Origin of the sequence: Roseibium sp. (assembly GCF_965233565.1) — a bacterium.
Taxonomy (GTDB): Bacteria; Pseudomonadota; Alphaproteobacteria; order Rhizobiales; family Stappiaceae; genus Roseibium.
The window spans coordinates 4,776,744-4,832,826 of sequence record NZ_OZ247494.1; the positions used below are offsets into that span (position 1 = coordinate 4,776,744).

53 protein-coding genes and 5 tRNA genes (2 of these 58 only partly in view) are annotated in these 56,083 nt (G+C 60.1%); 34 read left to right on the forward strand and 24 right to left on the reverse strand.

The features are described from left to right. From ACO6TG_RS21820 to ACO6TG_RS21835, 4 genes are all read left to right on the forward strand, one after another. Positions 1-631 carry the 3' portion of a uracil-DNA glycosylase gene (locus ACO6TG_RS21820; RefSeq protein WP_422375123.1) on the forward strand. The gene continues 269 nt to the left of window position 1, outside the view, so only the last 631 of its 900 coding nucleotides appear in the window; its start codon lies off the left edge, out of view; its stop codon occupies positions 629-631. Positions 632-710: 79 nt separating this feature from the next. Continuing rightward, entirely contained in the window at positions 711-1,337 is a 627-nt protein-coding gene (locus ACO6TG_RS21825) for a PilZ domain-containing protein (protein ID WP_422375124.1), read from the forward strand. Between the two features lie 379 nt (positions 1,338-1,716). Next, positions 1,717-2,574 carry a S49 family peptidase gene (locus ACO6TG_RS21830; RefSeq protein WP_422375125.1) on the forward strand — a complete coding sequence of 286 codons (858 nt, stop codon included), beginning with the start codon at positions 1,717-1,719 and terminating at the stop codon, positions 2,572-2,574. A gap of 48 nt (positions 2,575-2,622) precedes the next feature. Beyond that, a complete protein-coding gene (locus ACO6TG_RS21835) occupies positions 2,623-2,808 on the forward strand; it encodes a hypothetical protein (protein WP_094074180.1) in 186 nt (61 codons plus the stop codon). Between the two features lie 79 nt (positions 2,809-2,887). Here the strand turns inward: ACO6TG_RS21835 and ACO6TG_RS21840 are convergent, their stop codons facing one another. Continuing rightward, on the reverse strand, positions 2,888-4,279 hold the full coding sequence (locus ACO6TG_RS21840; RefSeq protein WP_422375126.1) for an MATE family efflux transporter: 1,392 nt from the start codon (positions 4,277-4,279) through the stop codon (positions 2,888-2,890). A 381-nt stretch (positions 4,280-4,660) separates the two neighbouring features. On the opposite strand from ACO6TG_RS21840, the gene ACO6TG_RS21845 reads away from it, so the two are divergent. From ACO6TG_RS21845 to ACO6TG_RS21855, 3 genes are all read left to right on the forward strand, one after another. Continuing rightward, positions 4,661-5,602 (forward strand): glycine--tRNA ligase subunit alpha, encoded by a 942-nt coding sequence (locus ACO6TG_RS21845; protein ID WP_422378933.1) that lies wholly within the window; start codon positions 4,661-4,663, stop codon positions 5,600-5,602. Between the two features lie 158 nt (positions 5,603-5,760). Beyond that, entirely contained in the window at positions 5,761-6,315 is a 555-nt protein-coding gene (locus ACO6TG_RS21850; RefSeq protein WP_422375127.1) for a LemA family protein, read from the forward strand. Between the two features lie 11 nt (positions 6,316-6,326). Further along, entirely contained in the window at positions 6,327-8,267 is a 1,941-nt protein-coding gene (locus ACO6TG_RS21855) for a DUF2207 domain-containing protein (RefSeq protein ID WP_422375128.1), read from the forward strand. A 32-nt stretch (positions 8,268-8,299) separates the two neighbouring features. Here the strand turns inward: ACO6TG_RS21855 and ACO6TG_RS21860 are convergent, their stop codons facing one another. Then, the gene (locus tag ACO6TG_RS21860; protein WP_422375129.1) at positions 8,300-9,787 is read right to left on the reverse strand and encodes a putative bifunctional diguanylate cyclase/phosphodiesterase; all 1,488 of its coding nucleotides are present in this window, start codon (positions 9,785-9,787) and stop codon (positions 8,300-8,302) included. 316 nt (positions 9,788-10,103) lie between these two features. On the opposite strand from ACO6TG_RS21860, the gene glyS reads away from it, so the two are divergent. Beyond that, complete coding sequence (gene glyS, locus ACO6TG_RS21865) at positions 10,104-12,191, forward strand: glycine--tRNA ligase subunit beta (RefSeq protein ID WP_422375130.1); 2,088 nt, start codon at positions 10,104-10,106, stop codon at positions 12,189-12,191. 180 nt (positions 12,192-12,371) lie between these two features. Here the strand turns inward: glyS and ACO6TG_RS21870 are convergent, their stop codons facing one another. Beyond that, a complete protein-coding gene (locus ACO6TG_RS21870) occupies positions 12,372-13,628 on the reverse strand; it encodes an MFS transporter (RefSeq protein WP_422375131.1) in 1,257 nt (418 codons plus the stop codon). Between the two features lie 279 nt (positions 13,629-13,907). Here ACO6TG_RS21870 and ACO6TG_RS21875 point away from each other — a divergent pair, with 279 nt between their 5' ends. From ACO6TG_RS21875 to nadC, 4 genes are all read left to right on the forward strand, one after another. Then, positions 13,908-15,035, forward strand: coding sequence for a hypothetical protein (locus ACO6TG_RS21875; RefSeq protein WP_422375132.1), 1,128 nt, complete (start codon positions 13,908-13,910; stop codon positions 15,033-15,035). Between the two features lie 331 nt (positions 15,036-15,366). Further along, positions 15,367-16,449: a quinolinate synthase NadA gene (nadA, locus tag ACO6TG_RS21880; RefSeq protein WP_422375133.1), complete on the forward strand. Its 1,083-nt coding sequence runs from the start codon at positions 15,367-15,369 to the stop codon at positions 16,447-16,449. A 106-nt stretch (positions 16,450-16,555) separates the two neighbouring features. After that, on the forward strand, positions 16,556-18,157 hold the full coding sequence (locus ACO6TG_RS21885) for an L-aspartate oxidase (protein WP_094074190.1): 1,602 nt from the start codon (positions 16,556-16,558) through the stop codon (positions 18,155-18,157). A 10-nt stretch (positions 18,158-18,167) separates the two neighbouring features. After that, positions 18,168-19,031: a carboxylating nicotinate-nucleotide diphosphorylase gene (gene nadC, locus ACO6TG_RS21890; RefSeq protein WP_422375134.1), complete on the forward strand. Its 864-nt coding sequence runs from the start codon at positions 18,168-18,170 to the stop codon at positions 19,029-19,031. Between the two features lie 222 nt (positions 19,032-19,253). Here nadC and ACO6TG_RS21895 read toward each other — a convergent pair whose 3' ends face one another. Continuing rightward, positions 19,254-19,847 carry a HupE/UreJ family protein gene (locus tag ACO6TG_RS21895; protein ID WP_422375135.1) on the reverse strand — a complete coding sequence of 198 codons (594 nt, stop codon included), beginning with the start codon at positions 19,845-19,847 and terminating at the stop codon, positions 19,254-19,256. A gap of 274 nt (positions 19,848-20,121) precedes the next feature. Here ACO6TG_RS21895 and ACO6TG_RS21900 point away from each other — a divergent pair, with 274 nt between their 5' ends. The 5 genes from ACO6TG_RS21900 (at position 20,122) to ACO6TG_RS21920 (ending at position 25,152) form a co-directional block, all read left to right on the forward strand. Then, complete coding sequence (locus ACO6TG_RS21900) at positions 20,122-21,150, forward strand: GlxA family transcriptional regulator (RefSeq protein ID WP_422375136.1); 1,029 nt, start codon at positions 20,122-20,124, stop codon at positions 21,148-21,150. A gap of 132 nt (positions 21,151-21,282) precedes the next feature. Beyond that, positions 21,283-22,434 (forward strand): ABC transporter substrate-binding protein, encoded by a 1,152-nt coding sequence (locus ACO6TG_RS21905; protein WP_422375137.1) that lies wholly within the window; start codon positions 21,283-21,285, stop codon positions 22,432-22,434. 65 nt (positions 22,435-22,499) lie between these two features. Beyond that, positions 22,500-23,558, forward strand: a complete 1,059-nt coding sequence (locus ACO6TG_RS21910; protein WP_422375138.1) for a FecCD family ABC transporter permease — start codon at positions 22,500-22,502, stop codon at positions 23,556-23,558. Beyond that, positions 23,555-24,334 (forward strand): ABC transporter ATP-binding protein, encoded by a 780-nt coding sequence (locus ACO6TG_RS21915; RefSeq protein WP_422375139.1) that lies wholly within the window; start codon positions 23,555-23,557, stop codon positions 24,332-24,334. Before ACO6TG_RS21910 ends, ACO6TG_RS21915 begins: the two co-directional genes overlap by 4 nt. Continuing rightward, positions 24,331-25,152 (forward strand): class I SAM-dependent methyltransferase, encoded by an 822-nt coding sequence (locus ACO6TG_RS21920; protein ID WP_422375140.1) that lies wholly within the window; start codon positions 24,331-24,333, stop codon positions 25,150-25,152. The genes ACO6TG_RS21915 and ACO6TG_RS21920 overlap by 4 nt, the downstream gene beginning before the upstream one ends. 27 nt (positions 25,153-25,179) lie before the next feature. Here ACO6TG_RS21920 and ACO6TG_RS21925 read toward each other — a convergent pair whose 3' ends face one another. Continuing rightward, positions 25,180-25,836: a GntR family transcriptional regulator gene (locus ACO6TG_RS21925; RefSeq protein WP_422375141.1), complete on the reverse strand. Its 657-nt coding sequence runs from the start codon at positions 25,834-25,836 to the stop codon at positions 25,180-25,182. 194 nt (positions 25,837-26,030) lie between these two features. Between ACO6TG_RS21925 and ACO6TG_RS21930 the strand changes: the two genes are divergently transcribed. Both ACO6TG_RS21930 and ACO6TG_RS21935 read left to right on the forward strand, forming a co-directional pair. Continuing rightward, the gene (locus tag ACO6TG_RS21930) at positions 26,031-27,548 is read left to right on the forward strand and encodes a malonate--CoA ligase (RefSeq protein ID WP_422375142.1); all 1,518 of its coding nucleotides are present in this window, start codon (positions 26,031-26,033) and stop codon (positions 27,546-27,548) included. A gap of 102 nt (positions 27,549-27,650) precedes the next feature. After that, positions 27,651-28,154 carry a YqhA family protein gene (locus tag ACO6TG_RS21935; RefSeq protein WP_422375143.1) on the forward strand — a complete coding sequence of 168 codons (504 nt, stop codon included), beginning with the start codon at positions 27,651-27,653 and terminating at the stop codon, positions 28,152-28,154. 27 nt (positions 28,155-28,181) lie between these two features. On the opposite strand, the gene ACO6TG_RS21940 is transcribed toward ACO6TG_RS21935, so the two are convergent. From ACO6TG_RS21940 to ACO6TG_RS21960, 5 genes are all read right to left on the reverse strand, one after another. Then, the gene (locus ACO6TG_RS21940; protein ID WP_422375144.1) at positions 28,182-29,351 is read right to left on the reverse strand and encodes a cell wall hydrolase; all 1,170 of its coding nucleotides are present in this window, start codon (positions 29,349-29,351) and stop codon (positions 28,182-28,184) included. 287 nt (positions 29,352-29,638) lie between these two features. Further along, positions 29,639-30,622 carry an NUDIX hydrolase gene (locus ACO6TG_RS21945; protein ID WP_422375145.1) on the reverse strand — a complete coding sequence of 328 codons (984 nt, stop codon included), beginning with the start codon at positions 30,620-30,622 and terminating at the stop codon, positions 29,639-29,641. 17 nt (positions 30,623-30,639) lie between these two features. Continuing rightward, the gene (locus ACO6TG_RS21950) at positions 30,640-31,146 is read right to left on the reverse strand and encodes a tyrosine phosphatase family protein (RefSeq protein WP_422375146.1); all 507 of its coding nucleotides are present in this window, start codon (positions 31,144-31,146) and stop codon (positions 30,640-30,642) included. A gap of 54 nt (positions 31,147-31,200) precedes the next feature. Next, positions 31,201-31,863, reverse strand: a complete 663-nt coding sequence (locus ACO6TG_RS21955; RefSeq protein WP_422375147.1) for a YfbR-like 5'-deoxynucleotidase — start codon at positions 31,861-31,863, stop codon at positions 31,201-31,203. Between the two features lie 24 nt (positions 31,864-31,887). Continuing rightward, positions 31,888-32,778: a YgfZ/GcvT domain-containing protein gene (locus ACO6TG_RS21960; protein ID WP_422375148.1), complete on the reverse strand. Its 891-nt coding sequence runs from the start codon at positions 32,776-32,778 to the stop codon at positions 31,888-31,890. Positions 32,779-32,957: 179 nt separating this feature from the next. On the opposite strand from ACO6TG_RS21960, the gene ACO6TG_RS21965 reads away from it, so the two are divergent. The 4 genes from ACO6TG_RS21965 (at position 32,958) to ACO6TG_RS21980 (ending at position 37,846) form a co-directional block, all read left to right on the forward strand. Beyond that, complete coding sequence (locus ACO6TG_RS21965; RefSeq protein ID WP_422375149.1) at positions 32,958-34,289, forward strand: dihydroorotase; 1,332 nt, start codon at positions 32,958-32,960, stop codon at positions 34,287-34,289. A 203-nt stretch (positions 34,290-34,492) separates the two neighbouring features. Further along, positions 34,493-35,710 (forward strand): L,D-transpeptidase, encoded by a 1,218-nt coding sequence (locus ACO6TG_RS21970; protein ID WP_422375150.1) that lies wholly within the window; start codon positions 34,493-34,495, stop codon positions 35,708-35,710. Positions 35,711-35,897: 187 nt separating this feature from the next. Then, positions 35,898-37,160 (forward strand): DUF3419 family protein, encoded by a 1,263-nt coding sequence (locus ACO6TG_RS21975; protein ID WP_422375151.1) that lies wholly within the window; start codon positions 35,898-35,900, stop codon positions 37,158-37,160. Between the two features lie 32 nt (positions 37,161-37,192). After that, positions 37,193-37,846, forward strand: coding sequence for a class I SAM-dependent methyltransferase (locus ACO6TG_RS21980; RefSeq protein ID WP_422375152.1), 654 nt, complete (start codon positions 37,193-37,195; stop codon positions 37,844-37,846). A gap of 51 nt (positions 37,847-37,897) precedes the next feature. Here the strand turns inward: ACO6TG_RS21980 and ACO6TG_RS21985 are convergent, their stop codons facing one another. Next, the gene (locus ACO6TG_RS21985; protein ID WP_094074211.1) at positions 37,898-38,278 is read right to left on the reverse strand and encodes a winged helix-turn-helix transcriptional regulator; all 381 of its coding nucleotides are present in this window, start codon (positions 38,276-38,278) and stop codon (positions 37,898-37,900) included. A gap of 178 nt (positions 38,279-38,456) precedes the next feature. Here ACO6TG_RS21985 and ACO6TG_RS21990 point away from each other — a divergent pair, with 178 nt between their 5' ends. The 6 genes from ACO6TG_RS21990 to ACO6TG_RS22015 all read left to right on the forward strand — a co-directional run bounded on the left by ACO6TG_RS21990 (position 38,457) and on the right by ACO6TG_RS22015 (position 40,885). After that, positions 38,457-39,227 carry a nuclear transport factor 2 family protein gene (locus tag ACO6TG_RS21990; protein ID WP_422375153.1) on the forward strand — a complete coding sequence of 257 codons (771 nt, stop codon included), beginning with the start codon at positions 38,457-38,459 and terminating at the stop codon, positions 39,225-39,227. Positions 39,228-40,228: 1,001 nt separating this feature from the next. Beyond that, positions 40,229-40,306 (forward strand) — tRNA-Leu (locus tag ACO6TG_RS21995). A gap of 83 nt (positions 40,307-40,389) precedes the next feature. Continuing rightward, positions 40,390-40,467: transfer RNA gene (locus ACO6TG_RS22000), tRNA-Pro, on the forward strand. Positions 40,468-40,471: 4 nt separating this feature from the next. After that, a tRNA-Leu gene (locus ACO6TG_RS22005) sits at positions 40,472-40,558 on the forward strand. A gap of 151 nt (positions 40,559-40,709) precedes the next feature. Then, positions 40,710-40,785 (forward strand) — tRNA-His (locus ACO6TG_RS22010). Positions 40,786-40,797: 12 nt separating this feature from the next. Beyond that, positions 40,798-40,885, forward strand: a tRNA-Leu gene (locus tag ACO6TG_RS22015). A gap of 202 nt (positions 40,886-41,087) precedes the next feature. Here the strand turns inward: ACO6TG_RS22015 and ACO6TG_RS22020 are convergent. Further along, entirely contained in the window at positions 41,088-41,468 is a 381-nt protein-coding gene (locus ACO6TG_RS22020) for a VOC family protein (protein WP_094075024.1), read from the reverse strand. Positions 41,469-41,536: 68 nt separating this feature from the next. Further along, complete coding sequence (locus tag ACO6TG_RS22025) at positions 41,537-42,277, reverse strand: helix-turn-helix domain-containing protein (RefSeq protein WP_422375154.1); 741 nt, start codon at positions 42,275-42,277, stop codon at positions 41,537-41,539. 74 nt (positions 42,278-42,351) lie between these two features. On the opposite strand from ACO6TG_RS22025, the gene ACO6TG_RS22030 reads away from it, so the two are divergent. Next, positions 42,352-42,855, forward strand: a complete 504-nt coding sequence (locus tag ACO6TG_RS22030; protein WP_422375155.1) for a hypothetical protein — start codon at positions 42,352-42,354, stop codon at positions 42,853-42,855. Positions 42,856-42,858: 3 nt separating this feature from the next. Here ACO6TG_RS22030 and ACO6TG_RS22035 read toward each other — a convergent pair whose 3' ends face one another. From ACO6TG_RS22035 to ACO6TG_RS22060, 6 genes are all read right to left on the reverse strand, one after another. Further along, complete coding sequence (locus ACO6TG_RS22035; RefSeq protein WP_422375156.1) at positions 42,859-43,710, reverse strand: N-formylglutamate amidohydrolase; 852 nt, start codon at positions 43,708-43,710, stop codon at positions 42,859-42,861. Further along, complete coding sequence (locus ACO6TG_RS22040; RefSeq protein WP_422375157.1) at positions 43,707-44,705, reverse strand: ABC transporter ATP-binding protein; 999 nt, start codon at positions 44,703-44,705, stop codon at positions 43,707-43,709. Before ACO6TG_RS22040 ends, ACO6TG_RS22035 begins: the two co-directional genes overlap by 4 nt. Further along, entirely contained in the window at positions 44,702-45,676 is a 975-nt protein-coding gene (locus tag ACO6TG_RS22045; protein ID WP_422375158.1) for an ABC transporter ATP-binding protein, read from the reverse strand. Before ACO6TG_RS22045 ends, ACO6TG_RS22040 begins: the two co-directional genes overlap by 4 nt. Continuing rightward, positions 45,673-46,590, reverse strand: coding sequence for an ABC transporter permease (locus ACO6TG_RS22050; protein ID WP_422375159.1), 918 nt, complete (start codon positions 46,588-46,590; stop codon positions 45,673-45,675). Before ACO6TG_RS22050 ends, ACO6TG_RS22045 begins: the two co-directional genes overlap by 4 nt. Then, the gene (locus ACO6TG_RS22055; RefSeq protein WP_094074218.1) at positions 46,587-47,564 is read right to left on the reverse strand and encodes an ABC transporter permease; all 978 of its coding nucleotides are present in this window, start codon (positions 47,562-47,564) and stop codon (positions 46,587-46,589) included. The genes ACO6TG_RS22050 and ACO6TG_RS22055 overlap by 4 nt, the downstream gene beginning before the upstream one ends. Positions 47,565-47,627: 63 nt before the next feature. Then, the gene (locus tag ACO6TG_RS22060; protein ID WP_422375160.1) at positions 47,628-49,211 is read right to left on the reverse strand and encodes an ABC transporter substrate-binding protein; all 1,584 of its coding nucleotides are present in this window, start codon (positions 49,209-49,211) and stop codon (positions 47,628-47,630) included. Positions 49,212-49,383: 172 nt separating this feature from the next. Between ACO6TG_RS22060 and ACO6TG_RS22065 the strand changes: the two genes are divergently transcribed. Next, positions 49,384-50,295: a LysR family transcriptional regulator gene (locus ACO6TG_RS22065; protein WP_422375161.1), complete on the forward strand. Its 912-nt coding sequence runs from the start codon at positions 49,384-49,386 to the stop codon at positions 50,293-50,295. Here ACO6TG_RS22065 and ACO6TG_RS22070 read toward each other — a convergent pair. Then, entirely contained in the window at positions 50,292-51,830 is a 1,539-nt protein-coding gene (locus ACO6TG_RS22070) for a M81 family metallopeptidase (protein ID WP_422375162.1), read from the reverse strand. The two genes, ACO6TG_RS22065 and ACO6TG_RS22070, sit on opposite strands and share 4 nt — an antisense overlap. Positions 51,831-51,875: 45 nt before the next feature. Between ACO6TG_RS22070 and ACO6TG_RS22075 the strand changes: the two genes are divergently transcribed. Both ACO6TG_RS22075 and ACO6TG_RS22080 read left to right on the forward strand, forming a co-directional pair. Next, positions 51,876-52,838 (forward strand): succinylglutamate desuccinylase, encoded by a 963-nt coding sequence (locus ACO6TG_RS22075; RefSeq protein ID WP_422375163.1) that lies wholly within the window; start codon positions 51,876-51,878, stop codon positions 52,836-52,838. Between the two features lie 112 nt (positions 52,839-52,950). Next, positions 52,951-53,508, forward strand: a complete 558-nt coding sequence (locus ACO6TG_RS22080) for a hypothetical protein (protein ID WP_422375164.1) — start codon at positions 52,951-52,953, stop codon at positions 53,506-53,508. Between the two features lie 9 nt (positions 53,509-53,517). Here the strand turns inward: ACO6TG_RS22080 and ACO6TG_RS22085 are convergent, their stop codons facing one another. After that, positions 53,518-54,186, reverse strand: a complete 669-nt coding sequence (locus ACO6TG_RS22085) for a hypothetical protein (RefSeq protein ID WP_422375165.1) — start codon at positions 54,184-54,186, stop codon at positions 53,518-53,520. A 202-nt stretch (positions 54,187-54,388) separates the two neighbouring features. Here ACO6TG_RS22085 and ACO6TG_RS22090 point away from each other — a divergent pair, with 202 nt between their 5' ends. After that, on the forward strand, positions 54,389-55,027 hold the full coding sequence (locus ACO6TG_RS22090) for a LysE family translocator (protein ID WP_094074224.1): 639 nt from the start codon (positions 54,389-54,391) through the stop codon (positions 55,025-55,027). An 81-nt stretch (positions 55,028-55,108) separates the two neighbouring features. On the opposite strand, the gene ACO6TG_RS22095 is transcribed toward ACO6TG_RS22090, so the two are convergent. The 3 genes from ACO6TG_RS22095 to ACO6TG_RS22105 form a co-directional block, all read right to left on the reverse strand. Then, positions 55,109-55,381 carry a hypothetical protein gene (locus ACO6TG_RS22095; RefSeq protein ID WP_006933467.1) on the reverse strand — a complete coding sequence of 91 codons (273 nt, stop codon included), beginning with the start codon at positions 55,379-55,381 and terminating at the stop codon, positions 55,109-55,111. Positions 55,382-55,572: 191 nt separating this feature from the next. Continuing rightward, a complete protein-coding gene (locus tag ACO6TG_RS22100) occupies positions 55,573-55,983 on the reverse strand; it encodes a TIGR02301 family protein (RefSeq protein WP_422375166.1) in 411 nt (136 codons plus the stop codon). A gap of 38 nt (positions 55,984-56,021) precedes the next feature. Beyond that, positions 56,022-56,083 carry the 3' portion of a DUF3179 domain-containing protein gene (locus ACO6TG_RS22105; RefSeq protein WP_422375167.1) on the reverse strand. 967 nt of this gene lie beyond the right edge of the window, so the window shows 62 of its 1,029 coding nt (coding positions 968-1,029); the start codon falls outside the window, past its right edge; its stop codon occupies positions 56,022-56,024.

The window sequence follows — 56,083 nt, forward strand, 5'->3', positions numbered from 1 at the left end:
CGCCGGGGCACCGGCCGTCCTGCCGGACGCTGCCGTGATAGCGTCGGCACGTGATCTGGCGGCCAAGGCGGCGACCCTTGAGGACCTGCAGGCCTGTCTTGCGGCTTTTGAAGGTTGCAATCTGAAGCTCACGGCAAAGAAACTCGTCTTTGCGGATGGAAATCCGCAAGCCCGGCTGATGTTTGTCGGCGAAGCGCCGGGCCGGGATGAGGATCTCCAGGGCAAACCCTTTGTTGGCCGGTCCGGTCAGCTGCTTGACCGCATGCTGGAGGCAATCGGCCTCGATCGTTCAGCGGCTTATATTGCCAATGTTGTGCCGTGGCGGCCGCCGGGAAACCGCACACCGACCCCGCAGGAAACGGAAATCTGCAAGCCGTTCATTCTGCGCCAGATCGAGCTGGTCAACCCGGATGTACTTGTGTTTCTGGGGGCAGCCTCGGCCAAGACCCTGCTCGGTGTTGAAGACGGTATTCGCAAGATGAGGGGCCGCTGGATGGCTTATCCGGGTCGTGACAAGGAAATCGCGGCCGTCGCCACCTATCACCCGGCCTATCTTCTGCGCAGTCCGCTCGAAAAGCGCCTGTCCTGGAGAGATTTTCTCAGTATCAAGGCGCGTCTGACTGGCAATTGACGAACGCTACCTGCCTCTACGTTAACTCTGATTTCAGACTTCAGGTTGCATCCTGAAGTGTGAAAGTCCGGAGGAAGACGTGAACGGATCGGCGATGGCAGTTGGAGCGAAGAAAAGCGTGACGGCGCTTGTCGTCGATCTGGCCGACATGTCCTGTTTCGAAGCGACCCTCTACGACCTTTCGGAAGAGGGGTGCTGGATCGCCTCCGACAAGGTTGACCTGCTCAAGGAGGAGGTCGGGCTCAGGATCGCCGGTTTCGACAAGCTCATCCGCGGGACTGTCGTTGCCTATGGTGATCGGGAAGCCCAGGTTTCCTTTGTCATCAAGAAGGACGAACCGGGTGAAAAACGCCGAGAGATCCGCCGCGCGGTCTGGATCAGCGCCATTGTCAGCGGCCAGGCGCACCCAATCACCATGAAATGCCAGATTGTCGACGCCAGCAAATCCGGTTGCCGTCTGGAAGGCGAGACGCTTGACCGCTTGCCGGAGGCTATCGAGATCTCCATCCCAGGGCTTGATTTGCCAGTCAACGGGGTGATTGTCTGGCGCAAGAACGGACAGGCCGGCATTCAGTTGAACTGGCCGTTCGAGCCGGATCCGGAACCGGATGACAAGACCGATGAGCTCCTGAAGCGTCTGGAAGAGGAAAAGGCAAAGGAAGCAAAGCCGAAGCCCAAGAAAAAGATCAGCGCCTTCGGCCGCTAGTCGGTTTTGACAGCTATAGTACGACCAACCGCATTCAGCGACGTTTTGCTTCCCTGAGAGGGCTATTTTCAAGGGGAACTCATCGCGAATATGTGGCTGACCCTTCGAGACGGACCTCCGGTCCTCCTCAGGATGAGGTCGGTGCATGCGGTTGACGTCCACAAGTGCGGGGTATAGGCGCTCCAGCTCCCGCTGACCTCATCCTGAGGAGCTTGGCAATGCCAAGCGTCTCGAAGGATCTGCGCCACGCAAGAAAACCAAGTTCAGCCCTTCAGGACAGCGGTTGTAAAAGACTGGTTTTGCTCTGCTTCCCTCTTTGAAATTGGCTAAGAGATACATATATCCAAGGCAATTGTGATCTCATTCAGGGCCCTAGCGCGTGTTTTCAACCCTTCGCCGGTATCTTCCCAAACGTTTCCGCAACGAAAAAACCATCATTCCTGTTGTGCGCCTTCAAGGCGCCATCGGTTCCGGCGGTCCGATGAAAACGGGGCTTTCGCTGGCCTCGGCGGCGATCCCGCTTGAAAAAGCCTTTTCGGTCAAGAAAGCGCCGGCGGTGGCCCTGATCATCAATTCGCCCGGCGGGTCACCCGTTCAATCCCGCCTGATCTTCAAACGCATCCGGGATCTGGCCAAGGAAAATGAAAAGGACGTCCTGGTCTTTGTCGAGGATGTTGCGGCAAGCGGCGGTTACATGCTGGCCGTGGCCGGCGACGAGATCTTCGTCGATCCGTCTTCGATTGTCGGGTCCATCGGTGTGGTTGCAGCCGGTTTCGGTTTCACCGAGATGATCAAGAAAATCGGTGTTGACCGGCGCGTCTATACCGCGGGCAAGAAAAAGGTGATCCTCGATCCGTTCCAGCCGGAAGTGGAAGAGGACATCGAATATCTGAAGACGCTTCAACTGGAGATCCACGAGACCTTCATTGATCTGGTGAAGTCGCGGCGCAGCGATGTGCTGGCCGACGACCCGGATCTGTTCAGCGGCAAGTTCTGGACCGGCCGCACGGCGATCCAGCTCGGTCTGGTCGACGCGATCGGCGATTTGCGCGGCGTCATCCGGGACAGATACGGCGACAAGGCGGAGCCCAGGCTGATTTCCGCCCCCCGTGGCCTGTTCGGTCGCAAGGGCGGCGTTGGTGTCGGCCTTGGCGGCGGCAAGCTTGTTGAAGGGCTGGGCGGTGAGCTGATGTCATCGGTGGAAGAGCGAGCACTCTGGGCGCGTTACGGCCTTTAAAAAGGCACATTGCCCGTGTGATCATGCAGGGCGACAAAGGGGAAGAACATGACCGAACTGATAGGCGTTGCTGCACTGGCCGTGGGTGGTTACTGGATCGTGCGCCGCGTGAAGCGCAAGATGGCCGAAGTCGAAAACCAGATCTCGCGTGCCGCCGCCAAGGCTGATCCGAATGGACCCGGCCCGAAGCTGGTGCTGGACCCGGTCAGCGGCAAATACCGGCCGCAGGCCTGAATTCAGCCTCGACAGATCGGATCCTGTCTGTTGAGAATGGAATGAGGGCGGGCAGATTATCTCCACCCGCCCCTGAGGATCAGATCGCCGGCGTCGCCCGGAACAGGCCCCATCTGGCTGTGCCGCTGCGCGCAGCCTCCATGAGAGTGATGGCCGTCAGCCCTATCAGCAAGCCTTCCGCCACCGGGCCAGCCAGCCAGATGCCCAACTCACCGAAGCCAAGCGGCAGCGAGACCAGCAATGGCAGGAGAAACGCATAAGGTTTCACCAGGCTGAGCAAGGCCGCTCGCCTGGCGTCTCCGAGCGCCTGGAAATAGGTCGCCACCACAAACAGCGGCCCGGCTGCGAAATACATCGCGACCATCACAGGCAAAATGCGGCCCACCTCTCTGATCACGTCCGCATCGTCGACGAAGGCCAGACCGATCCATGGCGCGCCAAAGGTCAGCAAGACCTGAAGCGCAAGACTGTATCCAAAGGCAAGACCAAGCCCGAGGCGGAGCGTTGCATCGGTCCGTTGCCAGAGCTGCGCTCCGGCATTGTTGCCGATCATGGTTTGAAAGGCCATGGAAAGACCTAGCAATGGCAGATAGGCAAAAGTCATGATGCGCGTGGTGACACCAAAGGCGGCCACGGTCGCCTCATAACCATCTGCCGCGAACCGTTGCAAGACGGCGATGGTTGCCGCTGACCCGAGCGCGATGCCGAGAAAACTCAGGCTCTGCGGCGCGCCAAGGGCCAGAATGGCGCGCCAGTCCGAGGTCAGCGGTTTGGCGAAGACGTCTCTCGGGCTCAGAACCGTGTGGCCCCTGAGGCGAAAACCGATCAGAAACACAAGAGCCAGTGCCTGGGCCAGAACGGTTCCGAGCGCGCTGCCGGCAACACCGAGCTCAAGAAGGGCGATCAGCACGTAGTTCAAAGCGAGATTGCCAATCGAAACGGATAGGCTCAAGGCTGCCATCAGCATGACATGGCCTTCGTTCCTGAGCGCATCGGAATTGACCGACAGCACGAACATCAACGGCGAAAAGCCAATGGTGATCGCAAGATAGACATAACTCATCCCGGCAATCTCCGCCGCGCCATCCGCTGCCGCAAGCGTCGCCATACGGCCAAACAGTAACAAAAGCACGATCAGGCCAAGGCCGGCCATCAGGGCAAGGCCGTGCGCGCCTGCAAAAACGGCGCGGGCCTCCTCGAACCGGTTCCCGCCAAGATGACGGGCCAGCAGGCTGGACATGCCGCTGGAGACAAGTGTCGCCAGCGCGGCCAGCAGCATGTAGGCGGGAAACATCAGCGTGACCGCACTGAGCGCGTCGGGGCCGACATAAATCCCGAGAAAGACGGCGTCGGCAACGGTCAGAAAGCCGTTCATGCTCATGACAAGGATGATCGGCCCGGCGGTTTTCAGAAGGGTCGGGCCAATTGGCCCATGGGTGAACGAATTCGCCCGGGAGGTATCGTCAGACATGACTGTTCTCCAAACTGGGCATTTCGATGTTGAAGGAGGGGCTCGCATTGCCACCAGCGCGAAATGCGTGGAGGAACAGACGTCGTTTCAAGCGGAATTTCACCAGGACGGGGTCGTCTGCGAGCGGCGGGCATTCCGGAGCCGGTGGGTTAGGTAACCGCTCTCATCGCCACCGTCAATGACAAAACGGAACAGGGGCGGGGCGCAGATCCAACCCTTAGCCTGCCAGCGGTGGCGGTGTTTCCTTCAAAGCCGTTTCAGATCAGGTGCGATTTCCCACACTCTGCCTTGACCTTCCTGCCGCATCGTGGCACCTGTCGCCGCCGGAACCAGCCACTTTTGCGGAACACTCCCATGTCGACCGAGACCCTGCCGGCGCATATGCGTCCGGAAAACTCCTTTCAAGGCCTGATCCTGACCCTGCAGCGCTACTGGGCCGACCAGGGCTGCGTGGTGCTCCAGCCCTATGACATGGAAGTCGGCGCCGGAACCTTCCATCCGGCAACCACCCTGCGCTCGCTCGGGCCGCGTCCCTGGAAGGCCGCCTATGTGCAGCCCTCCCGCCGTCCGACCGACGGCCGCTATGGTGAGAACCCGAACCGTCTGCAGCACTATTACCAGTTCCAGGTGATCCTGAAGCCGTCCCCGGCCAACCTGCAGGAGCTCTATCTCAACTCGCTCTATGCCATCGGCCTCGACCCGAAGGTCCATGACGTCCGTTTCGTTGAGGATGACTGGGAAAGCCCGACGCTGGGCGCATGGGGCCTTGGTTGGGAATGCTGGTGCGATGGCATGGAAGTCTCCCAGTTCACCTATTTCCAGCAGGTGGCGGGCTTTGAGTGTTCACCGGTCTCCGGCGAGCTGACCTACGGCCTGGAACGTCTCGCCATGTATATTCAGGGCGTCGATAACGTTTACGATCTGAACTACAACGGCATGCAAGGCGCCGACAAGGTCACCTACGGGGACGTCTTCCTGCAGGCCGAACAGGAATATTCGCGGCACAATTTCGAACATGCCGACACCGAGATCCTGTTTCGCCACTTCAAGGATGCCGAGGCCGAATGCCAGGCGCTGCTGGAAGCCGGTGCCAAGGCACGGGACGAGAAGGGGGCCAATGTGCATCAGGTGGTGCTGCCGGCCTATGACCAGTGCATCAAGGCGAGCCACGCATTCAATCTGCTCGACGCTCGCGGGGTGATTTCCGTCACCGAGCGCCAGAGCTACATTCTGCGCGTACGTGAATTGGCAAAAGCCTGCGGTGCAGCTTTTCTGGAAACGGAAGCCGGCGGCGTCGGTTATCACAACCAGGCGGCAGAATAATTTTCCAGATGTGATTGGTGCCGGGGCGGTGAAAACTGTGTTCTTCGGCACAGATTGTCGTTTGATACCAGCTCGACACAATTGAGTCAGTGCGGACGGGATGACATTCCCGCCGGCGGCAGCTAGCTTCCGGACCCTGTAATTTGGAGGGTTCCCGGATGGCCTGGTTAATTCTTGCGCTGCTGATCGCGGTCAGCGTCTTTACAATCTTTCTCTATAATGCACTCGTCAAAAAGCGGCAGATGGTGGCCGAAGGCTGGAGTGGCATCGATGTCCAGCTGAAACGACGGGCCAACCTGATCCCGAACCTGGTCGAGACCGTCAAGGGCTACACCTCCCATGAGAACGAGACGCTGACCTCGCTGACCGAGCTGAGGGCGCAGGTCGGTGCCTTGCCGTCAGAGGATGTGGCGGCGCGCGCCTTGAAGGAGACTGCGTTGTCGCAGGCGCTGGGCCGTCTCTTCGCGGTTGCCGAAGCTTATCCGGACCTGAAGGCGAGCCAGAATTTTTCAGAGCTGCACCAGTCTCTTGATGACATTGAAAACGCCATTCAGATGGCGCGGCGGTATTACAACGGCGCCGTGCGCAATCTCAATGTAGCGGTTGAAAGCTTCCCCTCCAACATCATCGCCAGCCAGTTCAAGTTCGAAAAAGCGGAGTATTTCGAGATCGAAGACGATGCCGATCGGGCTGTTCCGGATGTGAAATTCTAAAAAGCGGGACCATGATTTTGAAACGTTTCTTTCCTGTTCTTCTGTCGGCAGTCTTTTTGCTGTTTGCCGGTATCGCGGCTCAGGCAGATGAACGCATCCTGAAATACCTGTCCGACATCGAAGTCGGTGCCGACGGCACTTTGACCGTGACAGAAACGATTACCGTCCGAGTTGAATGGGACCAGATCGATCGGGGGATATTCCGGTATATTCCGCTGACGGCCCGTGCGGCCAATGGGCGGCTATACCGCGTTGGTTTCAAACTGCTTACGGTCGAGCTCGACGGACAACCAGCGCCGCACTTCATCCGGGATAACAATCAGGGCATCCGAATCTATATTGGCGATAAAAACAGGAATGTCCCGAAGGGCATTCACACCTACAAGCTGACCTACGAGACCGACCGCCAGATCCGGTTCTTCGATGAACATGACGAAGTCTATTGGAACGTAACAGGTGTAGAATGGGCCTTTCCGATCGATCAGGTGGTCGCCCGCGTCATTCTTCCCGAAGGGGTGAAGGCGACGGATTGGACGGCCTATACCGGCAAACTCGGAGCCAAGGACCAGAACTATGCTGCAAGCACCAACGGCGACGGCACCGAAGTCATTTTTGAAACCACGCAGACCCTGCAAGCAGAAGAAGGCTTGACGGTGGTGGTCACCATGCCGGTTGGCTCGGTAGCGCAGCCCACGGCCGGTACTTGGTTTCAACGGCTCCTGGCTGACTATCGTGCCGATCTGATCGGTGGTTTCGGTGTGTTGCTGGTGATCGCCTGGTATCTCCATGCCTGGCTGAAAGTGGGGCGCGATCCGGAGAAAGGCGTTATCTTCCCGCGCTTCACACCACCGGCAGACATCTCTCCGGCGCTTGCAAGATACATTGATCGTCGTGGATTCGGCGACGGCGGCTGGGTGGCTCTGACTGCAGCCTGCCTCAGTCTGGCCGTCAAGAAGCGGCTCCACCTTGAAGAACAGGACGGCGACATGACCCTCTCGCTCGACGCTGAGGGGCGGGCTGGGGTCGCGCCGGGAGACGGGTTGCCAAAAGGTGAGGCGGCACTGGAACGCTGGCTCGACAAACGCGGTGAACCGCTGACCCTGAACAAGGCCAACGGCCGTTCGGTCAAAAAGCTGGGCGACGCTTTCACCAACGCGATTTCTGTTGAGAACCATAACGTCTTCTTCAAGAGCAATGGTCTTTATCTCGTACCGGGGCTTCTCGTAAGCCTGCTCACACTTGTCGTGCTGTTCTTCCTGGCGCCGCAATTCCCGAACGAACAGGAATTCATGATCCTGTTCCTGTTCCTCTCCGTCTTCGCGATCGTGTTTCCGGCCGCCTTCGGTCTCCTGTTGCTGCCGGTGGACAATTTCGTGCTGCGCGTAGGTCTCGTGATGGGAATCATCGGGGTGGCCCTGTTCGGGGCAGCCCAGCTGGCTGGTCTTGCAACCGGCGGACTGGAAACGCTTGTCGCTGTGCCGTTTGTCGTTGCCGCGCTGGCCTGGACCAATCTCTGCGCCATCGCCTTTATCGGCGCGCCAACCTTGCGTGGGCGACAGGTGCTTGACCAGATCGAGGGACTGAAGCTCTACCTGTCCGTTGCAGAGAAGGATCGGCTCAACATGACAGGTATTCCGGACATGACCACCGTGCATTTTGAGGAGCTGCTTCCCTATGCCGTGGCACTGGGTGTCGAAAAACCCTGGGCAACCATTTTCGAGCGCTGGCTATCTACGGCGGCCGGCGCTGCGGCAGCCGCCAATTATCATCCGAACTGGTATTCTGGCCGGTCGTTCGAGATACGCCATATTTCCAGCAGCGTCAGTCAGACTGCAAGTTCGATGGCCGGTTCGTTCCAGTCTTCCGTGCCGGCACCGTCGTCTTCATCCTCCGGCTCGTCGGGAGGGTCTTCTGGTGGCGGCGGCGGCGGCGGTGGTGGCGGCGGCTGGTAGGGCCGTGCGGCGCCACGGGAACGGGGCGGCCTTCAGGCCGCGTCGGTCTTGGCGCCAAACGGCAGACGACCATCTGCCTGTGCATCCAGCAGCCCGGACGCTTCCTCGGCGGAGACGGCTGCAGCGAACAGAAAGCCCTGGCCATAGTGGCAGCCATTCTGGTTGAGCGCATCATGGACGTCGCTCTCTTCGACGCCCTCGGCAACAGCGTCGATGTCGAGGCCTTTCGACAGGACAAGAATTGCCTCGACGATGGCAGCGCATTGCTTGTCGCTGAGCATGCGCTCGGTAAAGGAACGGTCGATCTTGACCTTCTTGATCGGGAAGTCGCGCAGATAACTGAGGCTGGAATGTCCGGCGCCGAAGTCATCGAGGGCAATGGAGATGCCCAGGTCGGTGAGCTCGGCCAGAATGCGCTTGGCTGAATCCGGGTTCTTGACCAGCGAGGTTTCCGTGATTTCCAGAACGAGGCGCTGCGGCGGGAAGTCGTTTGCATTCAGGATGGAGCTGACCTGTTCCGGCAGCGCATTGTCCTGAAGCTGCACGGGCGACAGGTTGAAGGACAGGTAGAGATCTTCCGGCCAGGTCCGCGCGACCTTGCAGGCGTCGGCCAGCAAATGCTGGGTGAGTTCGGAAATGATACCGCAATCTTCTGCAATCGGGATGAACTGCAGGGGTGGCACTGCGCCAAAGTCTGCATCCGTCCAGCGGGCCAGAGCCTCGAATCCGGCAATCTTGCCGGTGTCGAGGTCCAGGATCGGTTGATAGTAAGCCTTGACTTCCTGCTCGGAGATGGCGCGGCGCAGGCGCTGTTCCAGAAGCGTTCGGTGCAGGATCGAGGCATCCATGTCGACCTCGAAGAACCGGTAGGTCGAGCGGCCGGAAGACTTGGCCCTGTAAAGGGCGATATCGGCCCGGCGCAACAATTCGGTGATCGCGTGGCCGTCATGCGGGTACATGGCGATACCGATGCCGGAGCCGATCGAAATCTGCCGGTCGCCAAACTCGAACCGGTCATTGATCCGTGTCAGCAGGCGGCGGGCAAAGCCGCCGGCTTCCGACTTGTCCTTGAAGACCGGCGATACGATGGCAAATTCGTCGCCGCCCAGACGGGCGACGATCCCTTCCTTGCCGAGTGTTTCCGCCAGGCGGTCGGCGAAACTGCGCAGCAGATTGTCGCCGAAAGCGTGGCCATAAACGTCGTTGATCGGTTTGAAGCCATCAAGGTCAAGCATCATGACAGCGCGGAAGTGATCCGGTTTGACATCCCGGATGAGATCGGAAAATGCCTCAAGCAGTCGTCTGCGGTTGGGCAGGCCTGTCAGGGGGTCATGCTGTGCCAGTGCCAGGGCTTCGGTGTGTGCCGACGAGCGGACTTTCAGTTCCTTGCGCAGGCGCTTGGTCGCCCAGGTGCCATAGGCCAGGCTGAAGGCCGCGAGGCCCAGCAGCACGCTGGTCAGAATGTCATAGGCGTGATGGGAATGGTCTGATCCGTAGGTCGGGAACAGGAGCGGAAACAACTGAAGGGAGGCAAAACTGACAAGTACTATTGCAAGAAGTGCAACTATAGATCGTGTCAAAAGGCGGTTGTTTGCAACTTCCCGGTTAATCACGCGGCCAGTCCCACTGAACTTTACTCTTATCTGGTCAAGGAGTTTCCCATGGATTTCTTGAAGAAGAGTGAAACTGTTGGTTAAACCGGTTACGAACACCCTGAAAAAACTGCGGATATGAGCGGACGTCGATAGGGGGGTGACAAGTCGCCGCCGACTTGGTAACCGACGCGCATTCCATTTGGGAGACGCCCGTCCCACCAAGGCCAAAGGTCAATTATCCATGCCAGATCTTCTGCTTGAGCTGTTCAGCGAAGAAATTCCGGCCCGCATGCAGCGCAAGGCGGCCGAAGACCTGAAAACGCTTGTCACCAATGCATTGGTGGATGCCGGCTTGCCATATGAGGGTGCCAAGGCCTTTTCGACGCCGCGCCGGCTGGCCCTGCACGTCGCCGGGGTGCCGGCCGGTTCGGCAGCGACCCGCGAAGAGCGCAAGGGACCGCGTGTCGGTGCACCGGAAAAGGCTGTTGAAGGCTTTCTGCGCGGCGCCGGGCTCGCCTCGATCGACGACGCTGAAATCCAGAGCGATCCCAAAAAGGGTGACTTCTACGTTGCCGTGATCGAAAAGCCGGGCCGGACCGCCATCGATATCATTGCGGATTTCATGCCTGGCATCCTGCGCGGGTTTCCCTGGCCGAAATCCATGCGTTGGGGCACGACCAGCACCCGCTGGGTCCGCCCGCTGCATTCAATTGTTGCCAGCTTCGGCCCGGAAACCGAGGAGCCGGATGTGGTGCCGTTCGAATTTGACGGCATCCGGGCCGGCAAGACCACGCGCGGTCACCGGTTCCTCGCCGACGAGGCCTTCGATGTACGCCGCTTTGACGATTACGCCATGGGGCTCGAGAAACACAAGGTTGTCCTGGATGCCGACCGGCGCAAGGAGATCATCCTGAACGACGCCAAGGACCAGGCGTTGGCGCTTGGCCTGGAACTGGTCGAGGATCCCGGTCTTCTGGAAGAAGTCGCCGGTCTCGTGGAATGGCCGGTCGTGCTGACGGGAAGCTTCGACGAGGACTTCCTGACAATCCCGGACGAGTGCATCCAGCTGACCATCAAGGTCAACCAGAAGTGCTTTGTCCTGAAAGACCCGAAGACCGGTCGTCTCGCCAATCGCTTTGTGCTGATCTCCAACATCGTCGCGGACGACGGCGGCAAACTGATCGTTGCCGGCAACGAGAAGGTCATTCGCGCACGCCTTGCCGATGCCCGCTTCTTCTGGGACACGGATCTGAAGACGAGGCTCAGCGACAATCTGCCGAAACTGGACGAAGTCAAGTTTCACGAAAAGCTCGGCAGCGTCGGCGAGCGGGTCAAACGCCTGATCGCGCTCTCGGCCGAGCTGGCACCGATTGTCGGTGCCGATGAAACCCGGGCCAAACGCGCCGCGGAGCTTGCCAAGGCTGACCTCGTGTCGCAGATGGTGTTCGAGTTCCCCGAACTTCAGGGCCTGATGGGTCGTTACTATGCGGATGCCCAGGGCGAGGATGCGTCCGTCGCGACCGCCATCGAGGAGCATTACAAGCCGCAGGGTCCCAGCGACAGCGTGCCGACCGATCCGGTCGCGATTGCCGTGGCGCTGGCTGAAAAGCTGGATCTTCTGGCCGGCTTCTGGGCCATCGACGAAAAGCCGACGGGTTCAAAGGATCCTTACGCCCTGCGCCGCGCTGCGCTGGGTGTGATCCGGACCGTACTGGAGAATGGTCTCCGGATCCGGCTGGACAAAGCCCTGCGTTCCGCACTTGCCCTTCAAAAGGCCGATGTGAGCGACCCGGCAGGGGTCATTGGAGATCTTCTGTCTTTCCTCGGTGACCGCCTGAAGGTGCATCTGAAGGACGAAGGGGCCCGTCACGATCTGATCGATGCCGTCTTTGCGCTGGAAGGTCAGGACGACCTCCTGATGGTCGTCAAACGGGTTGAGGCGCTCGGCACGTTCATTTCTTCCGACGATGGCATCAACCTGCTGGCCGGCTACAAGCGTGCGGTCAACATCCTGAAGGCGGAAGAGAAGAAGGACGGCGCGCCTGTCACCGGCAAGCCGCATGCCGACCATCTGCAGGAGCAGGCCGAGATCGATCTGGCCGCGGCCATCGACACGGCCCGAGCCGAGGCGGCCGCAGCTGTGGGGCAGGAGAATTTTGAGGGCGCGATGGAAGCGCTGTCGAAACTGCGCGCGCCGGTCGACAGGTTTTTCGACGACATTCTGGTAAATGCGGATGATCCGGCCCTTCGCAAGAACCGTCTGCAGCTGTTGGCTGAAATCCGGGATGCGACCCATGTGGTTGCGGATTTCTCGAGAGTGGCGGGCTGATCCGGTCACATTGAACGTATGGACAAGGCGGGCTCTGTGGCCCGCCTTTTTGTTTGAAAACACTTCAGGATGTCATCCCGGCCAAGCGCAGCGCGAGCCGGGCCCCCGGGCTCCTGGGCGAAAATTGTCTGGGATGATTCCTGAGTCCCTGCTTTCGCGGGGATGACAAGGCAATAGGTCTTAGGTGAATGCCTTGGAGGCGCTCTCTGCTTCTTCGGCCACGAGCCGCGGGACCGGCTTTTCCTGGATCGGCCAGTGGATGACGGCTGCGGCGATGCCCAGAACGATGCCGCACCACCAGATCGGATCATAGGAACCGGTCTCGTCATAGAGTTTGCCACCCAGCCAGACGCCCAGAAACGCACCGACCTGGTGAGACAGGAACACGAAGCCGAACAGGGTCGCCATGTAGCGCGGACCGAACATGACGGCGACCAGGCCGGAGGTCGGCGGAACGGTGGAGAGCCACAACAGCCCCATGACGCCCGAGAAGATCAGTACCGAGGCCGGGCTGATCGGCAACATGATGAAGGTGAAGATGGCGATCGAGCGGCCGAGATAGATCAGCGACAGAAAGATCGGCTTGGAATAGCGCCCGCCAATGTACCCGGCGGCGAGCGACCCGGCGACATTGCAAAGACCAATGATTGCGATGGCCCAGCCGCCAAGGCTCGGGTCGAGGCCGACATCGGCAATGAAGGGCGGCAGGTGCACCGTGATGAAGGCCACGTGAAACCCGCAGACGAAGAAGCCGAGCGTCAGCAGCAGGAACCCACGGGTGCCGAAGGCTTCGGCCATTGCCGCCTTGAGGTTCTGGTCCGAAGCGGAGCCGGCCGTGACGGGAGCCTCCGACTTTCCGCGCAAAGCAATTGCCAGCAAGGGGATCGTCGCGATCAGTCCGGCGAACACAATCAACGTGTCCTGCCAGCCGACATGTTCGATCAGGGTGGCCCCGAGCGGCGCAAACAGGAATTGTCCGAGAGAACCGGACGCCGTGCCGATGCCGAAGGCCAGGGAACGCTGCGCCGGAGTGACCGCGCGCCCGAAGGCCGCAAGAACCAGCGAAAACGAAGAAAACGCAATGCCAAGGCCGATCAGAATGCCGGCAGAGACATGGAGGGCGACGGCGCTCTGGGCGTCGATCATCAGCAGCAGGCCGACGGCATAAAGCACCGTGCCGAGGGTCATTGCCTTCCAGGTGCCGTACCGGTCGGCCATCATCCCGGCAAGGGGCTGGCCGAAGCCCCACATCAGATTCTGAATGGCGATCGCCAGGGCAAACAGTTCGCGGCTCCAGTCACGCGCCTCGGTCATGGGCTGAAAGAACAGTCCCATCGCGGAGCGGGGCCCGAAGGAGATCAGGGCGATCAGGCAGCCGCAGATAATGATCAGCGGAATGTTCGGTCCGGTCCGCCCGGCGTCGGAGGCAGTGGTCATCGGCAGATATCCATCGTGAAATTGCGATCAGACTAGGCTGAAACCCGCTGCCGTGGAAATGCGTATTTTTGATGAGTGGATAAGCGTTCCTGATGGAATGCTATCCGTTCAATAAACGCCTCGTGCCGGACAGGCTGATCTGAGTTGCAGAATTGCAGTGATGCACGCCCATCGGTTGATATGTCCCGGGAATTGGCGGAAGCTGGAACCTGGGAGCCTGGAGCATTGCCAACCAATGGCGGGCGACAGGGCAGCGACAGGGCAGCGATGGGGGAGACAATGAGAAAAAAGGACGACAAGACCGGGGGCTGTGACGAAGGCCAGCTGATCACGAATGAGGCCGATCCTTATCTGGTCGGCAAAGTGACGGATGCCGCAAGAGTACGGCTGGCGCAGGCACGGGCTGCTCTGGCGGCCGCGACGGAGGCTCTTGCCAGCGGTGACCTGGTCACTGCCAGGGCGCTGCTGGAAGAGGCAAGGTCCCTTGCGGACCTGCGGGCGGATATCCCGGACTATCTCCAGCCGGAACTGGCCGAGGAACTGTCGGTGCTGCTCGGTTCCGCGGATGCCCTTCTCTCGGCGCGCGATGCGCTGGTGTCCATGTTGTCGCCCGATTACCTGCTGAAGCTGAACAAGAAGCTGCTGAAGGAAAATTTCGTGTTCCGCAAAGGCGGCAGCTTCCAGGGCAGCAAGGCTCAAAAGGATACCTACAACACACCCTATGCCATCAACTGGTACTTCTGGGTGGACAAGAAAGTAACCTGCAAGAAGCTCTGCATGGTGTCCGTCTTCTGTTTCTACAAGAAGAACGACAAGGGGGAATACACCAAGCTGGTGACGCCCGCCGTCGACGGGTTCAAGAAGGAGTATATCAAGGACAACACGGGTTACACGCGAGAGGTCGGCGACGGGGACAAGAAGGACGGCCAGAAAAAGAAGAAGCCTTTCAACACGTTGCCGCATGGCGGTAAGGATCTTGGCGGGTTTGCGGTCGACACGCCGTTCTATCATCCCAGAAAGTCTGGAAACCCGGCCATCAAATGCCCTTGCTATCACGCGCAAAAGGCCATCGACGACAAGGGCAATGCCAAGAAGGGCGGACGACATGTCGGGTCCTTCGATACGCCCGCCGCGAAGACGATGGACGTACACGAGTATTTCGAAACGGCGGTGCTGTGTCTCGACAAGAAACCTTATGTTGTCCTGAATTCCATGAAATGGCGGCTCGCGGAAAACGGGGTTGAAATCCTCAACAAGCACGGCAAGCCGCTTGAGAAGGGCCAGAGCATGGATCTCGGCGACGCCAGTCCCGCCTTCAAGCTGGCCCTGCTGGACTGGATTGCCAGGGCGAAGAAGGAGCACGGTATCGATGAAATCGAATGTGAGGACGCCGCAAAGAAAGACTGACACCAGCGCCTGAGCCATTGGAGAACGGTGCCCGGGAAAAGGGGGCAGAGTGGGCGCTCGGCGCTCCCGGGAAGGCGGGAATGGTTTGCCGGCTATGCGGGGTAGTGAAGTTTTCTCGCTAACGTTTTGAAAACATGAGGGAAAAAGATCGGGGCGCAAATTCTCTACGATTTTGGTGGATTTTCGGACGGGGCAAGCTTATATAAACTCTGAAAGAGCAAAAGGTGGGCCTTAGCGCCCGTTTTCTTTTGTGTCTAATATGCTCAAACTGAGTATAAATAATCGACAGGCCCTCAACTCCGTTTAAAGCCTGCAAAAAAGGGAGGTCGCCATGACCATCGCCCAGACCACGGCACCGGTTGGTGCACCGATCGCAACCGGCCTGTCAGCCCTGGAGCGCTACGGCAAGCTGGAGCGTCCGGCATTGAGCTACACACCGGAAGTCGCCGAGGCGACCGCGCCGATCTTCGAGAAGGTCAAGCACATCATTCCGGCGATCGAGTGGCCGGCCCTGGCACCGACCATCCATGCCATCAACCAGCTGAAGAAGCAGCGCAATGCGGTCATCCTGGCGCATAACTACATGACGCCGGACATCTATCATGGTGTTGCCGACATTGTCGGTGACAGCCTGCAGCTGGCAATCGAGGCAACCCGGACGGATGCCGAGGTGATTGTCCAGTGCGGCGTTCACTTCATGGCCGAGACCTCGAAGATCCTGAGCCCGGACAAAACCGTGCTGATCCCGGACATGCGGGCAGGCTGCTCGCTGGCCGAATCCATCACCGGTGCCGATGTCCGCGGCCTGCGCGAACGCAATCCCGGCATTCCGATCATCACCTATGTCAACACCTCCGCCGATGTGAAGGCGGAATGCGACATCTGCTGCACGTCCTCCAATGCGCTGCAAGTGGTGGAGAGCTTCGGCGTCGACAAGGTGTTCCTGATCCCGGACAAGTATCTGGCTGCCAATGTCGGCAACAAGACCGACGTTGAAGTGCTGATCTGGGATGGCGCCTGCGAAGTGCATGAGCGCTTCACGGCCGAGGAGCTGCGCGACTACCGCAAGATCGAACCGGACGTGAAGATCATCGCACATCCGGAGTGCCCGCCGGACGTCGTGGCAGAGGCCGACTTTGCCGGGTCGACCGCCCACATGATCGACTGGGTGAAGACCAGACAGCCGGAAAAGGTGATGATGGTCACCGAATGCTCCATGGCCGACAACGTCGCCAGCGAGACCCCGGGCGTCAACTACATCCGGCCGTGCAATCTGTGCCCGCACATGAAACGGATCACGCTCGACAAGATCCTCGATGCTCTTCTGGAGATGAAAGAGGAAGTGATTGTCGACCCGGCGGTCGCCGACAAGGCCCGGACTGCGGTCGAGCGGATGATCAACTTGAAAATCTGACCGGCTTCGGTCTAAACCGCATCATGCGTTGTCTTCCGCGCTCGCGCCCTTGAGGCCGGCGCGGAGGCCCCTTGGGCAAAGCCCGTTCAGTTCCAGGAAGTTTCCCATGGCCGTGTCGGTTGAGGATTTTGCACCTGCCTATATAGGCAAGGATGTCGATGACGTCGTCATTCTGGGAGGAGGCCTTGCCGGCCTGTTCTGTGCACTCAAACTCAGTCCCCGGCCGGTGACGGTCATCACCAACGCGCCGATCGGCCAGGGGGCGTCGTCCGCCTGGGCCCAGGGCGGCATTGCCGCCGCGATTTCCGAAAATGATTCCGTCGACAAGCACCGGGACGACACCCTGACCGCCGGCTGCGGTATCTGCGAGGAAAAGATCGTCGAGCAGATGACCCGCGAGGGCAGCGACCGGGTGCATGATCTTCTGTCCTACGGCGTTCCCTTCGACCAGGACCTGGAAGGGCGTCTGAAGTTTTCCCGCGAGGCGGCCCATTCCCACAGCCGTGTCGTGCGCGTGCGCGGCGACATGGCCGGTCGCGCCATCATGGACGCGCTGATCGCAGCCGTGCGCAGGACCCCCTCCATCCGCATTCTGGAAGGCTATCTCGGCGAGAGTTTCCTCGGCGAAGGCCGGTATGTGACCGGGGTGCTGGCCCGCAAACGGGGCGGTCTGGAACGGCTTGCCTTTCCGGCAAAGGCGGTGGTGCTGGCCTCCGGCGGCATTGGCCACCTTTTCGACCTGACCACCAATCCGCACGAAGCCAATGGCCATGGTCTGGCCATGGCCGCACGCGCCGGGGCGGTGATTGCCGACGCCGAATTTGTGCAATTCCACCCGACCGCGCTGGATCTCGGCAAGGACCCGGCACCGTTGGCGACAGAGGCCCTGCGCGGTGAAGGCGCGACCCTGCTCAACAGCGCCGGCGAACGCTTCATGGAAGGCGTGCACCCGGATCTGGAACTGGCCCCGCGCGACATCGTCGCCCGGGCCATCCACAACGAGATCGCGGAAGGGCGGGGCGCGTTCCTGGATTGCCGTACGGCCATCGGGGCTAGCTTCAAGGAACATTTCCCGACGGTGTTTGCCGCCGCCGAGGCGGCAGGCCTCGATCCGGCCAGGGATCTGCTTCCGGTCGCTCCGGCGGAGCACTACCACATGGGCGGCGTCCTGACCGACGCCAATGGCCGGACGTCGCTGGACGGTCTGTGGGCGGCCGGTGAAGTTGCGTCCACGGGCGCACATGGGGCCAACCGCCTTGCTTCGAATTCCCTGCTGGAAGCGGTTGTCTTTGCCGCGCGCATTGCCGAGGACATTCAGGGGCTGATGCCGACGCCGCGCAGTGCCTTCTGGAACGAAATGGATGATGCGCCCGGCCTGCCGAGCCAGCGGAATGTGGAAGAGCGCAACGGCATCACCGTGCTGCGCAAGACGCTGGCAAAGAATGTCGGCGTCCTGCGCGACGAAGCCGGCCTGAAGGCCGCGCTGGCCGATATCACCGAAGTAGAGAAGATCTGTGTGCGCCAGTCCATCAAGAACATGATGATTGCCGGCAAGATCATTGCGGCAGCTGCGCTCAAGCGCCAGGAAAGCCGTGGCGGCCATTTCCGCAAGGACTACCCGGACGAAAATCCGGCCATGGCATTCCGCTCCTATACCACCTTGAAAGAAGTGCAGGCGATCACGGCCGACGCGCTCGAGACGGCTTGAGGAACTCCGCATGACCCGCAATCATTTGCCGGAACTGCCGCGCCTGATGGTCGATGAGGCGGTCAAGGCCGCGCTTCTGGAGGACTGGGGCCGGGCAGGCGATGTCACCAGCCAGGCGACGCTGCCTTCAAAGGCACAGGCAAAGGCCGTGATCGCGGCCCGCAAGCCCGGTGTTCTCGCGGGCTTGGCGCTCGCCGAAAGCGCCTTTCGCCAGACAGATGCAGCTTTGAGTTTCAAGGCGGAGAAGACCGACGGCGACCGCTTGTCTCCCAACGATGTCGTCGCCCGGATCGAAGGCCCGGCACGGGCTCTGCTTGCCGCTGAACGCGTTGCGCTCAACTATCTCGGGCACCTTTCCGGCATCGCCACGGCCACCGCGTCTTTCGCCGATCTGATCGCCCACACCAGGGCGGACATCGTCTGCACCCGCAAGACGACCCCGGGCCTGCGCGCGTTTGAAAAATACGCGGTCAGATGCGGCGGTGGCTCAAATCACCGTTTCGGTCTCGATGATGCAATCCTGATCAAGGACAACCACATCGCGGTTGCCGGCGGTGTCACGCAGGCGATCACGGCGGCGAAGGCCTTTGCCGGTCATCTGGTCAAGATCGAGGTGGAAGTCGACACGCTGGCGCAGCTGGAAGAAGCCCTGGCCGCCGGGCCGGACGTGGTCATGCTCGACAACATGCCGCCTGCGACCCTGAAGGAAGCCGTTGCGATGGCAGATGGCAAGGTCCTGTTGGAAGCCTCTGGCGGGATCGAGCGCGACACGGTCAAGGCCGTCGCGGAAGCCGGTGTCGATCTGATCTCCTCCGGCTGGATCACCCACTCGGCGCCGGTGCTGGATCTCGGCCTCGATATCGAGATGGGCTGAGCCTGGTTCCGTTTAACCTAGCCCGTCGACTGTCTTCGCATGGAGACAACACCGGAATGCTGAAATCGCAAATCTCAAAGACCTCATCCTGAGGAGGACCGCCAGGTCCGTCTCGAAGGATGGGCCATTTGTTGTAGAGCGTGTGGCCGATCCTTCGAGACAGCGCTAAAGCGCCTCCTCAGGATGAGGTCCTTGAGTGTTTTAAGACTGTATTTGTACTGCTTAGCCCGTGGCGAGAAGAATGCCGCCAACTGCAGTCACCACGCCAAGACCGCGAATGATCCTTTCAGCCCAGTCGGGATCGTTGCGGGTTGCGATGTTTGCGCTGTAGCCGATCAAGAGGCCGGCCGCGTGCAGCAGCGCGGTTGCGAGAACGAAACCACCTGCATAACCGAATTCACCGGCCAGGCCGATTTCGCCGCCATGGGCATGTCCGTGGCAAACGCCAAAGAGGGCAACGAGGGCCGCTGACAGGCCAAGCGGCAGACGCAGGGCAAGGGCAACCACGGTTCCAAGGACGACCACCGATGTCAGGATCAGCGGTTCGACATAGGGAAGCGGAACACCGGCCAGCGACAGGGCAAAGCCGGCCACCATCGCGCCGACAAAGGCCGTCGGAAGTGTCCAGACGGCGCGGCCGCCCTGAAGCGCGGCCCAAAGGCCAACGGCAATCATGGCCAGCACGTGGTCGGTGCCGAAAAGAGGATGGGTGAACCCGGCGGCAAAAGAACCGTGTTCGGCCGGATCCAGATGGGCAAGGGCAGGGGACGTGGCCAGGGCGAAAACACCTGCTGCAAGTCCGAGGCGGATAATCATGAAAAGATCCTTCGATTGGTCATTCCGGTGCCCCGGATTGGGTCGCACCGATCATGTGCCTGTTTTTTGACAAGGGCGATCTATCACCGATTCCGGATGCCTGTAAATTGTGCTTATGATCTTGCCGAGTGACCGGCAGCAATGTCGCTGACAAGCCAATCGACGTGACACTGCCACCCGCAAAAGGGTTTCGCATGGCATAGACTGGAAGGGTATTGCTCAGGCAACGAGATCGGTGAATGGGCCGATCGGACAAAGAAAAGGGTCATGGCTGGTGACAGTCACAGCGCAAAGGGAAGAAGACGTTTCAGAGCCCGCAGGCAGCGCCGGAACAGACACGGTCGAGATCTGTTTCCTGCTTCTCGACAACTTTTCCCTGCTCTCCTTTGCCTCTGCGATCGAGCCGCTGAGGATTGCGAACAAGGTGCTCAAACGACAGGCCTTCATCTATAGCTGTCGGACGCTGGACGGATCGGACGCGCTTGCCAGCAATGGTGGCAAGGTGCGCACAGATGGTGCCTTTGACGATGTCGGCCGGCCTGATTTGCTGGCCGTTTGCAGCAGTGATGATGTCGAGCAGGTGCAACTCACCGGCGCGCAAAAGGCCCTGATCCGTCAGGTTGCCAATCAATCCGGCAACGTTGCCGGGATCTGCACCGGTGCCTATGTGCTGGCCGGTCTCGGCATGCTCGACAACCGCAACTGCACCATCCACTGGGAATATGCGGACCTCTTCCGGGAGATCTATCCGGCAGCCAATCTGGTCGACAGCCTGATCCAGTCAGACGGCAAGCTGATGACCTGTGCGGGCGGCACAGCGGCACTCGACCTGATGATCGGGTACATTGCCCAGGTCCATGGCGGTGCCGTGGCCTGTGATGTGGCCGAGATCGCGCTGCATCATGACCGGCGCACCGGTAGTGAACGCCAGCACATGTTGCAGCGGGACGATCTCGGCATGGTGCCGGAACGCATGCGCCGGGCAATCGACCTGATGACGGACAATGTCAGCGAACCGCTCAGCCTGCAGCAGATTGCTGACAGGGTCGGTGTCAGCCCGCGGCAATTGCAGCGGGACTTCCAGAAGAACCTCAATTGTTCGCCGCAGGAATATTACAACAAGATTCGCATCGACATTGCCCGCCAGCTGGTGTGCCGAACATCCATGCGCATGATCGACATTGCGGTCGCCTGCGGCTTTGCCAGCGCCTCCCACTTTTCCAACCGATACCGGGCGGCCCATGGCAACAGCCCGGCCTGGGATCGGCAGCAAAGCGGACGGATTGCCGGCACCATTCGCTGACCGGCTCCGACAGCCCGGCCTGTTCCAGAGGTCCGGCCGAATGGCTGTATTTAAACTTGACTAAAAAACTCATATTAATTAGCGTCCGGCCATTCAGGGGCGTCCGCCCCTGTGACAGAACAGGAGAACCCTATGTCCGTCATGAAAATGACCAAGGGTTTCTGCCTTGCTCTCGCAGCCAGCGCATGTCTCGCGTCAGCCCCGTCCGCACTTGCAGAAACGATTACCGTCACCGACCTCGCCGGCCGCACCGTCGAGGTCGAAAAAGATCCGTCCGCTATTGTGCTCGGCGAAGGCCGGATGATCTACACCCTGGCGCTTCTGGATCGCGAAAATCCGTTTGAGCGGGTCGTCGGCTGGAAGAACGACATGATCCTTTACGATCCGGATGCCTGGCGCAAATACGAGGAAAAATTCCCCGAGGCGACGGACATTCAGCGGCTCGGCAGCCCCTATTCGGACGAGTGGAACCTCGAAGCCGTCATTTCTTCCGGCACCGAAGTCGTCTTCATGAACCTGGGCAACCTTCTGAAGGCTCAGGAAAGCGGCATAATCGAGAAGCTGGAAGAGGCGGGCGTAGCAACCGTCTTTGTCGATTTTCGTCAGGATCCGACCCAGAACACGGTGCCGTCCATCCAGTTGCTGGGCCGCATTCTGGATGAACGCGACAATGCCGACGCCTTTACCGATTATTACAATGCCCAGATGAAGCGGATCTACGCCGCGGTCGATGGCATTCCGACGGAAGACCGGCCGGTTGTCTTCATTGAACGCGCAGCGGGATACAATCCGAACAAGTGCTGCGGCACCTTCGGTTCGGCCAATCTGGGCCGCCTTGTCGAACTGGCGGGCGGACGCAACTGGGGGTCCCAGAAATTCCCGGGTTTCGGCGGCAATGTCAGCCTGGAGGCGGTCTTTGCCGATGACCCCGCCGTGATCATCGGCACGGGTGCCAACTGGGCGGAAGCCAACCCGGAAACAACGGCCGTACTGTTCGGTTACGAGGCCAGCAAGGATGGCGTCCAGGAACGTCTTGGCGCTCTGGCAGAACGCGATGGCTGGTCCGAACTGCAGGCGGTGAAAAGCGGCCGGTTCCACAGTATTTACCACCAGTTCTACAACAGCCCCTATCATTTCGTGGCGATGCAGGCCTTTGCCAAGTGGCTGCATCCGGAGCTGTTCGAGGACCTGGATCCGGAAGCAACCATGGCCGAACTGCATCAGCGCTTCCTGCCGATCGATTATTCCGGCGTCTTCTGGGCAAGCCTGAACAAGGGCAGCTGAGGCTGCCTCTGACCGCGCGGCCCGGGTTCCGGGCCGTTTTTTTTATCACCAGATTGGCATTTGAGATGAGTGAACTGACTGCGGAGACGCTTCAGGCGGGCTATGCCAGCCGAACCATGCGCCGCACTGCCATGCTCTCCGGGGCTTGCGCGCTGTTGCTGTTGAGTTTTGTTGTTGATTGCGCCACCGGACCAGGGGGCTACTCGCTTCAGACCGTTGCGGAAGTGCTTGCCGACCCGTTTGCCCATGGAGCCCGTCTGAAAGTGATCGTCTGGGACTACCGCATTCCGGTCGCCCTCACGGCCGTGCTGGTCGGTGCCATGCTGGCAACGGCCGGTGCGCAGATGCAGACCATTCTCAACAACCCGCTTGCCGAACCCTTCACCCTCGGTGTGTCGGCCGCAGCCAGCTTCGGGGCTGCTCTTGCGATCGTGCTTGGCATTTCCGTGCTCCCGGCTGTTGGCGGGCTGCTGGTGACGCTGAATTCCTTCCTGTTTGCACTCGGCACCTGCGCGATCATCCTTCTGGCAACGCGGCTCAAGGGCGTTGGCTCCGAAACGATGATCCTGTTCGGGATCGCGATCTTCTTCACATTCTCCGCCTTGCTGTCGCTGATGCAGTACATGGCGAGTGAGGATCAACTTGCCCGCATCGTCTTCTGGATGATGGGGTCGCTCAGCCGCGCCAGCTGGGAAAAGATCGGTCTCGGGGCCGTCCTGCTGGGACTGGCCATTCCCTTTGGCCTGATGCGCACCTGGTCCATGACGGCCTTGCGCATGGGCGAAGCCACCGCTGAAAGCATGGGGGTCGATGTCGCCCGGTTGCGCATTGAGATGCTGATTTCCATTTCGTTGCTGGCAGCGACCGCTGTCTCCTTCGTTGGCGCGGTCGGCTTTGTCGGGCTGGTCGGGCCGCATATCGCACGGCTCCTGGTGGGGGAGGACCAGCGCTTCTTCCTGCCCCTGTCGGCGCTTATTGGTGCCCTGGTTCTGTCGCTGACCTCGATTCTGTCCAAATCGATCACGCCGGGCGTCATCTATCCCATCGGGATCATCACCGCGCTGATCGGTGTGCCGGTGTTCATCTCGATCATCCTGACCACACGGCGGGAGAAACTGTCATGACGCTGGACATCCAAGACCTGACGGCTGGTTACGGCCGCAAGGCCATCTTGCAGAACATCTCCATTCCTGCCGTTGCGCCGGGCTCATTTGTCGGGGTGATCGGGCCGAACGCGGCGGGCAAGTCCACGCTGTTCAAGACAATCGCGGGACTGATCAAACCGCTCGCCGGGGAGGTCGTTCTCGACGGAAATTCGCTGACCAATCTGTCGCGCCGTGACCGGGCACGCGCCATTGCCTACATGCCCCAGGCCTATGGCTGCAATGCACTTCTGACCGTGTTTGAAAGCGTGTTGCTGGCGCTCAAGCAGACATCGGGCTGGCGGGTGAGGGCGGATAATCTCGCGCAGGTTTCCGCGACGCTTGGCGCGCTGCGCCTGGCCCACCTGGCCGACCGCGGCATTTCGGATCTCTCCGGCGGCCAGGCGCAGATGGTCGCCGTTGCACAAACACTGGTGCGTGCGCCGCGCATGGTGTTGCTCGACGAACCGACCAGCGCCCTCGACCTGCACCATCAATTGTCGATCCTCGGCTCGGTCCGCGCGCAGATGCAGGCACGCGGTACCATCGTCATGGCAGCGCTGCATGACCTCAATCTGGCGGCCAAGTTCTGTGACCGGCTGATCCTGATCAACCAGGGCCGGATCCTGGCCGACGGGTCCCCGCAGGACGTCCTTGCCCTGCCGGTGATTGGCGAAACCTATCGGGTCAGAACCTCGCTGGAGACAACGCTGGCCGGGGCGCTCTATGTTGACGCCTCGTTGGAACACCAGCTGTGACCCTCGAGCCTTCCGGGACTGTGCAATCAGTCTCGAACTTCTCGCTGAAAGACGAGATCTGCGACTACTGGTCGGACCGAGCCGCCACCTTTGACCTGTCTGTTTCGCACAGGATCGAAGACCGTCATGGCCTACCCGAGTGGCAGCGTCTGATTCAGGATGCCTGCACGCTTCCGCCGACCGAGGACCTGGTTGGGTGGCAGGTCCTGGAATTTGCCTGCGGAACGGGGGAGATCAGCCGGGTCTTGACCAGCCTTGGCGCCAGCGTGACGGGTCTCGACTTTTCCGAAACCATGCTCGGCCTTGCCCGGCAAAAACTGGCGGGCGCGGACTGGCGGCCTGTCCTGAGTGATGCGGAGGCCATGATCCAGCTGGAGGATGCCAGTTTTGACCTTGCCGTAACGCGTCATCTCGCCTGGACACTCGCCCATCCGCAAAACGCCTATGCCGAGTGGCTGAGGGTGCTGAAACCCGGCGGAAGGCTGCTTGTTGTCGATGGTAATTTTCGGGCGCCGAAGTCGTCTTATCAGCGGCTGCGGAACCTTCTGGCCAATTGGTTGTCGGGGCGTCAGCCCTCTCAGGGAGACAGAGACCGCCACGAAGCAATTCTGGACCGGCTTCCCTATCGTGACGGATTGAATGCGGAACGTCTCGCAATCGATCTTGAGGGCGCGGGGTTCGAAGTTGCCGGTTTGTTGCCGGTGCGCCGGCTCTATGGCCGGGGCATGCGGGGTTACGGTCTTGCCGAGCGGCTTCGGCAGAGTGCAGCCAATCGCTTTGCCCTGGTGGCGGTGCGTCCCGCCGGCCAGGGCGTCTGAAGACCCGGGTCTCCGTCCGGAAAAGTCCTACCGCGCCGCCGGTTTGAGGCTCGCCATCAGGTGGTGGAACTTTTCGCCCTGGATGGAGACATGCTGACGGATCGCTTCGGCCGCCTTATCGCCGTCACCATCCTCGATCGCCTTGACGATCGCCTCGTGTTCCGCCATGGACTGGCCCATGCGCCCTCGGACACGCAATTGTACCCGCCGGAAGGGCTGCAGGCGGCGCTGCAGTTTGAGGCATTCCTGTTCCAGAAAACTGTTGCCCGACTGGCGATAGAGGATCGCGTGGAACTCCTGGTTTTCGCGATAATAGCCGTCGGTGTCCTGCGCTTCGATCGTGTGTCTGCAGCGTTCATTGGCGGAGTGAAGGTCCTGGAGCGCCTGGTCGGAAATGCGCGACGCAGCCAGTCTGGCGCAGACGGCCTCCAGCTCGGCCATTACCTCGAACATCTCGATCAGTTCCACCGGGCCCGGCTGGCGCACGAAGACACCACGCCGGGGGATCTGTTCAACCAGACCGGATTGGGCCAGCCGATGCAGGGCTTCGCGAACCGGTGTTCTCGATACCGAAAACCGGGCCGCCAGCTGCACTTCGTCCAGCCTGTCTCCATCAGCAAAAGTGCCGTCGAAGATCAGGCCTTCAAGCGCGTCAGCGATGTGATCGGAACGTTTTCTGTCCATCCGTGGCCACATAGCACAGCAAACGAATGCGTGCAATGAGAGCAATCTTGTATACAAAAATGCTTGACAAAAAAACATTAGCTGAGAGAAAGACCGGGTGCCGATCTCAATTCGAGTGACCTGGGGAGAAAATCATGTGTGCCGAGCCTGCGGTCATCAAAGCCACGAACACCTTTTCAAAAGGGACCTGACCGATGAGCAATCCGCTTTATGATCAACTCTTTGGAAAACACGCGGGCAAGGATACGCCGTTCCTGATTTTTCAGGACGGAGGGCAGCTCAGCCACGCGGCGTTTCTGGAAAAAGCAGCCCGGATTGCCCATGTCCTGACCCGGAACGGCCTGCGCCCCGGAGACCGCCTCGCTGCGCAGGTCCACAAATCGCCGGGCGCCCTGGCGCTTTATGCGGCCTGTGCCCAGGCCGGCATCGTCTTCCTGCCTTTGAACACGGCCTATACGGTGGAAGAGCTGAGCTACTTCATTGAAAACAGCGGCGCCAGGCTTGTTGTCTGTGATGCTGCGAGTGAGGCGGCCCTGTTGCCGGTGGTTGAAGGTCTGGGCGTGCGTATCGAGACCCTGAGCGGCGATGAAACGGGATCATTGACGGATCAGGCGACCACCATGCCGGCGCAGTTTGCGACTGTGGACCGGTCGGAAGACGATCTCGCCGCGTTTTTGTACACGTCCGGGACAACGGGCCGATCCAAGGGCGCCATGCTCACCCAGAAAAATCTTCTGTCGAATGCGGCGGTGCTGGCGGACGAATGGCGGTTTACCGACGCCGATGTTCTGCTCCACGCCCTGCCGATTTTCCACACACACGGCCTGTTTGTTGCCACCAATGTGTCGCTGGTTGCAGGCGGCGCGATGCTGTTTCTGCCGAAATTCGATCAGGACGCGATGATCGATCTGATGCCGAGGGCGACCACAATGATGGGTGTGCCAACCTTCTATACGCGGCTTCTTGCCGACGGCCGGTTCACCCAAGAGCTGACACGGGGCATGCGGCTTTTCATCTCCGGCAGCGCGCCGCTTCTGGCCGAGACCCATCGCGACTTCGAGGCGCGGACAGGGCACCGGATTCTCGAACGCTACGGCATGACGGAAACCAACATGAACACCTCGAACCCCTATGACGGCGAGCGCCGTGCAGGCACCGTCGGCTTTCCGCTGCCCGGGGTCGAGCTGAAAATCACCGATCCCGAAACAGGCGCAACGCTGCCATCCGAAACAGTCGGGCAGATCGAGGTAAGGGGCCCGAATGTCTTCAAGGGATACTGGCAGATGCCGGAAAAAACGGCCGCCGAACTGCGGGCGGACGGCTTTTTCATCACAGGCGATCTCGGCAAGATCGATCCGGACGGCTATGTGCATATTGTCGGCCGCAACAAGGACCTGATCATCTCCGGCGGCTACAACATCTATCCGAAAGAGATCGAACTGGTTCTCGATGCTCAGCCGGGCGTTCTGGAAAGTGCCGTCATCGGGGTGCCCCATGCCGATTTCGGAGAAACAGTGCTGGGACTTGTCGTGCCGGACGGCCGGGAACAGCCTGATCTCGACGCGATCATGCAGGCCACGGGGGCGTCGCTTGCCCGGTTCAAGCATCCCCGAAAACTGCTTCTGGTGGACGAACTGCCACGCAACACGATGGGCAAGGTTCAGAAGAACGTGCTGCGGGAGCGGTTCAAGGATGTCTTTGCGCCGGCCTGACCTTTAGAGCCGGTTGCCGTGACAAGATGGCGCGAGCGGTTTCCGTTGGCCTCAATTCCGCCAGCATGTTAGCTCTGACAGAAAGAGGTTCAGGGCAGCGTCATGAGCGAGCAGCAATCAGAGACAGGCAAGGGACACGGGTCCGACATCGTCATCAGACTGACCCGCTATGCGCAGATACCGATGCTGATCGGTCTGGCTGGCGCGATGGTGCTGTTTCTCATCACGTTCTTTGTCGACATTTATGATGCGGTCCAGACCTTTGAATTTCTGGACCGCAAGAAGACGATCCTGCTGATCCTCAACCTGCTCGACATGGTCTTCATCGCCAACCTTCTGATCATGGTGGCGACCAACACCTACAACACCTTCCGGCTGAAGAGATCGGTGCATGGCGACGATTACATCCAGCAGGGCGAGAAAGCCTACCGGCGGATGAAACACCGGATCGTGTCGACGATCATCATCATCTCCTCCATCCATGTCCTGAGTGAACTGCTGGAATTCTCGCAGACGTCGCCGCTTCAGGTGGCGGCCCTGTTCGGCTTTCACCTGATCCTGCTGGCGACCTATGTGGTCACCAACGTCTTTCGCGCAAATGATTGATCTTGTTGCCTGACGGCAGCGGCCGGATCAGTTCCAGCCGCCCGCATAGGTCTTGTAGAAGATGTGCAGCCCGACCTGACCGCGCTTGGCCATGGCCTTTGCCCACCGCGGATTGACATAGGTCGCGTGGTAGTGGGTCGAGGCGTCGACCATTTTTGAAAAACGCTTGCCGTCGCTGACGTCCTTGGCCAGACGCTGCGCGGTTTTCCAGGCACCCGGGCTTGCAATCCGGTCTTTGATCCCATCACAGGCAAAGGAGAACTGGCAGCGGTTGCGCTTGTGCTTGTTCTGGTAAACAACGCCGCAGATGGAGTCCGGATAGGCCGGGTTCTTGACCCGGTTCAGGACAACCTGGGCGACGGCCACCTGGCCGTCTTCGCTTTCACCGCGCGCTTCGAAATAGATGGCTTCCGCCAGACACTGCTGCTCCCTCTTGGAGCCGACGGACAGCGGCAGCGGCACCTGGGCCCACCAGTGCGGGTTGTCAGGGTCTTCCGCCGGCGGCATGTCCTGTTCGTATTTGGCGGCTCCGAACAGCGCATCGAACGGGTCTTTGGTTTCCTTCACGCTGTCAGGCGCATAGGCGGACACCAGCGAGAAACTGGCGGCGGCGGCGTTTCGGGCCATCATCACCTTTTGCAGGTCAAGCGGGCCTTCTTCCAGAAGCCCGTCCTTGCCGGCTTTCGACAGCCGGCTGGTTTCCTTGGCATCGAGCGGTTCCGGCTTGACGAAGGCAACGCGCGGCAGGTCTTCGTGTTTCTTTTCCGTCGAGATCAGGCTCGACATGGCATAGAGGTTGCCGGCGGCCTGGTCGACCATCTGCCGGTCCGGCGCCATCGTGATCAGACGGTCACCCTTTGAGGAGGTGTTGGTGAGGATCGTCTCGGGCACTTCGGTGGGCGCAGCGCTTCTGGCGACATCGCCAAGACCGACAATGGGGCGCGCCTCAAAATCCTTGGCAGCGGAGGTCAGGGTCAGCACCGGCGCAACGGTGTGATCGGGAACGGGCCTCGTTCCAAGCGACAGCTTCGGGGTCAGCGAGGTGGTATAGGTGGCGGGTTCGAGCGCCATCATCCAGCGCGGCGTCTCCTGCGAGCGCGCGTTGATCAGCGCAACGACATCCTGATCGCCGATCGCACCGCCGAATCCGAGCCACACCAGTGGTGAGGCGACAAGAATGTATTTGAGCCGGCGCATACGCGCACGGACCGGACCGTATTCCTGAGTCACTTTAGAAGAAAACCGCTTCCTGTTGCGGGACTTAGGGCCAGACATACGCAGCCAACTCCAACTCGGTACACATCGTCCCAATACGCCGGACGATCAGCGTGAACGCCGGGTAAACGGCAACACCGAAATTGAAGATGTCTGCTTAACCTTGAGAGACCGTTAATGCGGACAGGATTCGAGGAATTTCGGACAGCAAAACACCATCAAACTTCTATTTATGGTTAATAATACGAAGGAACTGACGAAGAGATCTGTCAGCGTCCGCCAACACGCAGGCCGGGAGCTGGGCGCTCGCTCATCAGCTGATGACGAAATCGGAAGAGGGCTGCCGGGCGTCCGCCGGTGGCCGTGGACGTAGCGCCGGTCGGTTCGACAAGATCGGCATTTTCCACCAGACGGCGGAAATTCTGCTTGTGCAGATGACGGCCGGAGATCGCTTCGACAGAAGTCTGCAGCTCGGTCAGAGTGAACGTCTCCGGCATCAGCTCGAAAATCACAGGACGGTATTTCAGTTTGCCGCGCAGTCGCGAAATCGCGGTTGCGAGCACACGCCGGTGGTCGAAGCGCATCGGGATGCCGAGCGAGGGCCGGCTCGTCCGGTCGAGCGCCGCCGGTCGTCCGTCGGTTCGTGCTTCCTCCACAAGCCCTGCCTCGTAGAGCAGCTCATACCGCTCGAGCGCCCGCTCTTCGTCCCAGCTTGTCGTGTCGGAGCCGAAAGCGAGCCGGATACGTTCCTGGCGCCCGAGGGCACGCGGAGGCTCACCGGCAGCAGGCGGCTCCTTGGCCCAGTGTTCAAGCAGAGGCACGATGTCCCGGTCGAGAAGGTCCGGCCGTCCGGTCCGCCAGTCCTCCCAGGGGAAATAGTCGTACCAGGACCGCCAGGCGGATTTGTGCCGGGCCAGCATGTCCTCAGAATCCGCCGTCTGCCGGGTGAGGGCGAGATAGCCGACGGAAACCACATGCGGGCCTTCGTCGCCGGTTTCCCGGTGACGGCCGCGGTCGCCGAACGTGTAAAGCTGTTCTACATAGCCGAGCCGGAGCGCGGTCTGGTCTTCCACCCAGCTTCTGAGGCCGATTTCGAAGGTGCGGTGCCGGATCGGATCAAACGGGCCGAAGGGCAGGCTGTCCAGTGCATCGCCGCCGGGCTCGTTCACGTGCACGATCTGCGGCAGGCTTCCCGCGACCGAAACGATGACCGCGTTCAATCCGATTTCAATGCTGGCTTGCCGATGGGGCATTGCGGCTCCGCTGCTGGTCAGTCGATGGGCATGACGAAGGGCGTGCCTTCAAAGGCGTTGGCACCGCGGCCGATGCCGCGGATGGCGTCGATCATGCGGCCCTCCCGGCCAAGCAACCTGTCGCCCATGGCAACAATACGGGCATTCGGAGTTGCTGACGGTGATCGGGTCCGCAACAGTTCTGCCAGCTGGTACTCATCGGCCTCCGGGTTGAGCGCGCAGGCTGCGACATAGGCGCCCGCAGTTGACCGGCTGATCCCCGCCCAGCAATGAATGACGAGCGGTGCCTGCCTGTCCCAGCCCTGAATGAAGGTAAGGAACTGCTCGATATGCTGTTCGCTGGCCGGTACGAGGCCGTCCACCGGGTCAACGATGTCGTTGAAAGACAGGTTGAGATGCTGCTCCGGCACAATGCCTTCCGGCGTCGGAACATGCATTTCCGCATTGATTAGCGTCACGACCGATTTTGCACCGGTGGCGGCAACAGTTTCAGGAAGTTTGGACAGGGAGCAGACGTGCAGCATGATGGGACCGGTTGATGTTATCTGCCAGTAAACTAGGGCCAACCGGTCGCAAAATCACCCGTTAGCTTGATGCCTTTTTTGTTTGTTCCCAGCTTCACGCAGGGCTTCTATGGCCTCAAAGCGTTCCATGAACTTTTCCTGAGCGATCTTCACCGGCAGAGGTTCCAGCCCGTAGCGCAGCTTGCCTTCTTCGTTCAGCGGAAATCCGCGCGGGCGGCCGAAGATCTTGCCGGCTTCCGCATCGTCGAAACCGGCCAGTTCCACAGCCTCGAAATAGGCGCAGATGATGTCGGCCCGTTTGGCGAGTTTCTTGACGGTCTGGGGAATTTCCGCCGGCAGGCCAAACCTGAGATGGATTGCCCCCTGCAAGCGCGCTTCGACGGCCTTGTAGGCTTCGCCGATCACCGCCTTGAACGGTGAGATCATGTCGCCGATGACGTATTCCGGCGCATCATGCAGCAGCACCGCCAGGCGCCAATGGGGAGGCAGGTCCGGTTTCAGCATCAGGGCAATGTCCTCCACCACCAGCGAATGCTCGGCAACGGAAAAGGCATGATTGCCGAAGGTCTGGCCGTTCCAGCGCGCAACACGGGCAAGGCCATGGGCAATGTCGGAAATCTCGACATCGAGCGGCGACGGGTCCAGCAGATTGAGACGTCTTCCGGACAACATGCGCTGCCAGGCGCGGGGCGGCTGGTCGGAACGGGCGGCGGGCATCGGTCCCCAAAACGTTTAGCGGTTTCAGTCCGCGGCACCCGGTTCCGGCAAAGAAAATCCCGCCCATTCGGGCAACTTGACCAGAATCTCCGCGTCGCCGCATTCAAGAAGGCTGCCGTTGTCCTTGGCTTGGACAACCTTGTCAAGACGCATCAGGGCAAGACCTGTTGAGCCTGCCTCGGAGGTCGTCGACGACCCAAGCGTTCCGATGGTTTTGCCCCCGGCCTTGACGTCGCTGCCCTTGCCGGGAAGCGGTCCGGAGCTCTCGATCTGGACGAACCGCTTGCGCGCGGTTCCACGATGCTGAACCCGGGAGACGACTTCCTGACCGACATAACAGCCCTTGCTGAACGAAACACCGCCGAGCTGGTCGAGATCGGCGTCGTGGGGAAAAATGTCGGAATAGTCGAAATCCTGCAGGCCCTCCGGCACACCCAGCCCGATACGGTGCGTGTGGTAGGCCGCAAGCCCGGCGTCGCTGTCGCCCAGTTCGCTGGTCATCTCGGCCACCGGGCCGACCAGCCGCTGGCCGAGCGCTTCAAGGCGAGGGTCCGTTATGCGGAGCTGTGCGGTGGCTGTCTCAACGGGCTCTCCCCAGACAGCCAGGACGCCGGTGCCGGCATCCAGCAATTCCAGATCCACCTTCGCGCGGAGCCTGTAAAAGGTCAGCCGCTTCAGGAAGTCCGGCGCGGTTGTGGCCGGCGAGTCCAGCAGATAGCCGTCCTCGGCCTTGTAGATGAGGAAATCGAACAGGATCTTGCCTTGTGGGGTCAGCAAGGCGCCCGCAGACGCACCGGTCTTGTCGACCGTGTCGATGTCGCTTGTCACCAGGTTCTGCAGAAAATGTTGTGCCTCGGGGCCACCAACGCGGATCAGTGCACGGTCGCTGAGATGGGCAAAGAAGTGTGTCGGCACCGGGGGCTCCTCAAAAGCAGACGGGAATTGCCAGAAATTCTCCCTTGCCAAATAGGCGCTTTGGCGGAGACGGGCAAGGACCGGAATTTGCTGAAGAGCATCTGGCTCTTTGGCGCCGGGCCACGTATAAGCGCGATCAATACGTCAGTCCCTATCTCAAAGCTTAGCGGAGGAGCCCCATGAGCGCGACCTATGACCTGATCCTGAAAGGCGGAACGGTGGTCAATCAGGACGGGGAGGGGCAGCGCGACGTTGCCATCCGCGACGGGCGCATTGCAGGGCTTGGCTTCTTTGATGCGTCTCAGGCCGGCGACGTGATCGACTGCAAGGGGCTGCATGTTCTGCCGGGGGTCATGGATACGCAGGTGCATTTCCGCGAACCGGGTCTTGAGCACAAGGAAGATCTGGAATCGGGATCGCGTGCAGCCGTGATGGGCGGTGTCACCTCCGTTTTCGAAATGCCGAACACCAATCCGCTGACAACGTCGGAAGCGGCCCTGGCCGACAAGGTCAAACGCGGTCATCATCGCATGCATTGCGATTTTGCCTTCTGGGTCGGTGGCACGCGCGAGAACGTCAAGGACATCCCGGAGCTGGAACGCCTCCCGGCCGCCGCCGGCATCAAGGTGTTCATGGGCTCCTCCACCGGTGACCTTCTTGTCGAAGACGACCAGGGCGTCCGGGATATTCTCTCCGCCACCCGCCGCCGCGCGGCGTTTCATTCCGAAGATGAATTCCGTCTGCGTGATCGGCAGGGCGAGCGTGTCGAGGGCGATCCGAGTTCGCACCCGATCTGGCGCGACGAGATCGCAGCGCTTCAATGCACCCAGCGTCTTGTCAGCATCGCCCGGGAGACTGGGGCCAAGATCCATATCCTGCATCTGTCCACCGCCGAGGAAGTCGACTACCTCATCGATCACAAGGATGTTGCCTCGATCGAGGTAACCCCGCATCACCTGACGCTGACCGACGAGGCCTATCAGCGGCTTGGCACGCTCGTGCAGATGAACCCGCCGGTGCGTGCGCCGCGGCACTCTGAACGCCTGTGGTGGGGCCTGAGCCAGGGCATCCTTGACATTTTCGGCTCCGACCACGCACCGCATCTTCTGGAAGAGAAGCAGAAACCCTATCCGGCTTCGCCCTCCGGTATGACCGGCGTGCAGACCCTGGTCCCGATCATGCTGGATCACGTCAACGCAGGCCGTCTGAGCCTGGCCCGGTTCGTGGACATGACCAGTGCCGGTCCGGCCCGTCTGTTCTGGACCGCCCGCAAGGGACGGATTGCCGTTGGATATGATGCCGACTTCACCATCGTGGATCTCAAGCGCAAGGAGACCATCCGCAACGAGTGGATCGCCTCCAAATGTGGCTGGACGCCCTATGACGGCAAGGAAGTCACGGGCTGGCCGGTCGGCACCATGGTCCGTGGCCAGCGGGTGATGTGGGACGGTGAACTGACGACACCTTCCCGCGGCGAGGCCGTCCTGTTTCAGGACGGTATGAAGCGCTGACGGCTTCACGGAGCTCAACCCCACCGTACAATTTGTGATGTGAATAACAGCCAAAAGCTGGCTAGTGTGCGATGACGCAGGGGAAAGGGTGAAGGAAACCAATGGGTAACCGTGTTTCCTAACCCGATCTACACAGGTCTTCGTTAGAGTTTGAGTAGAGCTTTATGGGTTTTGCGTTGGGGAGCTCAGGGATGTTGTCAGGAATGAATTTGCGCCGGAGCACACCTGCGCGCGCTTTGGCCGGACTGGTCGGCGCAGCGATCTTGTCGGTTGCCGCGGCTTCTGTTGCCACTGCGCGGGACACCGCTCCGGAAACTGCCGAAAATCCGGCAAATGAAGCGCCGCTGCACATGCTGGTGTCGCTCGATGAACAGCAGATCCAGGTCTATCGCGGCACGGATCTGATCGAAACTTCGCCGATTTCCTCCGGTAAACGCGGTCACAGTACCCCGACCGGGGTCTTCTCCATTCTGGAAAAACGGCGCAAGCATTTTTCCAACCTTTACGACAATGCACCAATGCCGTTCATGCAGCGCCTGACCTGGTCCGGTATTGCGCTGCATGTGGGCAAGCTTCCGGGATACCCGGCGTCTCACGGCTGCATTCGCATGCCGCGCCCCTTCGCCAAGTCGCTCTACAGCATGACCGAACGCGGCATGCATGTGGTGGTGACCAGGGGCCAGGCGCAGCCGGTTTCCGTCCGTCACGATATCCTGCCGCAACCCTTTGTGCCGGAAACGACGCTTGCAAGCCTTTCCAGCGAGACAATTGCCGCAGATCCGGCCTTGCGGGGTGCGATCCAGGAAACACCGCTGCAGGCCAGCCTGCCGGTTGCTCAACCGGACAATCCGCATTTCGACCGTCCGCTGCGCATGATCATCACACCGCAGAAAGCGCCGAACAAGATCATGGTGCTGCAGCGCCTTTTGAACCAGATGGGTTACAAGGCGGGTCCGGTTGACGGTGTTGCCGGCCGCAAGACGCGTGCCGCCATCAGCCTCTATCAGGAAGGCGCCGACTTGCCGGTCACGGGCAATATCACCAAGGGTCTCGAAGCGCGCATCTATGCCGATGCCGGCTACGAGAAGCCTCAAAATGCAATCTTGCGCATTCGCCGCAAGTTCCGGGATGTCTATTCCGCGCCGGTCACGGTCAGGAACATCGAGCGTGAGATCGGTACGCATGTCTTCACGGCACTGGAGTTTGAACAAGGCGACAAATCCGTCGAGTGGATTGCCGTCTCGGCCGAAGGCGAGCGCGGCGGCTCTTCCTTGGACATCCTGGACCGGATCGACATGCCGGAGAAGGTTGTTCTTGAAGTTTCAAAAATGCTGACACCGGGCACGTCGCTGACGATCACCGACCGCAGTTTCAAGCGCAACACAGGGCTTGGCACCGACTTCGTGGTGATCACGCGCTGATCGTCGGCTGGACCGGATATCGAGCTGGTCTGGAAAAGCCCCGGAGAGATCCGGGGCTTTTGTTTTCCGGCTCAAGGTCCGGTTTATTATCCGGATAAACGGGCGTTTCTGCCAGATCGTCACCAAACTGTCGTCTCTCTCACGTATCGGAAGGCCACCAATCGCGCAGGTGACTCGGGAGAAAGACATGGCGCAGAGCACGCTCACGGCTTCAAAGAAGCGGCTGAAGAACGCAGTACACCGTTCCGAGGCCTCATCCCGCGAAGGGATCCTGGAGCGCCTGTTCACCTTTGCCTTCAAGGGGCTGGTCTATCCGCAGATCTGGGAAGATCCGGATGTCGATATGAAAGCCCTGCGACTGACACCGGACAGCCGGATGATCACAATCGCCTCTGGCGGCTGCAACGTGATGTCCTATCTGACGGCCAATCCGGCGGAGATCACCGCGGTCGATCTCAACCGGGCCCATGTCGCGCTCGGCCGGTTGAAATTGGCGGCAGCCAAACATTTCCCGAACTACGAGACGTTTTACCGGTTCTTCGGCGAAGCGGACGAAAAGGCGAATGTGGCGGCTTATCAGCGGTTTTTGAAGGACACGCTCGATCCGGAAACGATCGCCTACTGGGAAGGCCGCGATCTGGCGAACTGGGGCCGCAAGCGCATCACCCTGTTCTCGCGTGACCTCTATCACCATGGGCTCCTGGGTTACTGCATCGGTATGGGCCATTTGGTGGCAAAGCTCTACGGCATCGATCCCAAGCACATGGTCCGGACCAAGTCGCTCGAAGAGCAACGGTCCTTTTTCGACAAGTCCCTGGCGCCGCTGTTCGACAAACGCCTGGTGCGCTGGGCGACGTCCAAGAAGATGTCGCTCTACGGTCTTGGCATTCCACCGGCGCAATATGACGCGCTGGTTTCCGCCAATGCGGAGGGGGACATGTCTGCCGTGCTCAAGGACCGCCTTGAAAAGCTGGCTTGCGACTTCTCCATGCAGGACAACTATTTTGCCTGGCAGGCCTTTGGCCGCGGCTATGCGCCGACCTCAGTGGAATCCACCGGCGAATCCGGCCCGTTGCCACCCTATCTGAAACGCGCGCATTACGAGGAAATCCGCCAGCGGGCAGGCCGCGTACGCGTGCTCAACCGGAACTTTACCGAGCACCTGCAGTCTGTCGCCGACAATACGCTCGACGCCTATGTGCTGCTGGACGCCCAGGACTGGATGACCGATCACCAGCTCAATGCGCTCTGGAGCGAGATCACAAGAACGGCGCGCCCCGGTGCGCGGGTGATCTTCCGCACAGCAGCCGAGCCGACCCTGCTGCCCGGCCGTGTTGCAGACGAGATCCTGAACCGCTGGACTTATGAAGAGGCGGAGAGCCTTGAGCTTGGCCGTCAGGACCGGTCCTCGATCTATGGTGGCTTCCACCTCTACGTCTATAACGGCTGACGGATCAGCAACGGCATCGGGCGGACAAGACAATGAGCGAAGCTGTCGAAACAGCCCGGCTGATGGACGCCGTCTATCGCCACCAGCGCCATTTCTACGACCTGACCCGCAAATACTATCTGCTCGGTCGGGACCTTCTGATCGACGAGTTGAAGCCGCCACAAGGTGGCAACGTGCTGGAACTCGGTTGCGGCACCGGCCGCAACCTGATTGCAGCCGCCAGACGTTATCCCGGTGCCCGCTTCTATGGTCTCGATATTTCCCGGCATATGCTGGAGACAGCGGAAAAGAACATCTCCAAGGCAGGCCTGAGTGACCGGATCACCCTGATCGAGGGGGATGCCGCCAATCCGGCCGCAACCGAAGGCCTTGATGTCCCGGGTTTCGACAGGGTGATGTATTCCTACACCTTGTCCATGATCCCGATCTGGCGGGAGGCCCTGGCCGCAGGGACGGCCCGGCTTAAGGAGGGTGGCCGCATTCATGTGGTCGATTTCGGCCAGCAGGAGCGATTGCCCGGCTGGTTCCGAAAACTGCTCTTCAGGTGGCTGACGTCCTTCCACGTGACGCCGCGCGCCGACCTGGAAGCAGAATTGCGAGGCCTGGCCGCAAAGACCGGTGCGCGTCTGGATTTTCGCCTGCTCTATCGCGGATATGCAGACTACGCGGTCATGACCAGAGGCTGAGTTCGTCCCGGACGCTCAAGGCCTGAACTCCGGCCGCGCTCAAGGGCAGACCTAATCCTTTGCCTGCTCCCTGTCGTAGGCGAGGCGGGCGGTTTTGACCTGTTCCATCTGCTCATGTGACCAGAACACGAGCGGCTTCAGCATCTCCAGCAGGCTCCGGCCGAGCGGCGTCAGTTCATAGGAAACCGCGACGGGAGGCCCGGGGTCCACGCTCCGGGTCAGATAGCCGTCACGCTGAAGACCGCGCAGGTTTTCCGTCAGGACACGTTGTGTCACGTCACCGATACAGCGCTTGATCGCTCCGAACCGCATTGGCCCGTCTTCCAGCGCCAACACAATGATCATCCGCCATTTGCCGGTCACATTCGACAGCACCGAGCGGATCGGGCAGGTCGAGGCTTCGGCTTTGCTTTCAACGCCAATCGGGAGCATGGGCAATCTCAGTACAAAATGGATACCAACATCTCCTACCATACTTAATTCATGAACCGCAATGGCAGGAATTATGGCAGGTATCCCGGAGCATACCATGTGTTTTTACAGTGCGTAATTGCATCTTGGTGCAGATTTGATACTTGATACTGCGATAGCAAATTTGAAGGAAAACACGATGACACCCAAAGAACTCGTTCTTGCCCTGATGACCGCTGCCTTTGTCGATCATGACCCGGAAGCTGCCCGGCCGTATCTGGCGCCGGATTATATCCAGCACAATCCCGCCATCGAGACCGGTGCAGAGGGCCTGTTGAACGCGATCCCGTTCATTGCCCAGTCGGGCATGTCCATGACGACACACCGCGTGATCACCGAGGGTGATTATGTTGTTTTGCACAACTCTTACGAAAACGCCGACGCCTTCGGCGCGCCGGCACTGGTCGCTTTTGATGTCTTCCGCGTTGAAGACGGCGTGGTCGCCGAGCATTGGGACAATCTGCAGCCACGACCGGAAACTACCGTCTCCGGCCGGTCAATGACCGACGGTCCGACTGAAATCTCGGATCTCGACAAGACAGAGGCAAACAAGCAGCTTGTGGTTGGATTTGTGCGTGATGTGCTTGGCGGGGCGGCGCCGGAAAAGGTTGCCGATTACATGGATCCGGCGGTCTACATGCAGCACAATCCGAACATTGCCGATGGTTTGAACGGACTGCTTGCGGCCATCGAGGCCTATGCGTCACAAGGCATGGTGATTACCAAATTCGAACCACAGATAGTTGTCGCGGAAGGCAATTTTGTCTTTGTTGCCTCCGATGCCGTCATGGGGGGAGAACCCTGGGCCTTTTTCGACCTCTGGAGGGTGGCCGACGGCAAGATTGTCGAACACTGGGATGTGGTCTCGCCCATCCCGGCCGAAATGGCACATGACAACGGCAAATTCTGAGTTCTGGTTCGCTCGCCATCGGATGCGCGGATTGTGGTCCGCGCACCATTGGCGACGGGGCAGGGGCTACAGGAAACGACATCCGAAACCGGATGGTTGAACCGGTCAACATTTCCGATTCTGCCGACTCATTTGCTCTGGAACGGTTTGGTCGCCAGCGCTGTCCGTTTCGCCAGGTGATTTTCGGGACCCATAGGGTCCCGCGAAAAAAGCCGCGTCTGCTGCAAGTTTTTTGCTTGACGATGACGAATGATTTGCACATCAATTCGGCCCACGGGAACACCTCCCGGCTGACCACTAGGACGAGACAATGACCACGACTGGGACCACTGCGAACATGATCGGCGCTGCAAGCGCATCGATCGCGCACGTCCATTCGTATCTGCTCTCGCAACTGCATCTGCTGCTGCCAGCAGGCGGTCGACGGGTCATGCCGGTTCGAGGAGTTACCAGAGCACTCTGACACTCCCAAGATCCCGAGCAACGAAAGACCCCCGTCGACCGCACGTCACGGGGGTCTTTCGTTTTCAAGCTCAGAACCGGGTCCGCCCGGGGCCCGGCGGGATCGGGAGTTCCTTGACATCACAGACTTTTTCGGATCCGGCCGCCACAGCGGATCCGTCTACCTTAGGGCGGGCACCAGGCGCCGGAGAGCCCAACTGACTGTAAATCAGCCGTTTTTAACTGTGGGGGTTCTGGAGCACATCCTTTGAATGTCGGGCCATTTGATGCCGGAAAGCAGCTCACTCGGCCAGGCGCGTCGCGAAGAGCGATGCGGTGCATCGTTCGAGCGGCGCAACACAGCCGATGGGCTGCTTTCAGGCACCCGGAGGGCCGGGCTCTATTGCCCGCTGACTGCGTTGACTTGCGTTTGTGATGATGGACATCACTGCCCGCAAGCCGCCTTGTCAGCAGTCAATAGCGCTTCGGTCAAATAACCCGACATTCAAGGGATGTGTTCCGATCCCTCCCCGCCCACCAATCTTTTTTCAAATCCCATCGCCGGCGTGACGGGAACTGGAATACCTGGCTGCCTCAGATGCAGTCGTTTGGGAGTTCGACTCTCCCCGCCGGCACCAGCATCCGCATCAGGCGGATACGTGGCACCCGGAGGTCCCTTGCGCGGTCCGTGCAAGGGGCTTCCGGGGCCAAATGAAATCTTCAGGGAGTAGCTCAGTTCGGTCAGAGTGCTCGCCTCGGACGCGAGAGGCCGCGGGTTCAAATCCCGCCTCCCTGACCAGTTTGCGGCTGTGGCGGAATGGCAGACGCGCCGGTTTGAGAGACCGGTGAGGGAGCACCTCATGTGGGTTCGACCCCCACCAGCCGCACCACCTGTTGCTTGCTCAATCGCTCCTCGAGTGGCTTGAGCGAGCACGTCGCCCGTTTCCTCGTGGCCTGGAGCGTTCGGGCAAGTGGGACGAACGCCAATTCGTCACCGAAACCCTTTGGGTGAGCAGCCTATTGGTTACCACCCATCTGAAATCTGGGATAGCTCAGTTGGTCAGAGCGCCGGTCTGTGGAACCGGAGGCGAAGGTTCGATCCCTTCTCCCAGGACCAGTTCAAGAACATGCGGCCGTGGCGAAATGGCAGACGCACCGGATTTAGGATCCGGCGAGGGCAACCCTCAATGGGAGTTCGAGTCTCCCCGGCCGCACCATTCGTGTTTGCACTATCACGCTTCGCCCTGCATGAGCGTGGTTCTGGTTCGCCCCGCTCACCCGCATCATTTTCGGCGCTCCCCGGCTTCGGCCGACAGGAACGCGGACCAACGCGTTCCTGCCCCGGTGTCCCGTGCCACTGGGGTTCGGTAGCCTCTTCCGAAGGAGCGCCCCCTCCAAAGTGGCCACCAGGGAAACCTGTCATGTCATCGAGCTGATGCCGAAGAGATTGCCTTCCGTGTCCTGGCAGAGGCTCACCCAGCCATATTCGCCGATCGAGAATTTCGGCCGGATCACCTGACCGCCGGCCCCTGCGACACGGGCTTCTTCAATCGCGCAGTCTTCGGCGTTGAAATAGACAATGGTTCCACCAGCGCCAGGCCCGGCATGCGGCGACTTGGTGAGGGCGCCGCCCGCGCCATAGGCGCTCATCTCCGCCGGAAAACTCATCATCCGGGTTTCGCCTGTCGGATCACCGATCGGCTCCAGCTTGCGCGCCAGCACGGTTTCGTAAAACGAGACCGCCCGATCGAGATCCTCAACAAAGATGTCAAACCATCCGATTGCGTTCATTGCAGACATCATCAACTCCTGTCTTGTCGATCCTGTCTGCCTGCTTAAGGGCGCGCGCCTCGCCTGTATTGTAGATTTCAGACATCGAACTTTTTGGCATATTTCGCCGGTGTGTACCCGGTCGCCTTTCGGAACGAATGAATGAAATGGGACTGGTCGGCATAGGAGAGGGACGGTTCTCCCCTGAGCGACTGCTGCAATCGCAGCACTTTCAGAAAGTCGTGCGGGGCAAAGCCGGTCGTCTTTTTCAAGGTCCGTTGCAACTGCCTTGGGGATACGCCGGACACTGCGGCCATGTCGGCGACCGAATGGATGTCGTCGAGATGGCGGAAGATCCTTTCGGTGACGGGGTTGGCTAGGACCAGGCCGCCTTCTGCAAGGCTTTCGACAAATCGCACCAAATGCTGGAGATTGTCCGGTAGTTCTTCGGCGACGAGCGCCCGATTGAGCGCGACGAGTGGCAGCTTGCCGGCATAGGCGCTGTCGATCATCCCGTAGCCGGTCTCATCGGGAGACCCCTGCCAGACGCCGGGCAGCAAACGGATGTTGATATAATGAAAACTGCGCCCGAGGCTGAGTTCCTCGGAAGATGCCCGCAGCCTTGTGATCCCGGCGACATCACGGCGTGACTGGTCCAGAACGATGTAGACACAGGCATCGGGCAGGGCGTGAAACCGGTAATCCTCCTCAAGCGGTTCCAGGGTTTTCAACTCGAGAAAGCGGTGAACAATGCTGCGCAGGTGCTTCGGCGGCTCCAGTTCGGTAAACCGGACCGACTGGACAGCCCTGTCTTTGCCATTGCCTTTGGGGTCGTACATCTGGTTGCACTCGAAACTGGGTGCCGACGAATATGGCAGTCTAATGCCGATTACAAAAAAGGAAAACGAGATCAATGAAATGGACCATTCAACCACATGTTGGCTGTGGCGCACTGTCCTTCGGAATGAAGGCGGAAGACGTCAGGTTCATTCTGGGTCCGCCGGAAAACGTGCGGCAGAGCGAACGGGTTTGTGTGGAGGAAAGCCGGCATCACGCGCCCTGGAACGAGTGCACCTATTCTCAGAATGGTCTGGTCTCTATAGCGAGTTACCTCGAAGGCCTTGAGAACCTCTCCCTGGACGACAATGAGATGCTGGGCCAACCCATCCTTGAACTTGTCGATTTTCTCGGGCAAAGGAACGGTGGTCTCTTCCAGGCACAAGGCGGCTCGCTCTACTTCGATCGCCTTGGCATGGCGCTTTTGCAGTTTGAAGACAGAAACTCCCGCACGCTCGTTCTGTTTTCATCCGGATTTGATCACCGGGAGCCTCTCAGGCAGGTCTCCATGAGCGAAGTTGCCGAATACTACGAGGACATTATGGAGCAGGACCCGGCAGCAGACCTGTTTGGCGCGTGAGGTTCAAAGCGCCGCCGGATCGGCTGCCAGCTTGGCAAGTGCACGGGCAAGAACGGTCAAATTCTGTTCCAGCTGCAGAAAGCCGTCGACCTTGGAAAGCGTCGCTTCTTCCATATAGAGCTTGCGATTGATCTCGATCTGGATGCTGTGCCGGCCTTCCGTCGGCCGGCCATGCCGGCGCACCAGTTCAAACCCCTTGTAAGGGTCGTTGATGGCGACGGAGTAGCCAAGTTCGCGCAGCGTCTCCACCACACAGTCGGTCAGGGCAGGGGCACAGGTGCTGCCGTCCCGGTCGCCAATGACAAAGTCTGGCCGCGGCACCTCGCCGTCTTCCGTGGTCCTGTCACCCATGCTGGCCATGGAATGACAGTTCACATGCAGAACGTGGCCGTGCGTTTCGTGGAACCGGTCGAGCGTTGATTTCAGCGTGTCGTGATAGGGCGTCCAGCAGGTGTCGATCCGCTTGCGGATTTCCCCGGCTGTCAACTTGCGATCATAGACCGGACCAAAAGCCTTCATGTCCTTCCAGATCAGGCCGACACCACGTTGCAATGTCTTGAATGTGGGATTGACGGGACCGTCCCAGGTCCCATCGATCATCGAGACGTCGATGTCATCGCTGTTCCGGTTCGGATCGACATAACAGCGTGGAAAGAGCGCGTGAATGAGGGTTGCACCTTCCGCGACCGCAGGCGCAAACAGCTCCTCGACATGGGCGTCCTCCGACCGGCGCAGGGTCATGCGGTCGATCGCATGGTTGAAGTCTGCGGGATAGATCGAACCTGAATGAGGACTGTCGAAGACGAGCGGGACGGGATCTGTGACGGGCGTGACCGTGCGGACTGCGGGGATCATATGTCTTTCCAATAGTGGCAGGCGACCGAATGGTCCCCACCGAATGTTTCAAGAAGCGGCTGGTCGCGGCGGCAGAGATCCTGGGCATGCGGGCAGCGGGGATTGAAGAAACACCCGTCAGGCGGGTTCAAGGGCGAGGGGATTTCTCCTTCAATCGGGGCAAAATCGCGCTTGCGCTGATCCAGTCGCGGCGCCTCGGCCAGAAGCGCCTTGGTGTAGGGATGTCGGGGCGCGCTGAAAATCTCTTCGGTCGAAGCGCTTTCCACGATCCGGCCCAGATACATGATCGCCACCCGGTCGGCGATATGTTCGACGACGCTGAGATCGTGACTGATGAACAGATAGGTCAGGCCGAATTCTTCTCTGAGGTCCATGAAGAGATTGATCACCTGCGCCTGGATCGACACGTCAAGCGCTGCGATCGCCTCGTCGCAGACGAGAAAGCGCGGCTTTACCGCCAGCGCCCGGGCAATGCCGATACGCTGGCGCTGACCGCCTGAAAACTGGTGCGCATAGCGCCGCTTCAGCGACGGGTCGAGACCGACCTTCTTCATGATGTCGTCGACATAGTCCGAGGCTTCGGACCTGGAGACGATGCCATGCACCCTTGGCGCTTCCCCGATGATATCCTCGACCCGCATGCGCGGATTGAGACTGGCAAACGGGTCCTGGAAGATCATCTGGATGGCAAGTGTTGCCGCCCGCTTGTCGGTGGAGGACATCGCCGCCACGTCATTGCCCTGATAAAGCAGCTGCCCGCTGCTGGGGGCGTGAATGCCGGCGACAACACGGCCGAGAGTGGACTTTCCGCAGCCCGATTCCCCAACCAGGCCGAGCACTTCGCCCTCGCGGATCTCCAGGTTGATCTCGTCAACGGCATGAACGATTTCCTCACGGATACCGGCCCCAAGTTTCTGGGCAATCCTGCCGGCCACGTCGAGCCGTTTTGCGAAGCGTTTGGAGACGTCGCGGATCTCAACAAGGGGAGCCGTCATTGGGCAGCAACCTGAGCCTGGGGGTGATAGCAGCGAAGAGCACGGCCCGCGACCTGTTCGACCTGAGGTGGGACCTTGCAGGCCTCACTGGCGAAACCGCAGCGGGGGGCAAAGGCGCAGCCTTGCGGCAACGCCAGCATGTTCGGCGTCATGCCTTCGATCTGGAACAGGCGCTCGCCGCGTTTGTTGGCCGTGGGCACGGAGCCCAGCAGGCCGACCGTATAGGGGTGAAGCGGATGATCGATGACGTCGTCGGTCGGTCCCTGTTCAACGATCCGGCCGGCATACATCACCGAAATCCGGTCGGCGAGGCCCGCGACAACGGCAAGATCATGGGTGATCCAGATCATCGCCGTACCGGTCTGCCGTGTCAGCTTCTGAGCCTCGTGAATGATCTGCGCCTGGATCGTGACATCGAGTGCCGTCGTCGGTTCGTCGGCAATGATCAGGTCCGGCTTGTTCAGGAAGGCGATGGCAATCGACACCCGTTGGCGCATGCCGCCGGAAAGCTGGTGCGGATAGGCCCTGAGCCGTTCTTCGGGGGAGGGAATACCGACCAGACCCAGGGCGTCGCGGCACCGTTCCCAGGCTTCCTTTCTGGAGACTTTCTCATGAGCCAGGATCGCTTCCATCATCTGCGAGTCGATCCGCAGAACCGGGTTCAGCGTCATCATCGGATCCTGGAAGATCATCGAGATCTTGTTGCCCCGAATGGATTTCAGACGTTCCTCCGGCGCATTGGCAATGTCATCGCCATTGAAGCGAATGGCACCCTCGATGATCCGCCCGGGCGGATCGATGAGACCGAGAATGGAAAACCCCGTGATGGATTTGCCCGATCCGGATTCGCCGACCAGCCCCATGACCTCGCCCTTGTTGACGGTGAAGTCGACGCCGTCGACGGCCTTGACGACACCGGCATGGGTGAAGAAATGCGTCTTCAACCCGCTGACTTCGAGGACGGCGGTCATTTCTTCAGCCTCGGATTGAGCACATCGCGCAGCTGATCACCGACAAGGTTGATCGAGGCCACCGTCAAAAGCAGAGCGATGCCGGGAAAGACGGAGATCCAGTAACGACCGGACAGCATGTATTCAAACCCGTTGGCGATCAGCACGCCGAGAGAGGGTTCTGTCTGTGGCAGACCGACCCCGAGGAAGGACAGCGTCGCCTCCAGGGAAACGGCATGTGCGGTCTGCACGGTGCCCACCACGATCAGCGGGGCCAGGCAATTCGGCAGGATGTGCCGGAAGACGACACGCACTTTCGAGAGGCCGAGGCATTGCGCCGCCTCGACATATTCCTTGCCGCGTTCCACCAGGGCGGTCGCACGCACCGTGCGGGCGTAATAGGCCCATTGCGCGACGACGAGTGCGAGGATGATCTTGTCGACCCCCTTGCCGAGCGCCGCGACCAGCATCAGGGCGACCAGCGACGCCGGAAAGGACAGTTGCAGATCGACCACCCGCATGATGATCGCTTCGGTCCTGCCGCCGGCATAGGCGGCGATCAGGCCGACGGCCATGCCGATGAAGAGTGCAATGACGCCGGAGGCGAGGCCGACGGATATGGAAATCCGGAGCCCGTAGAGAATGGCCGAATAGAGATCCCTGCCGGCCCCGTCCGATCCGAGCCACATGGTGTAACCGGCAAAGGCCTCGGAGCCGGGTGGAAGGCGCCCGTCAAGCACATCCACCTGTGCCAGGTCATAAGGGTTCTGGGGTGTAATCCAGGGAGCCAGGATCGCCAGCAGAACAATGATGACAAGCACAACAAAGGCGGTGGCGGCAATGCGGCTTTCGAAAAACTCGGCGCGAAACCGCTGGAACGGAGTTTCCACTTTTGCCGGGGCCGGAGCGGCCGTTTCAAGCGTAGCGTCGGTCATGCGCCCTGGTCCTGTAGGCGGACCCGCGGGTCCAGGATGGAATAGAGAATGTCGACGACCAGATTGATCACGACAAAGAACAGAACCATGATCATCAGGTAGGCAACGACCACGGGGCGGTCGAGCTGCAGGATGGCGTCGATCAGGAGCTTGCCCATGCCGGGCCAGGCAAAGATCGTTTCCGTGACGACCGAGAAGCCGATCAGGCTGCCGAATTCCAGACCCATCACCGTGACCACCGGGATCATGATGTTTTTCATCACGTGAACGAAAATGATGCGCCGGGTCGAGATGCCCTTGGCACGGGCGTATTTGACATAGTCCTGCCCCATGGCTTCACGGACACCGGCCCGCGTCAGGCGGATTGCGAGCGAAATCTTCAACAGCGCCAGGTTCAGGGCAGGCAGGAAGATATGTCTGATCCCGTCCCAGGTCGCCAGGCTTGTCTCTATCCCGAAAATCGTTGCGGTGTCGCCGCGCCCTGTGGAGGGCAGCCAGCCGAGTTCGACCGCGAAGAGCAGGATCAGCATCAGCCCGACCCAGAAGGTCGGCAGGGAAAAGCCGAGGATGGATCCGGCCATGATGCCCTTGGAAACCGGATTGTCAGGATAAAGACCGGAAAAGAGGCCGAGCGGAATGCCGATGGCGATTGCCAGGAACAGTGCGCTGAAGGCGAGCTCCAGCGTTGCCGGCATGTGGTGGAGGATCAGTTTCAGGGCGGGTTCGCCGAAGATGAACGAGTCGCCGAGATTGCCCTGCGCTGCACCTTTCAGAAACAGGAGATATTGTTCCCAGATCGGCCGGTCGAGCCCAAGGCGGCGGATGGCGGCCTCAATGTCCGCCTGATCCGCGTCGGGGCTGACGAGCATGTAGACGGGATCGCCGACAATGTTCACGCCGAAGAAAACAATCACCGACATGAGAAAGACGACAAAGAACGCCTGCATCAGCCGGCGGATGACGAAAACGGACATCAAAAATACTCAGGCTGCAGGAAGGACCGGGCCGCTGAGGTTCAGCGACCCGGAGGATTTTGGTCAGTCCTTCACAACACCCATGGCAAGGGTGTACTCGTCGGTCCGCGGAATGTAGGAGAGCCCCTTCTTGGCCGCCCAGGTGTTGACCTGGAAGTGTGTCGGAATGATCGCGACATTCTCGATTGCCATTTCCGTGGCTTTTGCGAGCAGGTCCTGACGCTTCTCGTCATCCACCGTCCGGAGCGCTTCCTCGATCATGGCGTCAATCTCAGCATTGGAATGCCGGCCACGGTTCGAGGAGCCGAACCCCTTGTCCTTGTCGAACGTATGGATCAGGGACTTCAGCGGTGAGGAGGCCTCGCCAGATCCGGCGCCCCAACCCACGAGGATGAAGCTGAATTCCGGCTGACCGTCGGCACCACCGCGCGAGGCACGGCCGAAATAGACTGAGCGCGGCATGGTTTCCACGGCTGTCTTGATGCCGACGCGGGTCAGCATCTGGCCGATGGCTTCGGCGATCTTGGCATCATTGATATAGCGATCGTTCGGGCCATGGATCGTCAGCTGGAACCCGTCCGGATAACCAGCCTCTGCCAGGAGGGCCTTGGCCCCTTCCGGATCATACTCCACAGGCTGCAGCTTGTCTGAAACCCCGAAGAAGCCTTCGGGCAGCAGCTGGCCGGCCGGTAGGGCCACACCTTCCATCACCCGGTCGACAATGGCGTCGCGGCTGATCGCCTTGGAGATAGCAGTGCGAACCTTCTGATCCATCAGCGGGTTCTTGATGTCGCTGCCGTCATTGCCTTTCACAAAGGGCGAGTTCTCGCGGAACTGGTCCATATGCAAATAGATGACCCGGTTCGAAACACCCTGGCTAAGCTGGATGTTGTCCTTGGATTTCAAGGTCTCGATGTCGGTCGTCGGCACACCCGCAATCATGTCGACATCACCGGCCAGAAGGGCGGCGACGCGGCTCGGCCCGGATTTGATCGGCCGGAACTCGACTTCGCTCCAGACCGGAGCATCGCCCCAATAGTCGTCGTTGCGAACCAGCGTGATGCTTTCACCCGGCTTGTAGTTGGAGAACTTGAACGGCCCGGTGCCAACCGCGGCGGTGCCGGCGTTGAAGTCTTCCGTTGCCGCACCGCAGCCGGCGCTGTCGGAAATCACCGGAATGGTCGATATGTCATTGGCCATCAGCGGATAGGGGGCCTCGGTGATGGCATGGACCGTATAGTCGTCGATCTTCTTGAAGGTCTTGCCCTTCAGATAGGTGCCGCAGCCAGACGGAGAATTCGGCACATCCGGTGCACGTTCCATTGTGCAGATGACGTCATCTGCATTGAATTCGCTGCCGTCGTGGAACTTCACGCCCTCGCGCAGCTTGAATTCCCAGGTCAGGTCGTCGATCGGCTCCCAGGAAACGGCGAGGCCCGGCGACAGGCGTTGCTTTTCGTCCTGGGCAATCAGCCGGTCGAACAGATGGACCGACATGGCATTGTTGGGACCAAGATTGTGGAAATGCGGATCCATCGATGTCGGCTCGGAAGCCAGGCCGATGGTGAGTTTTTCTGCGGAGGCGGCACTGGTCATCAGCGCAAACGCGCTGACCGTGACCGCCGCAGCGGCTGCAAGTTTTCTCATGACAATGTAACTCCCTCGGAAGGCGCGGTGTCCTTTTTCGGACTTTTTGCCGCACGCTGAAAAGGATGTTAGCTTGCAGAAAATACATTGCCAATAGAGAAGTTGATGCATTTTTGCATAGGATAATTCAGACCTCAAATCCGTCTTCCGCACAACAGGAACATCAAACGACATGGCAGAACACCGGCACCGACTGAGGGAAATGGAAGCGTTGCGTGCCCTGGTGACAACAGGAACCACCATTGGCGCAGCACGCCGCCTTGGCGTGTCGCAATCTTCCGTCAGCCGGGCGCTGTCCTCGCTGGAGCAACGCGTCGGCCGCAATCTCTTTTTACGGGATTCCGGCCGGATCGAACCGACGGCGGCGGCCCTGCGATTGAATGACCAGCTGGATCCGTTGTTCGAAACACTGGCCCTGATTGAAGGTGCCGAATGGGCGGAGGCGGACGAGGAACCTCTTCGGCTGATCGTGCCGCCAACCCTGGCGCATAACTTTGTCATCCGCCGGGTCGCTGCCTTCTTGAAACAGAACCCGGCCAAGAACCTGCAGCTCGACATCCAGGCGACCGATGTGCTGGTGTCCGGCATTCTGGACCTGCGCTACGATCTCGGTCTGACCAGTGCCATGATCCAGCGGTCCGGCGTCACCTTGCTGCCCTGGCGGCGGTCCCATGTTGTCTGTGCCATGCCGAGCGGGCACCCGCTTGAGGAAAAGGAAATCATCACCCCGGCGGATCTGGAAGGGGTGGATCTGATCGAGTTTCTGCGTCGGCTCGGCACACGCGCAATCACCGAACAGCTCTTTGCCCGCTCCGGCGTCCGCCCGCGCACCGTAGCGGAAACTGCGACCAACATGGCGGCGCTGGAACTGGTGCGAGAAGGTCTCGGCGTCACCTTGATCAATCCGTTCCCGGTTCTCTCCGGTGGCATGGCGGACATAACCGTCCGGCCGTTCGACGCTCCCATCACCTATCACACGAGCTTCGTGCTCCCTACCGGCCGACAACCGTCTGAGCTCGCGCGCCAATTCATGGACTACGTGAAGCAGACGACACCGCCCGATGAATATTCGGAGCCTGTCTAACCGTGGCGAGGATCGTTCCATTGCGTATCGGGATCGAGCGGAAAGCTCGGGCGGGGTATGTTCTCGAACGGCCAGCGTTCCAGCACTGGGCTCGTCAGGCCGGCAGTGTCGATCTCGTAGACCCGGTCCGGCGCGAACCACGGAGCAAAGCCGGCTCGGAAATGCCCGCGCGATTTCACGACCACACAGTCGGCGCTGCCGATATCAAGGCCGAACATGTGAAAAAAGACCGGGTCGGATGTCTGCGCGCGGTCGGAAATGACCACCACCCGGATAGCGCCAAGTTCAAGGGCTACCGACGGTCCGAGGTGAAGACGGCGGCCTTTGGTCATGCCACCTTCGCCGACGATATCGCCATCATGAAGCGCAACAACCCTGGCCTCTGCCTCGAAGGGAAGATCCCATCTTTCCCAAACCTCCGGTCCGGAGGAGCGGTTGAATCTGGCCGTGAAAGTCGCGCCTTTGCCCAGGCGGTGCGCTTCGGCCGCAAGCTCCGGGTCAAAGAACGAGCCATAGAGAATGTTGGCAGCGTTGCTGGCGTGGAGCGCGGCGAGCAGTTCCGTGGTGCGTCCGGAACCGCCGCCACCGGGATTGTCGCCCGCGTCGGAAAAGATGACCGGCGCGCGCTTCCGGTTCTCGGCGATTGTCACGGCCTGCTCGACAGATGTCAGGTGGCGGACAAAGCCGTTTCGGTTCGCCCAGGCGCGATCCGCAATGTCGGAAGCAAGGTCCTTGGCGGGAGCCGGATCGTCGCGTGCTGTCACGACGACGGCCAGCCCATTGTCCGGCGTGTCGGAGAAGACGAAATTTCCGAACACGGACACGTTCAGGATGGAACCACCGAGTTCGGCCTGGCGTTGCTGTCCGTAATTGATCAGCTCGCCATAGGGGGCTTCTGCCGTCAGCAGCGTGACGGAAGCCGGAACGATGGGCGGTTTTTCAAGGGTGGCCTGGGGCCGCTGGCCACTTGCAAGACAGCGCCTGAGCGAAAAGGCGGCCTCTTCGCCGCGTTCGATCATGTCGACATGCGGGTTGGTGCGATAGCCGACGATCAGGTCACAGGCAGCGACCATGCGTTCGGAGATATTTGCGTGGAGATCGAGCGTGCACACGATCAGGGGCGTGGCACCGACGGCCTCGCGAACCAGTGCCATCAGCGTGCCGTCCGGGTCGTGGTCGTGTTCGGCGACCATGGCACCGTGATTGCAGATATAGACTGCATCAAATGGCCCGTTCTCGGCGAGTTGGCGCTGTATCGCGCCAGTGATCGTCTCGAAGACCTCGCGCCTGACAGGCCCAGCCGGGTGGCTTGCAGCCAGAGTGCAGGGAACCGGGTGCCAGGGGCCGGTCGCATCCATGGCGCGCACGAAGGCGGCAAATTCAGCCGCAAGGGTCGGTGTCTGAGCGCGCGCTTCCTGAAGAAGGGCATCTCCTTCCAGCCAGGTCAGCGAGCGAAAGTCGTCCTCGGTGGCCGGGCGGGCGAAGCGGTTCGATTCCAGGATCATGCCCAGCAACGCAACCTTCGGGGTTTTCACCAGTTTCCCTCCCATGCCTGACTGTTCAAAGAGGAGCACGAGCAGATGACCGAAATCAACATTCCCAATGACTATCCGGTTGAGCTCGACGCGCCGGATATCTCGCCTTACAGGAACGGCAACACGGATATTCCCTATATCTGGCGATTTGACAGCGGCAAGGCGGGGCCGAACGTCATGATCAGTGCCATTGTGCATGGCAACGAGCCATGCGGAGCGATTGCCCTTGACTGGCTGTTGAAGAAGGACATCCGGCCGCAGGCCGGGTCCTTGAGCCTCGCTTTCATGAACATTGCGGCCTATGAGGCCTTCGATCCTGCCGATCCCAACGCCACGCGCTGGGTCGAGGAAGACTTCAACCGGGTCTGGGAGACCGATGTGCTGGACGGCGAGCGCGACAGCGTCGAATTGCGCCGCGCCCGGGAGGTCCGCCCGGCCCTGACAGGGATCGACTTTCTGCTCGACATTCACAGCATGCAGCATCTTGCACCACCGCTGATGATGACCGGCAGGCACGCGAGGGCGAAGAGGTTGGCCGCGTCGGTCGGGGTTCCGGACCGGGTCGTGGGAGATGCCGGCCATGCCGCCGGCCGGCGCATGCGCGACTACGCAGCCTTCGATGATCCCGACGCGTCACAAACCGCCTTGCTGATTGAATGCGGCCAGCACTGGGAGGCTTCGGCCGGAGATCTGGCACGGGAATCGGCGGCCCGGTTCCTGGTCGCAACGGGTGTTGCAGCACCTGACCTCCTGGAGCAGTTCCCCGGTTCTGCCGCCGAACAATCGGCTTTTACCGTCATCGAGGCCGTGACCATCCAGTCCGATGTGTTTGTCTTCGCAGAGCCCTTTTCCGGTGGTGAAATCATCGCCAGGAAAGGAACGCTTCTCGGTTACGATGGCGAGCGGGCGGTGGTGACCCCGGAAGACGACATCATGCTGGTCATGCCGTCAAAACGGCTCTGGCGTGGTCAGACGGCCGTGAGACTGGCAAGACGGGACGCTCCTTGACGCCGCAGGTTCAGGGTAATCAGCGCAGCTTGTTTGATTGAAAACGTGGCCGTTGACAGAGCGTCGACGGCCTTTATGAACAGGATCCGTTCTCAATTCCTGAAGCTGGAACATGACCGAAAATCTCGACCTTGCGAATGAAATCAACACTTTCCGGGACGAAACCCGACTGCTGTCGATTTCGGCGAGATTCGCTCTTGCCATGTGTTTCCTGAATGAACTCGGCCACCGCTTTCAGATTTCGGGCGAAGCACTGGACGACTTTCGCACGCATCTGTGGGCAAGCCCGGTGCTGCCGTCCAATAGCAACGACTTCGACCTCTGGTACAACGCTTTGCCACCCCTCGCATTGGGGCAGCTGACGACGGGCGATCTTCTCGGCGTGACCAGCTCGACAACGATTTCGGCGACGGATATCAGCCGGTTTGTTCAAGCCGTCAATCTGTCCTCGGATTTGTTGCAAATGAGTTTCTTCATGGCTGCGGACAACGAGGGAACTTACGAGGTTTTGCGCAGAATCTCGGATATCTGCCGCCCGGAACGCTACCCGTCCGTGACACCGTTCAAGTTTTCGACCTTCGACAAGGGCAACGGCTGGGGCGCAATAATGTCCAGGTATGATCACCGGTTCTGGAAGCGTTACAGCGAGACCTGGTTCAAAAGCCTCTAGGATCGTGCTTCAGTCACCCGCCACGAAAAAGTGGAGCGTTCCGTCCGGACCGATGCCGAGGCGGTAGAAGGTCCAGGCGCCGAATTCCTGCATTTCGGCAAAGTCGCCTGCGGTAACGATCCGGAACAGTTCAACCTTCTGATCGGGTCGGAGGCCCTCCAGCGGATAGCGGGCGAAATACGGCCAGACATACATTTCCTGTGCTGTGCCGACATCGACATGCAGGAAACCTGCGTCCAGAATGTCGGCCAGAATAGCCAGAATCTCGAAGCCTTCACCGTCGCCGGAGCTCTGCTTCAGGAAATCGATCGGGTCGCCGATGTCGCCAAAGGACAATGTTGGCGGCATTTCATTGCTTTCCAGGATCATCCGGATGCGGTCGAGGTCGCCATTGGCGGCTGCCTCTTTCAGTTGGCTGTGCATGCGCGCAACCGGCTTTGGCAGGTAGCCGGTGCTGTAGAGCACCTGGGGCAGCTCCTCTGGTACTTCCGGGGCCGTAACCGCTTCGGTGGCGGGGTCCGCTGCGCTTTCCGAAGGCAGAATGATCTCGGCGTCCGGGATGATCGGCGTCTCCTGGGACGGCGTGACCGGAATGGTTTTAACCTCGACGGTCTTGGCCTGTCCTGCCAAGGGCAACAGGCCGGCAACCGCAACCGCGGCAAGCAGTTTCCATCCCATCAGCGCATTCTCCAGCTAGCTCATGCTGTGCCATTCCTTAAACAATTCATGCCAGGGTGAAAACAGTTGTCCGGGTCAAATCTCGTTCTTGTCAGCGACCCGCATCGCCGCTATCGAAAGGCCTATTCGCCGAACAGGGAAAACCAAGGACCCGTTGCCTGTTGAAAAGCGGTTTCGACAGGCCGGGCAAAAAGGACCGATTGTGACCTTTCTGGAATATGTGCTGATCGGATATTTTGTCGGCATTCTCACCACAGCACCTGTCGGCCCGGTCAACATCATGGCCATCCAGCATGCAGTGCGTGGCGGCTTCCGGCACGGCGTTTATGTTGGTCTCGGGGCGGTCATCGCCGACACGATCTATGCCTTTGCGGCGATTTTCGGCGTCTCTGCCGTGACCACTTTCATCGAGGGCCAGTTCGACCTGATCGAGTTTGTCGGTGGAGCGCTCCTGATCATTTTCGGCATCAAGATCTGGAACACGCATCCGCATCTGACGAAGAACGGCAATGGACGGGAACACGGCTTTCTCGGAGATGCGACCGCAGCCTTCTTCATGGCGATCACAAACCCGGGTGCGATCCTGGCCTTTATCGCCATTTTCGGCGGCCTCGGCGACTTCCGTCCGGCGCCTGGCGATCATGTCGGGGCGCTTGTGATGGTCGCCGGCGTGACGGCGGGGGCGACAAGCTGGTGGGTGATCGTATCTGCGACCGTGTCGCATTTCAAAACCAGGATAGACGATCAGTGGCTGGACAGGGCCAACCATATCGCCGGTTTCCTGCTGGTGGTTTTCGGCGCGCTGATCTATCTGAAGCTGGCGCTCGAACACTTGTTTTAGCGACTATAGTGGCGGCGCTGCCAGGCAGACTCAAAAAGGCCGGTCTCCCGGCCTTTTGCGATGTTTCGAAATGTACCGCCGCTATTGCAGAACGCGGTTGACCGTGTAGTCGCCCTGCAGGATCCGGTCCGGCAGGCCCTCGGCCAGTTTGGCAACGGCATCTTCGCCATAGGCGGCGACAAGGTCGGCAAGCGCGGTGAACATGGCCGCGTGTGCCACGGCATCCGCATCGACGCCATTTGCAATTGCTTCGGCCCAGGCATCGGAAATGAACCCGAGCGCGGCGCGTCTTATGTCTTCGTCTTCGGCAAATTCCGCTTCCATTGCCGCGTCAGCATAATCGTCGTTGATCATTCGCTTCCTTACCGGTCCTTCCCGAACGCAAGAGGGACAACTCTCGCGTGTTCCTGCCCCGAATCTTGTGTCTTGATCCTAGCACGGCGAACCGTGCTGATAAGCAACCGTGAACGCAAACTTAACGGCCACCCACAAATTTGATTCAAAAGGTTAACCAACTCGTAACGAATTGAAGATTTTTGCGGATATCATCGGCCGTAGCGGCTGGTGACGTCGCTGATAATTGTCTCGCCTTCGCTCAAGTACTGTCCCATTGCGAGACGTGCCGCGTCAGTACAGTCTCTATAAGCGACTGAGAAACCACGATAACCTTGATTGAACCGTTCGATGAACCGGCGCCTCCGGTTCTCGTCTAGTGTTTCCGCGTCCAGAAAGTCTTCCATCTGGTCACGCCAGCTCGGAACATCTTTTTCTTCACACAGCGGACGCAGAAAGTGCAGAGCCCCGAAGATTTCCGACAGGCGCATGAGCTGTTGTTCGTAAGGCGGTGCATCCGCCGAAATCTCCTGTGCGGATACAACCCTCGCCGGGAAAATCAGAACAATTGCCAGGACAACAACAGCCTGGAGCGCAGAGGGTTGCAAACGGCACATACTCATGGGGCGATCATGGTCAACGACCGATCCATGCGCAAGCGCTATGGCCGAGTGATCCCAAGAATAGGCACGTCGGGATGGAAAGCATGGACGGCAAAGGCAA

What these genes read in the sequence shown, in the direction of transcription:
- ACO6TG_RS21870 (WP_422375131.1), bottom strand. Translation starts at nt 13,628, where the DNA reads ATGACCACTGCCTCCGACGCCGGGCGGACCGGACCGAACATTCCGCTG.
- ACO6TG_RS22030 (WP_422375155.1), top strand. Translation starts at nt 42,352, where the DNA reads ATGAAATGGACCATTCAACCACATGTTGGCTGTGGCGCACTGTCCTTC.
- ACO6TG_RS22040 (WP_422375157.1), bottom strand. Translation starts at nt 44,705, where the DNA reads ATGACGGCTCCCCTTGTTGAGATCCGCGACGTCTCCAAACGCTTCGCA.
- ACO6TG_RS21950 (WP_422375146.1), bottom strand. Translation starts at nt 31,146, where the DNA reads ATGCTGCACGTCTGCTCCCTGTCCAAACTTCCTGAAACTGTTGCCGCC.
- ACO6TG_RS22080 (WP_422375164.1), top strand. Translation starts at nt 52,951, where the DNA reads ATGACCGAAAATCTCGACCTTGCGAATGAAATCAACACTTTCCGGGAC.
- ACO6TG_RS21985 (WP_094074211.1), bottom strand. Translation starts at nt 38,278, where the DNA reads ATGCTCCCGATTGGCGTTGAAAGCAAAGCCGAAGCCTCGACCTGCCCG.
- ACO6TG_RS22025 (WP_422375154.1), bottom strand. Translation starts at nt 42,277, where the DNA reads ATGTACGACCCCAAAGGCAATGGCAAAGACAGGGCTGTCCAGTCGGTC.
- ACO6TG_RS22045 (WP_422375158.1), bottom strand. Translation starts at nt 45,676, where the DNA reads ATGACCGCCGTCCTCGAAGTCAGCGGGTTGAAGACGCATTTCTTCACC.
- ACO6TG_RS21975 (WP_422375151.1), top strand. Translation starts at nt 35,898, where the DNA reads ATGGCGCAGAGCACGCTCACGGCTTCAAAGAAGCGGCTGAAGAACGCA.
- ACO6TG_RS21930 (WP_422375142.1), top strand. Translation starts at nt 26,031, where the DNA reads ATGAGCAATCCGCTTTATGATCAACTCTTTGGAAAACACGCGGGCAAG.
- ACO6TG_RS21875 (WP_422375132.1), top strand. Translation starts at nt 13,908, where the DNA reads ATGAGAAAAAAGGACGACAAGACCGGGGGCTGTGACGAAGGCCAGCTG.
- ACO6TG_RS21850 (WP_422375127.1), top strand. Translation starts at nt 5,761, where the DNA reads ATGGCCTGGTTAATTCTTGCGCTGCTGATCGCGGTCAGCGTCTTTACA.
- ACO6TG_RS21980 (WP_422375152.1), top strand. Translation starts at nt 37,193, where the DNA reads ATGAGCGAAGCTGTCGAAACAGCCCGGCTGATGGACGCCGTCTATCGC.
- ACO6TG_RS22020 (WP_094075024.1), bottom strand. Translation starts at nt 41,468, where the DNA reads ATGTCTGCAATGAACGCAATCGGATGGTTTGACATCTTTGTTGAGGAT.
- nadA (WP_422375133.1), top strand. Translation starts at nt 15,367, where the DNA reads ATGACCATCGCCCAGACCACGGCACCGGTTGGTGCACCGATCGCAACC.
- ACO6TG_RS21965 (WP_422375149.1), top strand. Translation starts at nt 32,958, where the DNA reads ATGAGCGCGACCTATGACCTGATCCTGAAAGGCGGAACGGTGGTCAAT.
- ACO6TG_RS22050 (WP_422375159.1), bottom strand. Translation starts at nt 46,590, where the DNA reads ATGACCGACGCTACGCTTGAAACGGCCGCTCCGGCCCCGGCAAAAGTG.
- ACO6TG_RS21910 (WP_422375138.1), top strand. Translation starts at nt 22,500, where the DNA reads ATGAGTGAACTGACTGCGGAGACGCTTCAGGCGGGCTATGCCAGCCGA.
- ACO6TG_RS22065 (WP_422375161.1), top strand. Translation starts at nt 49,384, where the DNA reads ATGGCAGAACACCGGCACCGACTGAGGGAAATGGAAGCGTTGCGTGCC.
- ACO6TG_RS21990 (WP_422375153.1), top strand. Translation starts at nt 38,457, where the DNA reads ATGACACCCAAAGAACTCGTTCTTGCCCTGATGACCGCTGCCTTTGTC.
- ACO6TG_RS21835 (WP_094074180.1), top strand. Translation starts at nt 2,623, where the DNA reads ATGACCGAACTGATAGGCGTTGCTGCACTGGCCGTGGGTGGTTACTGG.
- ACO6TG_RS22095 (WP_006933467.1), bottom strand. Translation starts at nt 55,381, where the DNA reads ATGATCAACGACGATTATGCTGACGCGGCAATGGAAGCGGAATTTGCC.
- ACO6TG_RS22100 (WP_422375166.1), bottom strand. Translation starts at nt 55,983, where the DNA reads ATGAGTATGTGCCGTTTGCAACCCTCTGCGCTCCAGGCTGTTGTTGTC.
- ACO6TG_RS21840 (WP_422375126.1), bottom strand. Translation starts at nt 4,279, where the DNA reads ATGTCTGACGATACCTCCCGGGCGAATTCGTTCACCCATGGGCCAATT.
- ACO6TG_RS21945 (WP_422375145.1), bottom strand. Translation starts at nt 30,622, where the DNA reads ATGCCCCATCGGCAAGCCAGCATTGAAATCGGATTGAACGCGGTCATC.
- ACO6TG_RS21940 (WP_422375144.1), bottom strand. Translation starts at nt 29,351, where the DNA reads ATGCGCCGGCTCAAATACATTCTTGTCGCCTCACCACTGGTGTGGCTC.
- ACO6TG_RS22075 (WP_422375163.1), top strand. Translation starts at nt 51,876, where the DNA reads ATGACCGAAATCAACATTCCCAATGACTATCCGGTTGAGCTCGACGCG.
- ACO6TG_RS21935 (WP_422375143.1), top strand. Translation starts at nt 27,651, where the DNA reads ATGAGCGAGCAGCAATCAGAGACAGGCAAGGGACACGGGTCCGACATC.
- ACO6TG_RS21905 (WP_422375137.1), top strand. Translation starts at nt 21,283, where the DNA reads ATGTCCGTCATGAAAATGACCAAGGGTTTCTGCCTTGCTCTCGCAGCC.
- ACO6TG_RS21885 (WP_094074190.1), top strand. Translation starts at nt 16,556, where the DNA reads ATGGCCGTGTCGGTTGAGGATTTTGCACCTGCCTATATAGGCAAGGAT.
- ACO6TG_RS22085 (WP_422375165.1), bottom strand. Translation starts at nt 54,186, where the DNA reads ATGGGATGGAAACTGCTTGCCGCGGTTGCGGTTGCCGGCCTGTTGCCC.
- glyS (WP_422375130.1), top strand. Translation starts at nt 10,104, where the DNA reads ATGCCAGATCTTCTGCTTGAGCTGTTCAGCGAAGAAATTCCGGCCCGC.
- ACO6TG_RS21970 (WP_422375150.1), top strand. Translation starts at nt 34,493, where the DNA reads ATGAATTTGCGCCGGAGCACACCTGCGCGCGCTTTGGCCGGACTGGTC.
- nadC (WP_422375134.1), top strand. Translation starts at nt 18,168, where the DNA reads ATGACCCGCAATCATTTGCCGGAACTGCCGCGCCTGATGGTCGATGAG.
- ACO6TG_RS21855 (WP_422375128.1), top strand. Translation starts at nt 6,327, where the DNA reads ATGATTTTGAAACGTTTCTTTCCTGTTCTTCTGTCGGCAGTCTTTTTG.
- ACO6TG_RS21895 (WP_422375135.1), bottom strand. Translation starts at nt 19,847, where the DNA reads ATGATTATCCGCCTCGGACTTGCAGCAGGTGTTTTCGCCCTGGCCACG.
- ACO6TG_RS21925 (WP_422375141.1), bottom strand. Translation starts at nt 25,836, where the DNA reads ATGGACAGAAAACGTTCCGATCACATCGCTGACGCGCTTGAAGGCCTG.
- ACO6TG_RS21845 (WP_422378933.1), top strand. Translation starts at nt 4,661, where the DNA reads ATGCGTCCGGAAAACTCCTTTCAAGGCCTGATCCTGACCCTGCAGCGC.
- ACO6TG_RS22055 (WP_094074218.1), bottom strand. Translation starts at nt 47,564, where the DNA reads ATGTCCGTTTTCGTCATCCGCCGGCTGATGCAGGCGTTCTTTGTCGTC.
- ACO6TG_RS22035 (WP_422375156.1), bottom strand. Translation starts at nt 43,710, where the DNA reads ATGATCCCCGCAGTCCGCACGGTCACGCCCGTCACAGATCCCGTCCCG.
- ACO6TG_RS21915 (WP_422375139.1), top strand. Translation starts at nt 23,555, where the DNA reads ATGACGCTGGACATCCAAGACCTGACGGCTGGTTACGGCCGCAAGGCC.
- ACO6TG_RS22060 (WP_422375160.1), bottom strand. Translation starts at nt 49,211, where the DNA reads ATGAGAAAACTTGCAGCCGCTGCGGCGGTCACGGTCAGCGCGTTTGCG.
- ACO6TG_RS21955 (WP_422375147.1), bottom strand. Translation starts at nt 31,863, where the DNA reads ATGCCCGCCGCCCGTTCCGACCAGCCGCCCCGCGCCTGGCAGCGCATG.